Raw genomic sequence first — 57,671 nt, 5'->3', positions numbered from 1 at the left:
TTCATTTTCAACGGATGTTTAAAGAATGGGCAGGTGTTAGCCCTAAGAAATTTCTACAATACCTTTCTATTGAATATGCAAAAGGCATCCTTAAAGATAAAGCCGCTACCTTATTTGATGCGGCTTATGAGACAGGACTATCCGGCACCAGCCGCTTGCACGACCTCTTCATAAATATTGAAGGAATGACCCCAGGTGAATTCAAAAATGGCGGAGAGCAACTTACCATAAATTATAGCTATGCAGAAAGCCCATTTGGTTCCCTGATTGTGGCATCGACAACAAAAGGAATCTGTTACATGGCTTTTGCTGATGATCAAATTGAAGCGCTGACACGGTTAAAAAGCACATTTCCTAACGCTAAATACTATCAACTATTAGATATAATACAGCAAAATGCACTTTACATTTTTACTCAAGACTGGAGCAGATTGAATGAAATTAAACTTCATTTAAAGGGCACGCCTTTTCAACTAAAAGTCTGGGAAACTTTACTAAAGGTTCCAATGGGAGGATTATCAACTTATGCAGATATCGCTTCAGCAATTAACAATCCTAAAGCCAAAAGAGCCGTTGGCTCTGCCATCGGGAATAACCCTGTTGCTTTTTTGATTCCATGCCACAGGGTTATCAAATCAACCGGAGAATTTGGACAGTATCATTGGGGTAATTGCCGCAAAACTGCTATGCTGGGATGGGAAGCTGCAAAAGTAGATTCACAGCAATAAGTACATATTATTCTTTTTTTGAGAGGCTTCTCCACAGATAAAATACCATATAGCTTTCCCATCTCGGATAATCTTTAAAAAATGTCTGAATTTCTGTATGCTGTTTTTTATCTGTAATGATGTTATGGTTTAGCAAAGAATTGAGAAGTCCTGCATCCCCATAAGGAATACATGAGTGTTCCTTCAAAGATTTCATAAGGGCATAGTTTGCAGTCCAAACGCCAATACCCTTGATATTATTCAAAGCTTTTTGTCGTGCGCTAAGGTCTGGCAAAGCGAGCAATTTATCTTTACTTATTTCTCCATTGGCAAAGGCTTTAGCAATAATAATAAGGTATTCGGCTTTACTTCTTGAAAATTGCATTTCTTTCAAATCATCAGCACAAAGCGTTGCCAATATCTCAAAACCAGGAAACACATAATAATTAACCCCATTAAATGGAACACAGATCCCATACTTTTCCACCAAGCGCCTTTTTAATTTATATGCAAAGGTTAAATTGATTTGTTGCCCTATTATTGCCCAACAAATTGCTTCAAATAAATTAGGAATTCCTATTAAACGCAGCCCACTATAGGAAGTGATCATATAAGCTAGCCTTTCATCATTTTTTAGTAATCGATAAAAGGATTCCATATCCTTTTCAAGATCAAACCAGTCAGTTATAAATTCTTTAAGCTTTTCTACACCGGGTAGTTCCAAATTACCTAAAAGCACTTCAATCTGCAATTGACCTTCGTAAAAAGCTACACTAACCAATAACTGCTTACCTTCAATTTCAATAACCTTTATAACCCGATCTGCATCAACCTTATGCATGCAATCATCAAAGTTCCTATCCAAAAACCACAAACATTCTTGAAAATCAAAATTCCCAGGGACTTCAATAGCTATGATCTGTTTATTCATATCTCAAAAGTATTCATTTGTTTATATAATAAAATCTGATTCTTGCCTCTTTTGGCAAGGCTCTTGTAGTGCAAATACTATCAATATAGCATTATGAAAAAATCCATTCTATTTTTTACAGGTATTGCAACTCTGCTTACAGTTGCCTGCAATAGTAGCAATACTGACAATAAAGCTGTAGACAGCTCTTCAATAACATCAATTGACACTACACTTACACCATCTGTGCCTGTTCACGAAAAAATATCCCAATGCTATATCTATACTAAAAAAAGAGACACTGCAAGACTTAAAGTGAACACAGAAAATGAAGAGTTAACTGGTGATTTAAGCTACAATCTGTTTGAAAAAGATAGCAACAAGGGGACCATCTCTGGAGAAATTAAAGGCGACACGATAATTGCGGAATACATTTTCGATTCGGAAGGGATGCGTTCAACACGCGAAGTTGTATTCCTGAAAAGAGATGGCAAGCTATATGAGGGATTTGGTGAGGTTGAAGAAAAAAATGGCAGAACCAAATTTAAGGATAGAACTAAATTAAAATTTGGAGATGGTATAGTATTTTCTTTAACTGACTGCAAATAAGTTAAAAGTTTTCAAAACGTTCCCAAAAGCCATCAATAGGGAGCTTAGCAAATATATTTATGGGTTCTTTTTTTACAGGGTGGATAAAGTGTAATTTTCGAGCGTGCAAACAGATACTTCCTTTACGGCTTCCCCTAGGATAGCCGTATTTATTATCGCCAACAATAGGACATCCCATGGTTGATAACTGCACTCTTATTTGATGAGAGCGTCCTGTAAGGGGATCAACCTCTATCAGATAATAACCTCCAAGTTCTCCAATTAACCTATAACTTAATTCCGAGCGTTGGCTTCCCGGAACTTCTGCATTATGCGGTGTAACAACATTCTTTTGAGGATTTTTAACTAACCAATGAACAAGGGTACCGGAAGTTTTAGCAGGCTTGTTTCTGACTATAGCCCAATAAGTTTTTTTTACTTCCCGATTCTTGAATATTGCATTCATTCGTTCTAATGCCTTACTGGTTTTAGCGAAAAGTATTACTCCACTAACTGGTCTGTCCAAACGATGTACCACACCTAAAAAAGCACTGTTAGGCTTATTATATTTTATAGCAAGATATTTTTTAACCTGTTCATCAAGAGGTTCATCTCCAGTTTCATCAATCTGCACAATATCACCTGCACGTTTCAATATCGCTATCAGGTGATTATCTTCATAAAGTACGTCCTTATCAGTTACTGGCATTAATACTGTTCTTTTTCGTTCGGAAAATCTTTTGCTTTAACATCTTTTATATAGGACTGTGCTGCACCTAATATACCATCGTACAGATTTACATATTGGCGTAAAAAACGTGGTTTAAACCCTTTTGTTAAACCAATCATATCATTAACAACCAATACCTGTCCGTCGCAATCCGGGCCTGCACCAATTCCTATAGTAGGAATTTGTAAACTATCAGAGACTATTTTAGCTAATTTCGCAGGTATCTTTTCAAGCACAATAGCAAAACAACCAGCGTTTTGAAGAGCAATTGCATCTGTTTTTAATTTTTCAGCTTCGTCTTCGTCTTTCGCCCGAACAGTATAAGTTCCAAATTTATAAATAGACTGAGGTGTTAATCCAAGATGTCCCATTACAGGAATTCCTGCTGTGATGATGCGTGAGATTGATTCAGCAACCTCTGTACCACCTTCAAGCTTTACTCCGTGAGCACCGGATTCTTTCATGATTCTGATAGCAGAATTCAGTGCCTCTTTAGAATTGCCCTGATAACTACCAAATGGCAAATCAACTACTACGAAAGCTCTTTTTGCTCCTCTAACTACACCCTGAGCATGGTAAATCATCTGATCAAGTGTTATAGGCAAAGTAGTTTCATGGCCTGCCATTACATTAGAAGCCGAATCGCCAACTAATAATACATCTAAACCAGCATCATCAAGAATTGTGGCCATTGAATAATCGTAAGCAGTTAACATGGCTATTTTCTCACCACTGGCCTTCATTTCCTGAAGTATATGTGTAGTTATGCGTTTAACCTCTTTGTTTACAGACATAGTTCTAAAGTTTTGTAAGGGCAAAATTAGTTTTTACATTCGAAATAAAGACAGTTTTATCGTTTTTGTGACATTTTGTTAATGCCTTTATATCTATGCAGATATGATCATATTATTACAGCAAGATTTAGAACACCATGCAGGGTCAACAAACTATCTAAAAAAAAATCTTGATTTAAATCCTCAAAAACGTATCTTTGTATCCCGAAATGAAGGGGTCACTTAACAGCACATTTGTTAACTACAAAAACGGCATCAAAGCCGTTCCAGAACCATCATTTTTCCCTTTTTTAATCCCAATAATTTCTCTTAATAATTACCATGACTAATTACACTAAGTTACCTGCAATTTTGTTACTGGCTGACGGCACAGTTTACTACGGTAAAGCCGCTGGAAAAATCGGTACAACAACAGGCGAAATCTGTTTTAATACAGGGATGACAGGATATCAGGAAATTTTCACTGATCCTTCTTATTTCGCTCAGATTATGGTAACCACCAATGCACACATTGGTAATTATGGTATCCACAAAGATGAAACCGAATCAGAAAGCATTAAAATTGCTGGCTTGGTTTGCAAAAACTATAACATCGGTTTTAGCCGCAAAGAAGCATCTGAATCAATACAGGATTATTTTCAGAATGAAAATATTGTAGGTATCTCTGATATTGACACTCGTGCCTTAGTTCGTCACATCAGACACAAAGGCGCAATGAACGCGATCATTTCTTCGGAAATCACTGACCTTGAAGAATTAAAAAGCAAATTAGCGGAAGTTCCATCTATGGATGGCTTAGAACTGTCTTCAAAAGTTTCAACTAAAACTCCTTATTTTTATGGATCACCAGATGCTACATATAAAATAGCAGCATTGGATTTGGGTATCAAAAAGAACATTTTACGCAATTTTTCTGACAGAGATATTTATGTTCAGGTTTTCCCTGCCAAAACTACCTTTGAGGAAATGGATAAATGGGGTGCTGATGGTTATTTCATTTCTAATGGGCCTGGCGATCCTGCAGCAATGCCATATGCTATTGAAACTGTTACAAAAATATTAGCTGCTGATAAACCACTTTTTGGAATTTGCTTAGGCCATCAGTTACTTGCTGAGGCAAATGGCATCGGTACAATGAAAATGTTTAATGGCCACAGAGGTTTAAATCACCCGGTAAAAAACATCATTAAAAATCATTGCGAAGTAACTTCACAAAACCATGGTTTTGGAGTTATCCCCGAAGATGTAAGGAAATCAGACAAAGTTGAGATCACTCACATTAATTTAAATGATCAGTCAATCGAGGGTATCCGCGTTAAAGGCAAAAAAGCATTCTCTGTGCAATACCACCCTGAGTCTTCTCCAGGCCCGCATGATTCGCGCTACCTTTTTGACGACTTTATAAGTATGATCAAAAACGACCTGAGCTGGTAATATTCATCGGCTTAAAATATCATTTTACCGACATTTTAGAAGGTTTAGCAGAATAGCATTTTCTATTCGTCTAAACCTTCTTACATTTATAACATGGATAAAACAAATGCCATTATCAGTGTAAAAGAACTGGTAAAAAAGTATGACGACTTTACTGCTGTGCAAGGTATCAGCTTTGAAGTTTATGAAAATGAGATATTTGGACTTTTAGGGCCAAATGGTGCAGGAAAAACCACCACACTTGAAATTATTGAAACGCTCCGTGAAAAAACTTCAGGAGAAATTATTGTTGACGGTTATTCTGTAGACAAAGACGCCAACAAAATTAAAAGGATTATAGGTGTACAATTACAAGCAGCAGGATATTATCCAAACCTAAATCTGGTTGAGTTAATGGAACTGTTTGCTGGCCTATACGGGGTTGATGTTAAACCTATGGAGATGCTCGAAAAAGTAAATCTTCAAGATAAGGCAAAAGCTAAGTACAAGGCGCTTTCTGGTGGACAAAAACAACGTTTTTCTATAGCTACAACTCTTATTAACTCTCCTAAAATCATTTTCCTTGATGAACCCACGACCGGATTAGATCCTCAGGCCCGCCGCAATTTATGGGATTTAATTATTGACATAAGAAATAATGGCACAACAGTAGTAATCACCACACACTATATGGACGAAGCTGAGCAGCTATGTGATCGTGTTGCTTTTGTTGAACGGGGTGAGATCATTGCTCTGGATACTCCTGACAATCTGATAGACAACCTTATCAATAGTGGTTTTGAACGTAGTAAAGAAGTTAAAAAAGCTAATCTGGAAGATGTTTTTATAAACCTGACAGGCAAAGAATGGCGTGAGGATAATTAATAAAAGAACATGAGCAAACCATATAATAATACTAAAGCTACGCTGGCTCTTGCAAAAGCAAGTTTCCGCTCGATTATGCGCAGCCCTTCGGCAGTTGTTTTTACACTTGCTTTTCCATTGATCTTTATTCTTGTTTTCGGCTTTTTGGGTAAAGGTGGCGTAAAGGTTGACCTAGCAATTGCTCCAGAATCAGATTTGCAAAACCCTATAATAAATGCACTTGAACAAATCGGCGTTGTTCATATCATAAAAGACAAGGACAAGGCGGAAATAAAAACAGGACTCGAGAAAGGAAATATAGACGCCGTTATTAATGTTCAAAAAAATAGCCTGGGCAAGCCTGCCTACCTTGCCAATGTTCAGTATACTTCTGCTTCAATAGATAAGGGAACGATACTTAAATCAGTATTGAACAACCTAATGTATACTTTAAATTCAAAAGATATCACCCCTACCATTGCACAATTAAACGAAAGCACTGTTCAAGGCCGCATCTACCGTACTATTGATTTTATTTTACCAGGGCAACTTGGCTTCTCTTTGTTAAGCACAGGGGTATTTGGAACAGCATTTGTGTTTTTCAGCTTAAGACAAACCTTAGTTATAAAACGTTTTTTTGCCACTCCCGTTAGCCGGGCAAGTATTGTATTTGGAGAAGGAATTGCAAGAATAGGCTTTGCACTTTGCGGGGCAGTATTTATTATACTTATTGGACATTTCTTTTTCCACTTCACCTTAATACATGGCATCATTACAGTGCTAAATATGCTTTTACTTGCAATCATAGGACTCATTGTATTTATGGGTTTTGGATTTGTGGTATCGGGAATAGCAAAAAGTGAAAGTACCATTCCCCCAATTTCAAACATCATTACGTTGCCCCAATTTTTACTATCGGGAACTTTCTTTTCTATAGATGCATTTCCTTCGTGGCTCCAGCCAATAAGCAGGGCATTACCCTTAACTTACCTGAATGATGCGATGAGAAAGGTAGCTTTTGAAGGAGCTGGCTTATGGGATGTGAAACATCAGATTCTTATTATGATAATCTGGGGAGTTGGCGTGTATGCTGTTGCTGTTAAGGTGTTTAAATGGGAATAGCCTGCTCATACCAGCGCATTTTTTTCTAGGAAAATTGAATATTTGTCTTTAAATTTCTATATAAAAACAAATATTCTTCAATTAATTTAACAACCAGGTAGTGATAGAATCAAAAATTCATTACCACTAGACTAAATTAAACTCCTATGAAAAAATTAGCAGCAGAATTTATTGGGACATTTTGGCTGGTCCTTGGCGGTTGCGGCAGTGCCGTTTTAGCCTGTAATTATCCTGGCGCTGGCATCGGCTTTGCAGGTGTAGCACTCGCTTTTGGTTTAACCGTAGTAACCATTGCTTACGCCCTTGGCCATATCTCCGGAGCCCACCTAAATCCGGCAGTTTCAGTTGGTTTATGGATTGGAGGACGCTTTGATGTAAAGGACTTAATCCCTTATATTATTTCACAAGTTCTTGGTGGCATCGCAGCTGCGGGTGTATTGTATGTTATAGCTACTGGAAATGGCAGTCCAATTGGTGGATTTGCAGCAAATGGATATGGAGATCTATCACCAGGAAAATATAGCATGACAGCAGCATTAGTTACCGAAATAGTAATGACCTTCATTTTTTTAATCATTATTTTGGGTGCGACGGATGAGAGAGCTCCTAAAGGATTTGCCGGATTAGCAATAGGACTTGGCCTTACGCTAATACACCTAATCAGTATACCTGTAACTAATACTTCTGTAAATCCTGCAAGAAGTACAAGTCAGGCACTTTTTGTTGGTGGCGAAGCATTAAGCCAGCTTTGGTTATTTTGGGTTGCACCTATAATTGGCGCCATTATAGCTGGAATAGTTTACAAAGCAATTTTTGCTGCTAAGCCCGAAAACACTTAAACTTAACTATCTACAAAACAACATAGTATCAATAAAAACATTAAATATTTACCAATGAAAAAGTCGTAATTAAATTAATTACGACTTTTTTGCGTTTAATTTTTAACTTTGGATATCGCCTTAGTAATTGTAAATTTTACACTAAGGGTTATTTACAAATAAAAACCAATAAAAATGAGTTTAATAATTGATGTTCGCGCGCGACAAATCCTTGACTCTCGCGGCAATCCTACGATCGAAGTAGATGTAATTACAGAAAATGGTATCCTTGGTCGTGCAGCAGTACCATCAGGAGCTTCTACTGGTATGCATGAAGCTGTGGAGTTAAGAGATGGTGATAAAAAAGTTTACTTAGGGAAAGGCGTTTTAAAAGCTGTTGCCAATGTGAATGATAAAATCGCTGATGAATTAAAGGGTGTTGATGTATTTGAACAAAATGCTATCGATAGCTTAATGATTAAGCTTGACGGAACAGAAAATAAGGGAAATCTTGGTGCTAACGCTATTCTAGGTGTTTCTTTAGCAGTTGCTAAAGCTGCAGCTCAAGAAAGCCGTCAGCCATTATACCGTTATATAGGAGGTGTTAATGCTAACATTCTACCTATCCCGATGATGAATATTGTAAATGGTGGTTCTCACTCAGATGCTCCTATCGCATTTCAGGAGTTTATGATCATGCCTGTTGGTGCATCTTCATTCTCTGAAGCTTTAAGATGGGGAACAGAAGTATTTCATAACCTAAAAGCCATTTTGCACGACAGAGGTCTTTCAACAGCTGTTGGTGATGAAGGTGGATTTGCACCTACTTTTGGAGGTACTGAAGATGCTGTTGAAACTATTATCCAAGCTATCGAAAAAGCAGGCTATAAAGCAGGTGAACAAATCTTTTTAGCTTTTGACTGTGCAGCTTCTGAATTCTATAAAGACGGAAAATACGACTACACCAAATTTGAAGGTGATAAAGGAGCTATCCGCACAAGTGCTGAACAAGCTGATTATCTTGCATCTTTAACCGAAAAATATCCTATTATCTCTATTGAAGATGGAATGGATGAAAATGACTGGGATGGCTGGAAAATGCTAACTGATAAAATTGGCGACCGAGTTCAACTTGTAGGTGACGATTTGTTTGTTACAAATGTAACTCGTTTACAATCTGGAATAGACAAAAACACCGCGAACTCCATTTTAGTTAAAGTAAATCAAATTGGTTCATTAACTGAAACAATCAATGCTGTTTCATTAGCGCAAACTAATGGCTATACCTCGGTAATGAGCCATAGAAGTGGTGAAACTGAAGATACTACTATTGCGGATCTTGCTGTAGCGTTAAACTGTGGTCAGATTAAAACTGGTTCAGCTTCACGTTCAGACAGGATTGCAAAATACAATCAATTATTACGTATTGAAGAAGAATTAGGTTCTGCAGCACGTTTTATTGGTAAGGATTTCAAATTCTTAAAGAAATAAATTCCTATCCTTAATATTTTTTTGGATATATATTCAAAAACAAAATGCCCCTGTACTTTTGGTATCGGGGCATTTTTGAAACATATAATTTGCTTTGATAAAGTTGCAAAATGTTGATAAGTGAATAATACTGATTTTGATAAAGATCAAAGGTTTTAGATCTTCGGGTGTTAATTTTATATATTTGTGCATATGATTCGTTTGCTTGAACTTTTACGAAACAAATATTTTCTAAGCGTAGCTGCATTTGTGGTATGGATGTTATTTTTCGATAAAAATGATGTAATAGCTCAGTATGAATACAGATCGCAGGTGAACAAGCTTCAGGAAGAAAAAGACTTTTATGTAAAGGAAATTGCTAAGGTAAAGAAAGATCTTAACGAGTTAAATACCGACCTAAACACTGCGGAAAAGTTTGCACGTGAAAAATATTTTATGAAAAAGGACAATGAAGATGTCTTTGTTATCATCAAAGAAGCCCCGAAAGACTAATAACCAAACCTAGGTAACGTTACTTTATACCTTACTACAACTACTCTTACAGTAAAAATAAACCCAATAACAGCAACCTTTGCCAGATCCTCTTTCAAGTTAAAATATAAAAGAGAGAAATATAATATCCCTCCCATAATACATACTGTGGCATAGACTTCTTTTCTGAATATTACGGGAATAGTATTTAGTAGTGTATCTCTTATAATACCTCCAAAACATCCTGTAATGGTTCCAAGGGCAATGCAAATGCCAGGGCTTAAACCAAAAACTATTCCTTTCTGAATACCAAGCATTGTAAACAAACCCAGACCTAATGAGTCAAATAAAAAAAGAGTTACTTTAAATTTCTTTATATGGGTTTTAAAAAAAATGGTGGCAATAGATGTCAGTAAAATTAACAGGCAATAATTTACGTCCCTCATCCATGCAACAGGGGTATCGCCCAGCAAGAGATCGCGAACGGTTCCTCCGCCAATAGATGTTACAAAAGCAATAATGAGTACTCCGAAAGGGTCCAATCTTCTTTGCATGGCAGCAAAAGAACCAGATATCGCAAAGGAAATGGTTCCTAAGATCTCAATGGCATCCATAGTACTTACTTGCATACTTCTTTGCTTAAATTTCTCCGTTTCTTTTTCTTAAAAACCACTCTAGTGTAAGCATGGTAATTATTAATGCAAACACCCACTTAAAGTTAATTAATTCTTCATATTTACGATCTTCGTAACTTAAAGTTTTTACATGTTCGTTTTTTTCAATATCATTCAAAATAAATGATAAATTCTGCGGCATATACATCTTACCTCCGGTTTGCAAGGCCATGGTATTAAGCAACTGATGGTTGGCAATTGTTTGCTGATATTCGGCAACGAGTGTATTTACATAAAATATTCCTTGTGCACTATATTTTTTACTCCCTAGAGTTGTAGTTGCAGTATAAGTATAATTTCCTGCGGGCAGCATTCCTGCATCTAGTTGATACGCTGTTTCAGTTCTGGAAAATAGAAAATTATAAACCTTTCCTTCTTCATTTTTTAATTGAATACTTACATCGGGAGTATTTACCGCAACATAGCTATCATTATAAAGAACTGCATTTATTGGCACATTTTCATTTTCATCAAAAGTATTTTTGGCCATGTAAACTTTAAACTTACGCTTATCGTCTTTAGCAGAGATATATTGGACAGCATTTGAAATTAAAGTATTAAAAGTATTTAATTTCTGCTCATTCTGAGCTTCTGCTAACCTCCAGCGCCATATACCTTCTCCTATTAAATAACCTGCTCTTTTTCCCTCTCCGCTCATAAAAAATAACTGCGGAGATTCAGTTTTAATCTTTCCAATCCGTTGTTTTAATGCAACTAATGCTGTACCGTTTATCTTCACTTCTCCAAAAGGTGACTGAAGAGGGTCAAATCCTTCAATTTCCTTGTCAATTGACGCGCTCATTTCAAAAGCTGTAAAACCAGTATTGACCATAGAAAAAGCTTCCTGCAAGGTATTGTTGTTTCCATTAAAATTTACCGCACCCTGCATTTTATTAAAGGCATATAAATTACTTTGAGCCCCCAGTATGTACCATACTGGCACACTACTTTGCTGAACTTTATTAATAAATCCCTCACCATCGTTTTGAAGATCTGGAAGCTGATACAAAATAATTAAGCTATAGTCTTTCGGATTAATAACATTCAAATCGTCTCGCAAAGCAATCTTCAATTCATAATGCTTATTTACTGTTATGGCCTGTTTTAAAGCTGCAATGTCTGGATGTGGACCAGCTGAAGCAAGCAATATTTTTTGCTTCGCATCAATTACCTCAATAAAAATGCTTTGCGTGTTGTTACGTTCCGATATCTCCTCTTTTAATGGAGTAAGCTGAATGGTATATTTCTGAAGGCCCAATCTAGAAGCTTTTAGCTTAATTGGAATGTTCTTTACAAATGCACTTGAATTAATCTGAATCTGATCCTCAAAAATCTTTTTGCCCGCTTCAGTAACCAAAATTTTGGATACTTCACCTTTACTCTCAAAGGCCTGCACTTGGACTTCAACAGTAAATTCATTATCAAGATAAACCAGACTATTGTGATTTACATTTGAAATCATCAAATCATTTTTCGGAATTGTATCTCCCAATGCAACAGTATAAACAGGAGCCTTAAGTTTATTCAAGTCATAAAGTGGACTCCCTCCGCGATTAAAAATACCATCTGAGGATAAAATTATCGCTCCCACATTTCGGTTTAACAATTCATCATTTAACTGATTAATGAACATTGAAGCGTTACTAACCTGACCATTATTCTTGAAATCATAGCCAGATTTTATACTATCACTAAAATTATAAATCTTTACTTCATACTTTTCAGACAGTTTGTTAGCCAAATTTTTCATATCTCTCTCATACTGGTCTTTCTTAAAGCCATTAGGTTCAATCGTTCCAACAGATAGAGAATTATCCTGACCGATAATAATTACAGGTTTTTCGAGATTGTATGACACACTTCTAATTAAAGGAAGAAACAGCAATGCTGCTATAACGCTTACTACAGTTGTCCGTATCACAAACAACCCATAACGCAGCCGCTTAGCTAAATGCTCCGTTTTACGGTACAATAACCAAGCAAAAAGAATACCTGTTAGCAAGCAGCCTAATAATGCCAATAAAGTGTATAAGCTAAAAGAATCGTTCATACGTATTTGGGTAAAGATGCTAAATTTTAAAATGCTCGCACAATTTTATATAAGTTTGTTCATAGTAAAACCAACGCCTTATAATGAAAAACTATTTTCACATTATTTTACTCCTAATGATGTATGCACCAACACTAGCCCAATCTGATTTCAAAAAGCAGCAATTGACATTTGAACGTGTTAAACAAGCTTATGAAGAGAAATGGAATAAGCTCCAAAATGACCTTAAAAAAGATGAGATAGGTAAGCGGTTTAGCCTATACATAGCAGCCTACAAAGCCGAAGGGAGATTAGAAATATGGTTAAGAGGTAGCGCCCAAAAGCAATATAGGTTATTCAAAGTATTTCCTTTTTGCAAGCATTCAGGTATTCTGGGACCCAAATCAAAAGAGGGTGATAAGCAAACTCCTGAAGGATTTTATTATATCACCGTATTTAATCCTCTAAGCAACTTTCATCTTTCTTTAGGAATAAACTATCCTAACAAAATTGACCTGTTAAGAAGTGCGAATCAAAAACCAGGAAACGATATATACATTCATGGGAAATGTGAAACCGTTGGCTGCATCCCAATAACAGACGACAAGATGAAGGAGCTTTATGTTTTAGCCGTTGAGGCACGAAATGAAGGGCAAGATCAGATTCCTGTTCACATTTTTCCTTTTAAAATAACTGATATTAATCTTGAGAGATATTTAACCCAGTTCCCTCAACACCGTTCTTTTTGGACAAATCTTCAGTTGGAATATAACTACTTTGAAAAACATAAGCAAGTACCAAAAATACAGTACTGAACAATTCCTGTCAGTTTAAATAAAAAATGGTGTCGGGATTAATTCAGACACCATTTTTAAGTATTTATAATATCCTTACAACATTCCGCCGCAAACAGACAATACCTGACCTGTAACGTATGAGCTCATATCAGATGCCAGGAATACACATGCATTCGCTACATCATCCGTCTCGCCTGCTCTTTTCAAAGGAATACCTTCTTCCCAACCTTGTACCACTTTTGGATCTAATACATCCGTCATTTCAGTGCGGATAAATCCAGGAGCTATAACATTGGTACGGATATTACGTGATCCCAATTCTTTAGCCAAAGATTTAGAGAATCCAATTATACCTGCTTTAGATGCAGCGTAATTTGCTTGTCCGGCGTTCCCTTGAACTCCTACAACAGAGCTCATGTTAATGATAGATCCTTTGCGCGCTTTCATCATCACTTTAGAAGCAGCTTTAGATACATTAAATACCGATTTCAAGTTTACATTAATTACTTCATCCCAGTTCTCCTCACTCATTCGCATCAATAAACCATCTTTCGTTATACCTGCATTATTTACAACAATATCTAATGCACCAAAATCAGCTACTATATCATTGATTAGTTTTTCAGCTTCATCAAATTTAGAGGCGTCTGAGCGATATCCTTTTACTTTTGTACCAAAACTTTCTAACTCTTGTTCTAAAGCCTCACCTTTTTCTACTGATGACAAATAGGTAAAAGCTACATTAGCTCCATGTTCAGCAAATTTTTCCGCTATTTTGCGGCCAATTCCTTTAGATGCACCTGTAACAAGTGCTGTTTTTCCTTCTAATAACTTCATCTGTATTTCTTGTTTGGTTATATTCAATTAATTATATCAATTATAAAAAGTGATTAGATTGATGGTTCCTGTTGGCTAAGACAATGAAAACTTCCTAACCCCCAAATAATATCTGTAGAATCTATTCCTACAACTTTTCTATCCGGGAAAACCCCTTGAATAATTTCAAGAGCTTTTTCATCATTCACGTCTCTAAAAGTAGGTACAATTACCGCAGCATTTGCAATATAAAAATTAGCATATGAAGCAGGCAGCCTTGTATCCTCATGGATTACCGGAGAAGGCATCGGCAATTTTACAATATTCAAAGGTTTTCCATTTAATAGCCGCAAAGTTTTTAATGTCTCCAAATTCTCCTGTAACAGCAAATAATTTTCATCCAGAGGATTACTCTCAACAACCGTTAAAACTGTATCCTCGTTCACAAACCTCGTAATGTCATCAATATGGCCGTCAGTATCATCCCCAACTATCCCATCGCCTAACCACAACACCTGTTCAGCACCATAAAATTCCTTTAAATACTCTTCAATCTGTTCCTTATTTAAATGAGGGTTTCTGTTTTCATTCAGCAAACATGCTGTAGTGGTAAGTATCGTCCCTGCGCCATTAAACTCAACAGATCCACCCTCCATTACTATATCAGGATGATAAACGGATAAATTAAAATGCTCAGCTATTTTGGTTGGAATTACATCATCAAGCTCATAAGGAGGGTATTTACCTCCCCATGCATTATATCCCCAGTCTACTATTGCTTTTTTTCTGTTTGCCTTATTTAATAAAAAAGCCGGACCATGATCTCTGCACCAGGCATCATTACTCGGATTAAAATAAAATTCAATCTGGCTTAAATCAGCTCCCACTTTTTCCAATTCAGAAATGGCAAAAGTTTTAGTTTCTTCATTGTTAACGTTAATTCTAACCTTTTCGCCGGTTGCTACAATTTTAATAAACTGGCAATAAGGCTCATATATAGTTTCAATCTTACCCGGCCAGGATTCTTCCTTATGTGGCCAGCTTAGCCATGTCGCATCATGTTTTTCCCATTCAGCAGGAAAGCTAAAGCCTAGTTTTTTTGGGCTGCTGTTAAATATTACTTCGTTAAAAGATGACATTCTCTAATTCTTAATCTTCGTCAATAAATCTTTTAGTAATTGGCTGATAAGAGTCTATTCTACGATCTCTTAGGAAAGGCCAGTGTTTACGGAAAAAATCCGACTCAGATAAATCCAATTCTACTACTTTAGTTTCTTCATTTTCATGTGAACCTAAATAAAGTAATCTGCCCTGAGCATTTGTTGCAAAACTTCCGCCCCAGAATTTCATAGCTCCATTTTGCTCAAGTCCAACACGGTTTACACTCACCACTGGCACTCCATTAGCAACAGCATGAGAACGTTGAATGGTTTGCCATGCATTATACTGATCTTTATTTGTTTCTTCATCCTGATCTGTAGCCCAGCCTATAGCTGTTGGATAAAACATAATCTCAGCACCCATTAAAGCTGTGATACGGGATGCTTCAGGGTACCACTGATCCCAGCAGATCAGTATGCCGATTTTTGCAAATTTTGTCTGGAATACCTTATATCCTAAATCACCTGGTGTGAAGTAAAACTTCTCATAAAAAGCAGGATCATCAGGGATATGCATTTTACGATATTTACCAAGATAAGCTCCATCAGCATCTAAAACAGCTGTAGTATTATGATACAAGCCTGCTGTACGCTTCTCAAATAAAGAAGCAATAATAACTACACCCAACTCTTTAGCAATAACCTGTAAAGCATCGGTAGAAGGGCCGGGAATAGCTTCAGCTAAATTGAAGTTGTCATAATCTTCAACATCACAAAAATATAGAGAAGTAAAAAGCTCTTGCAAACACACAATTTGTGCTCCTTTTGCAGCGGCTTCTCTGATTTTTAAAATTGCTTTATCTAAATTTTCTTGTTTATTACTGGTACAGCTCATCTGCACCAATCCAACTTGTACTTTTGCCATTCTTTATTAACAAATAATTTAGCGCAAAGTTAGCCAAAAAAAATAAAAGATAGGAGGATTGAACCAGGCTAATACTTAAGAAGCTACAGCATCCCTGTACTCCTGTTGAAGCTCAAACAGGCATTTAGCACACAAACAACCATCATGTAATTCGCTAATATACTGAACCTCATTTAAGTTTAACTGCACAACACTACATTGGCATTTAGTGTAAGAGTTAGCTTTACACTCTATTGGTGTACCACAACGCTCGCAGGGTATGATTTCGTGTTTAGCCATTAACCACAAAGATACAAGATCATGAACTAATGATACCTGACTGCTTATAAAAAATGACAAATAGCATATTAAACATAAACCTCGTTGCAGATTATATTAAGAATGAAAAAAGAATTTTGTTAGACAATAGTCTAACCAAGTCTAAGGAGAGTCTGACTTGAGCCTGAGGTGAGTCTTACCTGTTTGCATCTCCAACTAGATTCCTTTATGGTTATTTAAGTTCAGGATGAGGAAGCACAAAAAAAGAGCAGGTATTTGGTACCTGCTCTTTAAATATATTAATTATTAAATAGTTATTAACCTGAACAGCTGATGCAGCCTTCTTCCATAGAGCAAACCGGTCCTTCAACAATTTCTTCAGCACTTTGTTCAATATGCTCAGGAATTACCGGCTCCATATTTTTACCAGCCTGGTTCTCTACTGTAAATTTAACAGCTTGAGAAGCAGCTTGAGTACGCAGATAATACATACCCGTTTTCAATCCTTTTTTCCAAGCATAGAAATGCATTGAAGTCAATTTAGAAGTATTTGGCGCATTAATGAATAAGTTTAAAGATTGAGACTGGCAGATGTAAGCACCTCTGTCGGCAGCCATATCAATAATACTACGCATTTTTATTTCCCAAACGGTTTTGTACAATTCTTTAATGTAATCAGGAATCTCAGCAATGTCCTGAATAGAACCATTAGCTAAAATAATTCTGTCTTTCATAGCCGGAGTCCATAAACCTAAAGCTACAAGGTCCTTTAATAAGTGTTTGTTAACAACAATAAACTCTCCACTTAATACCCTTCTGGTATAAATATTAGAAGTATACGGCTCAAAGCACTCATTGTTACCCAAAATCTGAGATGTAGAAGCAGTAGGCATCGGAGCAACAAGTAATGAGTTGTAAACACCATCTTTAACTACTTTTTCACGTAGGCTTTCCCAATCCCATCTGCCGCTATCTGGTTTCACGTTCCAAAGATCGAACTGGAATTTACCTTCAGATAAAGGAGAACCTTTAAATGTTTCATAAGGTCCGTTTTTAACTGCAAGATCATGAGAAGCAGTCATTGCAGCGAAATAAATTGTTTCAAAGATTTCTTTGTTCAATTCGCGTGCACCTTCACTTTCAAAAGGTAAACGCATTAAAATAAATGCATCGGCTAAACCTTGTACACCTAAACCTACCGGTCTGTGGCGCATATTAGAATTTCTGGCTTCTTCTACCGGATAATAGTTATAATCGATGATCTTATTCAGATTTAAAGTAGCCTGATAAGTAACATCATATAATTTTTGATGATCAAATTCACCGTTAATTACAAATCTTGGTAAGGCCAAAGATGCAAGATTACAAACTGCAACCTCATCTTTAGATGTATACTCTATAATTTCGGTACAAAGGTTAGAACTTTTAATTGTACCCAAATTTTGCTGATTAGACTTACTGTTTGCAGCATCTTTATACAACAAGTAAGGAGTTCCTGTTTCAATTTGAGAATCAAGGATTGCAAACCATAATTCCTGAGCTTTAATAGTTTTACGTGCTCTACCTTCTTTTTCATAACGCTCATATAAAGCATCGAACTCTTCGCCAAAACAATCAGCTAAACCTGGCGCTTCATGCGGACAGAATAAGCTCCAGTCTCCATTCTCTTCCACACGTCTCATAAACAAATCACAAACCCACAGTGCATAGAACAAATCACGTGCACGCAATTCTTCTTTACCATGGTTTTTACGTAAGTCTAAGAAACTTAATACATCAGCATGCCAAGGCTCTAAATAAATTGCAAAGGCACCTTTACGCTTACCTCCACCCTGATCTACATAACGTGCGGTGTCATTAAACACCTTTAGCATTGGTACAATACCATTACTTGTTCCGTTAGTACCACCAATGTAAGAACCGGTTGCGCGAATGTTGTGAATGCTTAAACCAATACCACCAGCACTTTGTGATATCTTGGCAGTTTGTTTCAATGTATCATAAATGCCTTCAATGCTATCATCCTGCATAGTTAACAAGAAGCATGACGACATTTGAGGTTTAGGTGTTGCTGCATTAAATAAAGTTGGAGTGGCGTGGGTAAACCAACGCTCGCTCATCAGGTTATATGTAGCTATAGCACTTTCAATATCACCTTTATGTATACCAACAGACACGCGCATAAATAAATGCTGAGGACGTTCAACTATCTGTCCATCAACCTTTAACAGGTAAGATTTTTCAAGCGTTTTGAACCCAAAATAATCAAAACCAAAATCTCTGTCGTATATAATTGTGCTATCTAGTGTATCGGCATTTTCTTTAATCACCTCCCAAACATCATCGGCAATAAGAGAAGCCGATTTACCTGTTTTATTGTCAATATAGTTATACAACATCTCCATCGTTTTAGAGAAAGATTTAGTTGTATTCTTATGAAGGTTGGATACAGCAATACGTGAAGCCAATAAAGCATAATCCGGATGTTTGGTTGTTAAAGAGGCTGCGGTTTCAGCTGCAAGGTTATCCAATTCAGAAGTTGTAACCCCATCGTATAAACCTTCAATCACCTTTTTGGCTACATCTATCGGATCTACAAGTTCAGCATTAAAACCATAGCATAACTTTTCAATACGGGCAGTTATCTTGTCAAACCTTACCGCTTCCTTGCGGCCATCTCTTTTTATTACAAACATATTTTTCAGGTATTTATGGTGCATATTGAGCTTGTGATGAGCAATCTCAGCATAGGCACCGATTAATTATTTATTTATATTCCCTATCGCCTAACCCGATAAGTTTTAAAAATCATCGTCTAAAGAGAAAGCCGCAGCTTTATCTTCTGTTGAGGTTAATACGCCACTTTTTTGATAATCACCAACTCTTTTCTCAAAGAAGTTTGTTTTTCCTTGTAGCGATATCATTTCCATAAAATCAAATGGATTGGTTGCGTTATAAATCTTAGTATAACCCAATTCCTGTACCCATCTGTCTGCAACAAACTCAATGTATTGCGACATCAGTTTTGCATTCATTCCAATTAATGCTACTGGTAAAGCATCTGTAATAAATTCTTTTTCTATTTCTACGGCATCTTTAATTATACCATGAACTTGTTTTTCTGTAAGCTTATTCTTAAGCATACCATATAACAAACAAGCAAACTCGCAGTGTGACCCTTCATCTCTTGAGATCAACTCATTGCTGAAGGTTAGTCCTGGCATTAAGCCTCGTTTTTTTAACCAGAATATTGAACAGAAACTTCCGCTAAAGAAAATACCCTCAACAGCTGCGAAAGCTACAAGGCGCTCTGCAAAATTACCACCCTCAATCCAACGTAATGCCCATTCTGCTTTTTTCTTAACGCAAGGAACTGTTTCTATTGCATGAAATAATCTATCCTTTTCATCCGGATCCTTAATATAAGTATCAATTAACAAGGCGTATGTTTCAGAGTGAATGTTTTCCATCATAATCTGGAAACCATAAAAACAACGGGCTTCAGGTAACTGAACCTCACTCATAAAATTTACAGCCAGGTTTTCATTTACAATACCATCACTGGCAGAGAAGAAAGCTAAGATATGAGAAATAAAATGTCTCTCTCCATCATTTAGGTTGTCCCAATGTTTCTGATCGTCTGAAAGATCAATTTCTTCCGCCGTCCAAAAACTAGCCTCACTCTTTTTATACATCTCCCAAATTGCCGGATATTTAATCGGTAAAAGAACAAAACGATCTTTGTTTTCTTTTAATAATACTTCTTCTTCTTGCATAAGCCTTTGTTTAACCTAGTGAATGATTGAACCATGAAAACCCTTAATAAACGCTAACAGTCGACAAAGCCATACTTAATTTAAAGATTTTAAAAGACTTGAATTTCTCCGGCAACCTTAATCAACTAAATATTAAAACTTTAACTGAAAATCTTCGTGTGATTTATTAAAGAATTTTACTTAAACAAATATAAAGTATGAGGCCTTTTTTGCAGAACAAAGTTGTTAACACGTTGTCAGATTTGGTTGTTTAAAACATCAGATTTCAGTCATAATCAATCAGCAAAAAAGCTAATTATTTCTTTTTTAGGGGATAGTAAAAACTTTTGAATGTTAATAATTTAAAAAAGCTGACTTTCTATCCCCAAAAGTTTAAAATTTACTCAGTCTCCGGCAGATAGCTAATTTCAAGTTTAGCAACCCCTTTTCCGTAAAACCCAAGCTCTTTTGCAGCTCCGGCTGAAAGGTCTATTTTAAATTTTCTGGAGTGAGGCCCCCTATCATTTATTTCCACATCAACCGACCTTCCATTCGCCGGATTAGTAACTGTTACAATTGTCCCAAATGGTAATGACATGTGCGCGGCTGTCATTTTTTTAGCCCGATATCTTACACCGCTTGTAGTTCTTCGTCCTTCAAACTTCTTTGCATAATATGTGGCGTAAACGGTTTTAGAGATTAATTTAGAAGATAGATTGGATGACGATACTGCTGTGCTTTCAGTGGCCGATTCTGATGCCGTTCCGTCTGAAATATCCTGGGAAAAACCCATAAAAGAAATTAGCATACCGCATAACAATAAACAATACTTCATATTTACTATAGTTGGTGAACGTGCAAACATAAGTAAACTAAATACTTATAAACAAGTAATGCCCGACAAGTTATCATCGGGCATTATACTTATGTCATTCCAAAAGATTTTATTTCTTATCGGGCACAAAACTCATAGAAATTGAGTTCACACAGTTGCGGGTATTTTTAGATGTGAAACCTTCTCCCAAAAACACATGCCCTAAATGTGCTTTGCAATTTGCACACACAATTTCAGTACGTTGCCCATCAGCATCAGGTATCCTTAGCACAGCACCTTTAATTTCATCATCAAAACTTGGCCATCCACAATGCGATTCAAATTTTGATTCTGAACGATACAATGGCGCATTACATCTTCTGCAGATATAGGTTCCTTTTTCTTTGTTATTCAACAACGCTCCGGTTCCAGGATATTCAGTACCCTTACGTACTATTACATCCTCTTCTTCTTTAGTTAATTTATTCCATTCCATACTTTCGGTAGTTTTTTTGATTTCTTCTTTTTTAGGCTTTTGGGCACATGCTACAAAACTGGTTACCACTAACAAGCCTGCTAACATAAATGTTTTACTGATTAAAGCTTTCATTTGTATATCATTATTTAATACAAGATACGGACTAAAGTTGCCTGCGGTTTCATCTTAGAAGTAATAATAATGTCAGTTATAAAAAAAGCTCCGATGAATGAATCACCAGAGCCTTTGCATTATACAAGAAGATCTTTAATATTTTATTTCTTTAACTGAGCGGCCATAGCTTCTCCAATTTCAGCAGGGCTTGCTACAACATGAATACCGCATTCAGCCATGATTTTCATTTTTGCAGCGGCTGTATCATCAGCACCACCAACAATAGCACCAGCATGACCCATTCTACGTCCGGCAGGAGCAGTTTGACCAGCTATAAAACCCACAACAGGTTTTGTACCATTTTCTTTAATCCAACGTGCTGCTTCAGCTTCCATACCACCACCAATTTCACCAATCATGATGATACCTTCAGTTTCCGGATCGTTCATCAACAACTCAACCGCTTCTTTAGTAGTTGTACCAATAATCGGGTCACCACCAATACCAATAGCAGTAGTAATACCTAAACCTGCTTTTACTACCTGATCAACAGCCTCGTAGGTTAAAGTACCAGATTTAGAAACTACACCAACAGTACCTTTTTTAAAGATGAAACCTGGCATAATGCCTATCTTAGCTTCATCAGCAGTGATAACACCTGGACAGTTAGGTCCAATTAAGCGACAATCTCTGTCAGAAATATATTCTTTAACCTGAATCATATCCTTAGTAGGGATACCTTCAGTAATACAAACAATAACTTTAATACCTGCTTCTGCAGCTTCCATGATAGCATCAGCAGCAAATGCAGGAGGAACAAATATAATAGATACATTAGCACCGGCCTTATCAACCGCATCCTTTACAGTATTAAATACTGGTTTATCTAAATGAGTCTGGCCACCTTTACCTGGTGTAACACCGCCAACAACGTTCGTTCCGTACTCAATCATTTGAGAAGCATGATAAGTACCCTCATTTCCTGTAAAGCCTTGAACAATAACTTTTGAATCCTTATTTACTAAAACACTCATGTATCTTTATTTTTTTGTGCAAACTTAGATAAAATAGTTTTCAATTACAATTTTATCCGCCTATCCATTAAGCTATCTTTTTTTCTACCCTTCTTTCAGGTATAAGCCAGATTATTACAACAAAAATATAACATACTAACTCCGCTTTAGATGATCAGTAAAATAACAAAGAGATATTAATTCAATATTTTTTCAATAACCCGCTAAATACTCATTTATTTGTAAGGGTAAAATTACCCTTATCACAAAATCATTATATGAAACCGCTTAAAATCTATTTCAAAATATTACAAACGGGAAATGGAAAATACCTGAAAACCAAAAATGAAGTAAATAACCTAATTGTGGATGTTATTGACAGGAATCCAACCAAATCTTCAACAGCAATACGTGAAATTACGATTGAAGATTTTAAAAATAATGATAAAGCTCAAAAGGTATTACGTACAAGTGACCGCTTCTTTATTGAAAGCATTTCGGATATTGAAATTGCTATTACATTCTTGCCACAAGAGAAATTATCGCAGGAACAGTTCTACACACAATGGAGGTATATTCAAAAATCTGAACCTTATAGACTTGTACAATATTTAGATGAAAATAAACTCGTGGTATACAGCGAGAAAACAAAAGTGCTGCATACCATAAAGCTCGACAAAGATGTCTCTGTAGTAGTTGAGGAAGAATAATTCCTTTTACTTTTTAGCAGATCTCTTTAAATTAGACAAGTCTTTTATTTCGATATTTTTAAAGTCCACGGGCTGGCCTTCACTTTGCAGCGCGATAAAGCCACTGCTTAACAGTTTGCCATCTATTTTAATTTTAGGATCATAGCCATTTGCCACACCACCACCAATCTGAGGCTTAGAGTATTGCAACACAGTATCGCCATTAATAATATGGGTTATTAAAGAATCTCCAAGAACAATCAACTCCCCACGTACCCACTGGTCACCATCATAAGTTTTAGAAGTAGAATTTAAACAGTGTGAATCTGCTATTTTCCCTTTATAAACTACATTGGTTCCTGGCGAACACATATTACCTGTAGGCCTTGGATTTCCATCACCCAGACCAGCAAGAAGCTGCATCTCGATAGAGATTGGCCAATCTTGTTCTTTTAGCATTGTCCTCGGATCTTGTGAGTGAAACATCACACCACTATTTAACAAAGTATAATCCGGAGCTCCTTTTTGCAGTTTTCCTACAAAACGGTATTCAAATTTCAGATGATAATAAGAGAACGGAGTCTTATAATAAAGGTGTGCAAACTGATCATTAAAATCTCCGTACTGATCATACCGAACTTTAATGATACCATCTTCTACCCTAAAAGTATTTCCAAAATTCACACCAAACTCATGATGATGTACCTTTACAAACCAATCTTTAATATCTTTACCATTAAACAAAGAAACCCAACCTTTTTTATCATCAGATTGGTTTGAACTAGATTTAATTCCTCCGCAGCTCGCAAAGATAAAACAGGAAATCAGGGCAATAAAAGTGGTTCTTTTCATAATTGTGTGTGGGTTTATTTAGCTGCTGGCAAAATACAATAAAAAATTAAATATCTGATTCCTCAATACCTTCAATAGTGATTGGTTGAATAGCCAGCTTGTATTTCTCTTCATCAAACTCGTTTTCACTTTTAGCAATTACAATCGTTGCAATTCCATTTCCAATCATATTAGTTATGGCTCTTGCCTCTGACATAAACCTATCTACCCCTAACAAAATAGCAATATGTTCAACCGGCATTAATTTTAATGCCGTCAGGGTCGAAACCAACACAATGAATCCACTTCCCGTAACCCCGGCAGCCCCTTTTGATGTAACCATCAAAACAGCTAATACACTAAGTTGCTGCCCAATAGAAAGATCAACGTTAAAAACCTGACATAAGAATATCACTGCCATAGAAAGATAAATTGCTGTTCCATCCAGGTTAAAAGAATAACCAGTGGGTATAACCAAACCAACAACAGACTTATTACAACCAATAGCCTCCATCTTCTGCATCATACTAGGCAGCACAGATTCGGAAGACGAAGTCCCAAGAACAATCAAAATTTCCTGGCGGATGTACCTTAAATAATGCCATAAACTAAACTTATAAAACCTGCAGATAGCATTTAGGACAACAAAAATGAACAAAAAACAAGTCAGATAAACCGCTCCCATTAGTTTAGCCATCGGCAACAAGGTATCTAATCCATAAGTACCCACACTAAAGGCCATACCACCAAAAGCACCAACGGGGGCAAGGCGCATCACCACTTTCATAATATTAAAAAACACCTGTGCTACCTTATCAAAAAAACTAAGTACTGAATGGCCGCTTTCACCCATTCTATTTAACCCGTAACCGAATAAAATAGCAAAAAACAGTATTTGTAAAATATCTCCTTTAGTAAAAGCCTCAAAAACGTTATGAGGTATAATATGAGAAAGAAATTCGGCCCAGTTAATTTCTCCTGCCTGTTCAGTATAAGTTTTTATTTTACTTACATCACCGTTGGCGGGATGAACGCCAACACCCGGCTTCAATAAATTGGCAACTACCATTCCAATCACAATAGCTAAAGTTGTAACTACCTCAAAATACAATAGTGCCTTACCACCAACACGTCCAACCTTTTTCATATCACCCATATGGGCTATTCCAAGAACTATTGTTAAAAATATGATCGGGGCAATGAGCATACTGATCATATTAATAAAGCTTTGGCTTATAAGTTTAGCATGTGGAGCAAACCCAGGGAAAAAACTTCCAACAAAAATACCCAAAGCAATAGCTACTAAAACCTGAAAAGTAAGGTTCGAAAGAATAGATTTCATAGTACTATAATAGTGAAATTTTGTTTAATGTAATTAGCTTTATGGCATGGAAAACAAAAACGAGAACCCCTATGTACAATTCAATCATAAAATTCTTAAAGATTGGAAAGACAACGGAGTAAATTACATTAAGCTTGTAGAGCTGGAGACGAGCTTGCCTGTTAAATTTTTTGAGCTTATTCCTGATTCTGAAATTCCTGACTCTGGCGAAACAATATACCATATAGAATCAGACGACATTACTGAATTGCTTGAACCTATAGCTAAAGTGAAATTTTTAGTGCACCAAATCTATCTTGAGGAGGAGGAATAAATGTATCCTGAGCTTTTATCCCATATAAAAAGATATGTTCATCTTGAACCCAATGAAGAGAAACTGTTATGCAGCCATATCCAGCATAAGGTGCTCAAAAAGAAAGATTACCTTTTGGAAGCAGGTAAATTATGTATGGGAGATTATTTCATCGTTAAAGGATGTTTAAGGCAGTTCTACATTAACAAAAAACTGAACGAACAAATTATCAACTTTGGCCTGGAAAACTGGTGGATAGCAGATCAGGATAGCTTGCTGAATAAACAACCATCTACAACCAATATCCAGGCTATAGAAGCTTCAGAACTTTTGTTTCTAAGTGAAAAGAATAAAATGATCTTGTTTGAAAAAATACCGCGACTGGAAAGCTACTTCCGCATAATGATGCAAAAAGCATTTGTTGCCTCACAACGGAGAATAGGATATATTTTTAACCAAACAGAAGAAGAACGATATAGGCACTTCTCAGGGCTGTTCCCCGATTTTATGCAGCGTGTACCACAGTATATGCTGGCTTCTTATTTGGGTTTTACGCCACAATTCCTAAGCCGTTTAAGAGCTAAAAAGAGCTGATTTTCTTAACCACGGTTCATTTTTTTAAGACCCTTTATTGCTCAACTTTGTTTTAACAAAAACGAATAGTTATGAGTAATAGAATTAGAATTAATCAAGTAGAACCAGCGGCATACAAAGCGATGTTGGCTTTTGATAGTTATGTAGAACAAAGCAGTCTTAGTACTAAACACAAAGATCTCATCAAAATAAGAGCTTCTCAAATTAACGGATGTGCTTACTGTATTGATCTGCATACCCACGATGCACGTAAAGCGGGTGAAATAGAACAAAGAATTTATGCTCTAAATGCATGGAGAGATACCCCATTTTTTGATGAGCAAGAGCGTGCTTTATTAGCGCTTACAGAAGAAGTAACCTTTATCAGCAACAAAGTATCTAACGAAACTTATAACAATGCGGCTGAACTTTTTGACCATGCTTATCTTGCTCAGATAATCATGGCCATAATTAGTATCAATGCATGGAATAGGATTGGAATCAGCACCGGAATGGAGCCAAAATAACTATACTCCTTCCATGCCGTATTGCTTCAGCACATCTGCTGGCACCCCTTCCCAACGGTTAGGCACATTACCAACATAACCGAGGTCCTTAATCCCGATCTCGGTTGTAAAGAATCCTGAAGCTGTAAGGTTTCGCATCAAACTAAAGAAAGACACTCCTTGCTGCATTCCCGGCTTTACTTTCAGTGGGTAAGCAATATCATCAACCATCTCAATTTGCTGAGTTGGTGATGCATCTTTAAAAGTTTTCTGGTAGCGGTTTAAACATTGCAGATCAAGCCACTTTAGCCCACCACGCATCGGAGTTTGATGTCCTGGCATATCCTTAACAATAAACTCAATAAAATCAGGCACTTTGGCATCCGAAGCACTTCCAGTTTTGGCATCTTTAGGAATAATGATATCTGCCAAAAGCGTTATTGTAGCCATTTCATGTTCTGTAAAGAACTTCCAAGAATTCAATTTTTTATCGCGTTCTACTTCAAATTCCTGTCTGCCTGGCTCGGTTTCACCCCCGGCACCTTCGGCAGCAACTTCGGGTTCTTTTCCCGGCTTACAAGCTTCAAGCACTACACCTGCACTAATTGCGGTAAGACCTAAAGCTTTTAATGAATCACGTCTGTTCATATATATTGATTTGAGATCAGCTAATGTTTAAATTTTTCTTTTGTTCTAAAATGTATTCGGCAGTCCGCATAGAAAGGGCAAGAATAGTCCATGTAGCATTTTTATCGCCTTGTTGTACAAAAGGTGCAGCATCAACCACAAAAAGATTCTTACAATCGTGTGCCTGGCACCATCTGTTCAGTGCAGATTTTTTAGGATCATCACCCATTCTTACTGTGCCAACTTCATGGATAATCTTCCCGGGAGCCTCCAATCCATAGCTTGTTTCTGCACCAGGAGGCTCAGAAGTTACAGCCCCCATGGCATGCATAATTTCTTTAAAGGTTTCCTGCATGTGTTTCGCTTGTTTTACTTCTTCAGGCGCCCATTTATAATTAAATCTAAGTACTGGTATCCCAAATTTATCTACTACATTCGGATCTATTTCACAATAATTACTTTCTCTGGCAATAGCAGTTCCTCTGCCTGCCATCCCAACTCCGGTTCCATAAAAACGCCTGTAATCATCCTTCAATCCAGCACCATATCCGCCGGCTTCCTTCATTTTACCGTCCTTACCAGGTATAGATCCATTCATCCCTTCTATGCCCCAGCCAAATCCATAACCAGGCATACTAAGTCCACCACCATATTCTATATGATAACCTCTTGGAAAATCAAGTTTTTTATTGTCAAGCCACCATGGAGAATATATATGTATACTTCCCGCGCCATCTTCATTGTATCTTTTACGATCTACCAGCTGAGGCAGGTATCCGCCCATGCTTGCCCCGGTAGAATCATGAAGGTATTTACCAACTATTCCACTGCTGTTCGCCAATCCGTCAGGGTGGGCAGCAGATTTAGAGTTAAGTAATAATCTCGCCGATTCACATGCACTGGCTCCAAGGATAACTGTCTTACCCCTTACCTGGTATTCCTGCATGTCCTTTGTATTCACATAAGATACACCTGTTGCCTTTCCGGTTTTATCAGTTAGCACCTCTCTTACCATTGCATTGGTAATAACAGTTAAGTTTCCTGTTTTTACTGCCGGAATCACCAGGCAGGACGACGATGAAAAGTCAGCATAAACTTTACATGATCTTCCGCATTGACCGCAATAAAAACATTGACCCCGGTCCTTATTGTCTTTTAATGCCTCGGTAAGTACAGATCCTCTGCCGGGAATTACGGTTACTCCAACTTTTTGGGCTGCTTTCTTTATAAATAACTCATTAAGTCTTGGTTTTGGAGGCGTCATAAATATCCCATCGGGTTCACTTTCTATGCCTTCTACTGTACCGTAAATACCAATCATCCTATCCACCTTGTCATAAAAAGGTTTTAGCTCCTGATAAGTAATAGGCCACGGATCGGTAAGACCATCTTTCGGTTTAAAATCATCAGGCCCCATTCTTAAAGAGATACGCCCCCAGTGATTTGTTCTTCCACCAAGCATTCTGGAACGGAACCACGCAAACTCAGAATTGTTCTTCTGGGTATATGGTTCTCCATCCAACTCCCAACCACCATATGCGGCATCAAAATCACCAAAATGCCTGGTAGTACCGGCACCTCTTCTTGGCGACTCCCATGGCCACTTCAGTTGTTGAGAATCTACTCTCGGATCAAAATAAGCACCTGCTTCCAGCATTAAAACTTTCAAACCTGCATTGGCAAGTACATATCCGGTCATACCTCCCCCGGCACCTGATCCTACAATGACAGCATCATATTCGACGCCTGATTTCTTGATTTCAAATTCGCTCATTTATAATCTGATTTTAAAAAATAACGGTTTCCGGTAAATTTTATTCCTAGAACCACCATCTGTAACAACAATAATGGTTTAGGTTAAAGTTAAATACGTAATAATAAGTAATATACAAATTTTATAAATCCACCAAAAAAATTGAACTTATTTATAACCACTCTAATTAACCTAATAATCATACAAAACTCATAATTAACAAGATAACCCCATAAATAATTACATATACCTAAATTTGCCTCAATGAAAGTAGACATCTGGTCGGACGTACGTTGTCCGTTCTGTTATATAGGAAAAAGAAAATTTGAGGCTGCTCTTGAACAATTTGAGTACAAGGATAAAATCGAGGTTGAGTGGCATAGCTATGAGCTTGATCCGCATGCGGAAACCACTACAGAAATTAGTGCCTATGATTACCTTGCAAATAGGTACGGAAGATCAAGAGAGTGGGCCATAGAAACTCACGAGCATGTAACAGAAACAGCCGCGGCAGTTGGATTAGAGTTCAATTTCGATATATCGGTAGTTGCCAATTCTTTTGATGCCCATAGGTTAATTCAGCTTGCAAAATCAATGGGACTAGGCAGTGAAGCCGAAGAGCAATTGTTTAAAGCTCATTTTACAGATGGGGTCAACATAAGTGATCATCAATCGTTAATTGAAATAGGCAGCAAAATTGGTCTTGATAAACTATCCGTACAAACCATGTTAAATAGCACAGATTTTACGGATGAGGTGAGATATGATGAAAATGCCGCACAAACAATTGGGATTAAAGGTGTACCATTTTTTATATTCAACCACAAGCTTGCCGTATCAGGAGCACAATCTCCTGAAACATTTTTAGGCGCGTTGCACCAGGCATTCCAGAACAATAACAACGAGAAATAAGCAATGAGGCCGGACTTAGTATCCGGCCTCAAATCTTTTAATCATTAAAAAGTATAACCAATGGCTAAATTAAACCTGCGGCCATTGCCTCTTATATAATTAGGCCCTGTTCCATAAAATTGCGATATGCTTGGGTAGTAAGTCTTGTTCAGTACGTTTTCCATCCCAAAGTTTAGCTTTAATGGTTCACTAACCTGATATGCTGCAGCCAAATTAAATAAGTTATAAGCCTTTACGGGTGCTTCACCTAATTTATAGGCATTGGTTTTCGGATTTGGTTCAAATCGATCTCTGTTACCTATACGCATCCAATTGAGGTCGAAGCTTAAATTCTTAACCCCCGAGTATTTAAGATAAACAGTAGTTTTTGATGGCGAAATCCTGGTAGTATTCAAATATACATCTGTTGGGCCATCAAAAGTTCCATCATTATCAACATCACCTTTTCCTTCTACTTCTGCATAATTCCCTCCTATCAATAAGCTTTTGAAGAGCTCATAATCAATTTGAATCTCATACCCATATACTCTTTCTGGTATACGCTGAGCAATATATTTTCCATTAACCTCTAACAAGTTTGCACCAAGTTTAGAAGTACTATAGTAATAAGCAGCGCTAAGGTTTAATTTGCCAATATTGCTACTAAAACCCGCTTCATAATTATTTACAATAATAGGTTTGGTTTCTAACTGCGCCAAAGTATTACTTTCAGCGGCCCTAAGCACCCTACCCAACTCAAATATAGAGAAGGATTGTGCATAGCTAACAAATGGATTAAAAAATTTAAACTTAGAATACCTTGCACCCGCATTAAAAACCAGAGCATTATAATTTAAGGTTCCGCCTTTAACCGCAATGCTTCCAGCTCCGTTAGCTCCTGTGGCAAGCGTATTAAAATCATCTACATCTATATTAATATTTTCTGTTCTTAGTCCGCCTTTAATGGTAAGATCATTAAACAGATTAGCCGTTGCCTGAAAATATGGAGCAAAATTCACCATATTCATTTTAGGTACCCAGGCACGGCCATCAACCAGGTTTTGAGCAGTATTATCATTCATCAGATCAATTCCGTAATTCACCTGCATCGGAATTTTAGATGTGATATGAAAAGGAGTATTAAGATTTACCCTTGCTCCTTTTTTAGTAGAGATAATTGCCGATTGTCCACTCCCAAAAAATGATGCTGAATTTGAATAGATAGTGTAAAAATCCTGGTAATAAAGATTTGCTGTAAGGTCTGTGCTACCAAATATTTGCTGACTGGTATACTGCAGGTTTGCATTATGATTGTATCGGGTTCCTTCATCAACACCTGGTCTTACTCCATAAATACCAATTGCCGGCGATTCGCCATAAACACCATTTTTGGTAACATAACGAGAATCTTGTCGGGAGCTAAAATAGTTATACATCAGTTCTAATCTTTGCTTTTCAGTAATATCATATCCCACTTTTGCAAAACCGTTGTAGGATTTTGTCTCACCTAACCCATATTCCGGAGAAAGTACGATTCCTTCCGCATCACGGAATACACCGGTTTTCTCAAAAGTACCGCTCACTATATAATCGAACTTTTTCACCTTACCGTTGAATTGTTGGGTTGCACGATAACCTAAAGTGCTATCTCCCTTAAAATTACCCGTCATTCCTATCTGCGAATAACCACCAAATTTCTTTCCCGAATTGCCCTTTTTTGTAATATAGTTAATTAAACCACCTTCTGCCCCATTGCCATAAATTGCTGTAGCTCCTTTTATAACCTCAATACGTTCAATAACTGTAGGATCAATGCTTCTGATGTCGCGACCACCAGCTCTTAACGGCGTTGACTGTGGAATTCCATCTATAAGCACAAGAACATTTCTACCCCGAAGCGTTTGACCAGAATTTCCAGTCTGATTAGTAGAGGTTCCTAATCCAGGCACACTGTACGACAAGATATTCGCCAGGTTTGGACTAATCGTTGATTGTGTATTAATATCCTTCGCTGTAAGTACAGTTACTGAAGAAGGTGTTTGAGCAAGTGACTCCGCTCTTCTGCTTGCCGAAACAATTACTTCTGCCAGTTCTGCATTCTGGTCTTTCAAAACAAATTCAACTCTTGTTGTATCGTTAGCAGAAATCGTAATCTCCTTTTGTTGTTTTTCAAAGCCAGTAATAGAAACACTGATAAAATGATTACCAGCTGGAATTTCGCTCAATATAAATTTACCGTTCTTATCAGAAGTTGTCTTTATATTCAATTTCCTGATCTGAATGTTTGAAAATGCGATCGCTTGATCTAATGAGTCCTTTACAATTCCACTTACAACTCCCTTACCAGTTTGAGCCAACATACTGAAGGGGAAAAATAAAATCGCAACTAAAAAAAACGTTTGTAGATTTTTGAGTTTCATATACTATAATTTGCGGCGCAAATATATACTTATTTAGACTCAATACAAATAAAGTAGGTAATTTAAGTAGAATGATTCCAAAGAAAGGCACTCATTCCCTTATACAGAGGTAGAAATACCAGTAGAATTAAATTGCAAGTCATACAATTTCTTATAATAACCATCGAGTTTAAGTAATTGCTGATGAGTACCCATTTCCTTAATCTCACCTTTTTCAAGAACAAGAATTTTATCTGCTTTCTGTATAGTTGAAAGGCGGTGAGCAATCACAATAGATGTACGGCCTTTCATTAAATTCTCAATAGCACGCTGAATAAGCATTTCTGTTTCTGTATCTACAGAAGATGTTGCCTCATCAAGTACAAGAATAGCAGGATTGTAAACCAATGCCCTGATAAAAGATATGAGTTGCGCCTGTCCTGCAGATAATGTAGCTCCACGCTCCATCACATTATACTGATATCCTCCTGGCAATCTTTCAATAAAATCATGAGCGCCAACTTTTTTGGCAGCATCAATCACTTCCTCCATTGTAATTGCATCATTGTTAAGGGTTATGTTATTAAAGATAGTATCTGAAAAAAGAAAAACATCCTGCAATACTGTGGCAATTTTATTCCTCAAATAGCTCAGTTCATAATCCTGTATCTTTATTCCATCAACTTTAATCTCTCCCTTTTGAATTTCATAAAAACGGTTCAGGATATTTATTGTTGAAGACTTACCAGCCCCTGTTGCCCCAACAAGAGCGATAGTTTTACCTGTTTCAACCTCAAAGGAAATGTCCTTTAACACATAATTCTCTTCATTATAAGCAAACCATACCTTTTCAAAAGAAATATTACCTTTCATTAATTCAGGAGCATATGTGCCTTTGTTATCAGTAATTTCATTGGTATCCAAAACCTTAAATACCCGTTCGGCACCAACCATCCCCATTTGCAGCGTATTAAACTTATCTGCGAGCTCTCGGATTGGTCTGAAAAGCATACCGATATACATAATAAACTCAGTAATAATACCTGGTTTAATAGCAGGATTATTAAGAATTGTTTTTGCACCATACCACACCAATAATCCTAAAGACATGGCAGAAATAATTTCTACAACCGGAAAAAATATAGAGTAATACCAATTAGAGCGAATATTAGCATCCCTATAACGGCCATTAATTTTCAAAAACTTGTTATATTCTTGTCTCTCCCTTGCAAAATATTGGATAATTGACACCCCGGTAATATGCTCCTGCAAATAAGTATTCAGATTAGACACCTCTGTTCTAATTTCCTGAAAGGCAGATTTAATTGCTTTCTGGAAAATAGAAGTTGCAATAATAAGTAATGGCATGGGTAACAAAACCACAAGCGTTAAAGCCCAGTCTTCATACACCATTACACCTATAATTACAATTACCATCAAAATATCGCCAATAATCACAATTAAACCTTCCGAGAAAATTTCGGCAATGGTTTCAAGATCAGAAACAGTTCTGGTAATTAACTGGCCAATGGGTGTATTATCGAAATACTTTAAACGCAATTTAGTAATATGATTAAATACATCTATTCTTAAATCACGAATTGCAGATTGTCCCAAAGTGTTTGTAAGTAAGGTATGACTGTACTGTACACCTGTTTGAATAACAAGCAGAACAAGCATTAGAATGGTCATATTCAGCAATCCACTATAATCTCCGGTAATAATATGATGATCCAAAGTATATCCAATAAGAATTGGGCGTAACGGGGCAAGTGCGGCAAGAAGTACAGTAAGAATTACTGAGATTATAAAAATACGCTGATATGGCTTTACATATTGAAAAACCCTTTTCAACAACCCTACATTAATGACATCACCGGTTATTTTAGACATATTTTATTTTACAAAAGGATAGATAACGCTAACAAGATACAAACCACATGCTGGTACTGATTGGCCGGCATTACTTCTATTCTTACTTTCTATGATTTTTTTAAACTGCTCTAAGTCTATTTCATTTTTTCCAACCCTTACTAAGGTACCCACAATTGCACGAACCATATTTCTCAAAAAACGATCTGCTCTGATAGTAAACAATAAAGACTGTTCCGTTATCTGAAAATGGGCTTCCGTGATTTTGCAATTATTAGTAAATGTTTGGGTATTTGATTTACTGAAACAGGAGAAGTCTGTATGCATTAATAAAATAGCAGCAGCTTTATTCATTGCCTCAACATCAAGTTCTCCTTTATATAGCCATGATCTATCTAGCTTAAAAGGATCCTTATGAAAATGTATATGATAATTATAGGCCCTTTCTGTTGCATCAAAGCGTGCGTGAGCACTGTTTTCAACCTCAAAAATACGCTTTACTGATATTTGATATGGTAATAAAGAATTTATACTAGTAACAGAACGGCCAATAGTTGAGGGCTTAACCTCGCCCTCTTGATGAATATCAAAATGTGCATAAAACTGAGTAGCATGAACACCAGCATCCGTTCTACCGCAGCCAAGAGTAATTATAGGCTGTCTAAAATATGTTGACAATGCCTTATCCAGACATTCCTGTACAGTAATGGCGTTAGGTTGTACTTGCCAACCATGATAATCCGTACCATTATACGATAATTCGATAAAATAACGTTGCGTGTTCAATGTTACAAATCTAATATTCTAAATCTGTTTTTAGATTGCTTAGTGTTTCGCTTTTAATATCTTTGCTAAAATTATGGAATTGATATGATACAAAGAGTACAATCTATATGGCTTTTGTTAGCTGCCTTAACGCTTACTTGTATGTTATTTTTACCTTTTTTAACTAAAAATGTTAATGGAAGTGAATTTAGTGTTTATACAAATGGTCTTCATCAGTCAATTTCTGGCAATGAGGGAGATGCCTTAGTAGTAACACCTTTTTTACCCCTATTTATTTCAAACATTGCAATTGCTGTACTTTGCATAGTTGCAATATTTAGTTTTAGAAACCGAACTATACAAAAGCGCTTAGCTAGTGTAGCTATTATATTAACCTTAGGATTATCATTTTGGGGCTTTAATTATGCTCAGAAAATACCAGGTGGAATTGAAGGTGCCAATTATGGAATAGCAGCTTTTTTACCTATCCTAGCCATCTTATTTTGTGCACTTGCAATCCGCGGAATCCGAAAAGATGAGCAATTATTAAGGTCGGCCGATAGACTAAGATAATTAATTACCTCATTTTTATTTAGTTACACTTCTGTAAAATACCAAATATTAAGCTTACCTTTGCGGCTTAATAAATTATTATACATGATAAACCCATTTAGTAAATTGGGGATAAGTGATGACGTTGTTAATGCTGTAAAGGATTTAGGTTTCGAAAATCCAACACCTATTCAGGAACAAAGTATTCCTGTGCTGTTAGAGGGCAATAACGATTTTGTTGGTTTGGCCCAAACAGGAACAGGAAAAACAGCCGCATTTGGTTTGCCGCTGTTAGAATTGATAGACTTTAAAAGCAATAAGCCTCAGGCATTGATTTTATGCCCTACAAGAGAGCTTTGCTTGCAGATTACCAGCGACATCAAGAATTTCTCAAAAAACATCTCTGGTGCTAATGTAGTTGCCGTTTACGGTGGCGCAAACATTATGCAACAGTTGCGTGAAATTAGAAACGGTGTACAAATTGTAGTGGCTACACCAGGTCGTATGTTAGACATTATTGGCCGTAAGGCTATAGATTTCAGTAATGTGAAATATGTAGTTTTAGATGAAGCTGATGAAATGTTAAACATGGGCTTCCAGGAAGACATAAACGACATCTTGTCAACAACTCCTGATGACAAAAAAACATGGCTATTCTCGGCAACTATGCCACCAGAGGTAAGAAGAATAGCTAGAAATTACATGGATCAGCCGGTTGAGCTAACCATGGGAACAAAAAATACAGGTAATGTAAACATCGAACACGAATACTATACCGTTCGTGCAAGAGATAAATATGCGGCTTTAAAGCGTATTGTAGATTTTAACCCTGAGATTTTTGCAGTAGTATTCTGTAAAACTAAACTTGACACTCAAGATGTTGCTGAACACTTAATTAAAGATGGCTACAATGCTGATGCATTGCACGGAGATCTTTCGCAGCAACAACGTGATAAAGTTATGCAACGTTTCCGTGATCGTAACATGCAGTTGCTTATTGCTACTGATGTTGCAGCACGTGGTATCGACGTAAATAACGTTACTCACGTAATCAATTACTCTTTACCAGACGAAATTGAAAGTTATACCCACCGCAGTGGCCGTACCGGTCGTGCAGGTAAAACCGGTGTGTCAATCTGTATTGTTAACTCTAAAGAGCTTGGCAAAATCCGTCAAATTGAAAGAATCATTGGCAAACAGTTTACTAAAGCTGAATTACCTACTGGTTTTGATGTTTGCGAAAAACAATTATTTGCCCTGGTACACAAAGTTCACAATGTTGAAGTAAACGAAAATCAAATCGAGCAATACATGCCTCGCATTATGGATGAGTTTGCTGAATTAAGTAAAGACGAGGTAATTAAACGTTTTGCTTCTTTAGAGTTTAACCGCTTTTTAGAGTATTACAAAAATGCCCCTGACCTTAACTCATCTGATGAAAGAGGAGAACGTGGTGAGCGTGGAGAGAGAAACCACAGAGGAAGCGAAGGTTATACTCGTTTATTTATAAACCTTGGATCAGTTGATGATTTCACCAGAGGAGATTTATTATCTTTTGTATGCAACAACGGTAAAATAAGCGGTAAAGGTATTGGTAAAATAGACTTAAAAGGTGTTTATTCATTCTTTGAAGTTGAAAATGCAAGTGTTGAATCTTTATTTAGCAACTTTAAAGGAGTTGAATTCAATAACCGTGGTGTAAGAATCGAAAGAACTGCCGACAGTGATGGTGGAGGCCGTAGTCGTGGTGGAAGACGTGAAGGTGGTAGTTACGGAGGCGGAAGACGCGATGGTGGCGAAAGAAGAAGCTATGGCGGCGGTGGAAGACGTGAAGGCGGAAACAGTGGCGGTGGCGGTTTCAGAGATTTCTCTGGAAGAGGCCGTGAAGATAGAGGTGGAAGTGGCAGACGCGATGGCGGAAACGATAGAAAACGCAGATCTTAATTAAAACAGATCTCCTTTATACAAAAGAGGATGTCCAAAAGGTAAAGTAACCTGGACATCCTCTTTTTTTATTAATCGAATCTTAATTTTCCCTTCCTAACTAAGTTGCTCAGTCAATAACCGCATTTCTATATGAGGTGAATGCTTCTCATACAAAATGGCATAAACAGCTCTGCTAATAGGCATATCAACTTTATATTTCTTATTTACATGATGCATTGAGTTTACCGCATAGTAGCCCTCAGCTACCATGTTCATCTCTAACTGGGCAGACTTTACAGTATATCCCTTACCAATCATATTTCCAAAGGTACGGTTACGGCTAAACTGAGAATATGCAGTTACAAGTAAATCTCCAAGATAAGCAGACTCTATAATATCTCTCGAAATCGGATGAACAGCATCCACAAATCTTTTAATTTCCCTGATTGCATTGGATATTAAAACGGCCTGAAAATTATCACCATAACCAACTCCATGGCAAATACCGCTGGCCACAGCATAAATATTTTTCAGAACTGCGGCATACTCAGTACCAAAAATATCATCAGACACATTAGTTTTAATATATCTTGTACTAAGTAACCTTGCAAAGGTTGTAGCCAATTCAAGATTTGTAGATGCAATTGTTAAATAAGATAATTTCTCCAGTGCAACCTCTTCAGCATGGCAGGGTCCGCTTATTACTACAATATCCTCATACGGGATATTATAATTCTGATTTAAAAACTCACCAATAATTAAATTTTCATCAGGCACAATCCCTTTAATTGCAGAAACAATCTTCTTGCCTTTTAATTCCTCTGCACTCACACCCTCCAAAGTCTCTTTTAAAAACGCCGCAGGCACATTTAAAATAATATATTCTGCCTTTTCAATAATTGCTGAGATATTATCTGAAATATTGCCCTCAGGAATCCTGATTTCAACAGAACTCAGATAATTCGGGTTGTGCTTATATTTCTGTAAATGCGTTATCGATTCCTGATTGCGCATCCACCAATAGATTTCCTTAGCAGTAAAATTATCTGAAAGCATTTTTATGATTGCAGTAGCCCAACTACCGCCACCAATCATTGCAACTTTAGGTATCATAACTAATAAATAAAAAACCCCGGTTTATTGTTTTAAACCGGGGGCAATTTACTTATTTTAAATGACTGATATTGCTTACTTTCTATTTAGGAGCGGCAAACAATTGATCCTTAGTAGTTTTTTCTACTTTCATACCGTCCTTTAACCTGTTTTGAATTGCCGAATAAGGACCGGTTACTACTTCCTGATTCGCCTTAAGACCAGATTTAATTACAATATATTGATCATTTTGAATCCCGGTTGTAACCTCAGTACGCTTTACTGTACCGTTATTAAACACGTATACAAACTGCTTCACAGTTTTATCAGAAAGCTTAGTTTTCTGCTTGTCGGCATTTTGATCATTATCAGAAGGCTTATCAGACTTGGTCTTATCTTCAGTAAATACCGACTGAATTGGAACAGCCAGCCCTTTTACAGATTCGCTTTCAATATCTACAGTTGCCGACATCCCCGGTCTGAAAGGCGATGGAAGATCTTTGGCTCCCCCTTTAATATTGCTGTATGATTCAGCCAAAATACGAACCTTAACATTAAAATTCGTTACCTGATCAACAGAACTTGTTGCCGCACCCACATCTTTAGATGAACTTGCTATTTCAGTTACAATACCTTTAAATTTAGTATCCGCAAATGCATCTACTTCTATTATAGAACTATCACCTACGTTTACTCTGTTAATGTCGTTCTCATTTACATCCACGTTTACTTCCATTGATGATAAATTTGAAATACGCATAATCTCTGTACCTGCCATTTGCGCAGTACCAAGAATACGATCTCCTAATTCAACAGACAGCTTAGAAATCACACCATCAACTGGTGCATAAATAGTAGCTTTAGCAAGGTTAGCACCAGCTTCTTTAACGTTGGCACCACCCTCCTGAAGGCTGTATCTTGCACTGGTAACCATGGCTTTCAATCTGGCAATATCAGCTAAAGCTGACAAATATTGTGCTTTAGCTGCGTCAAATTCTGAGGCCGATATAACCTTTTTACCAAACAACTCCTGGCTTCTTTTATAGCTGGCTTCAGTATTATCAAAATTGGCAGTGGCTTGTTTCAGTTGTTGTTCTGCAGCCACAACTTGTGCCTTTTGGGTATTATTTGATGCAACAGCTCTTTCGTATCCTGATTGAAGTACATCTGGCCGTACTTTAATCAGTAATTGGCCTTTTTTAACAACATCACCTTCTTTAACTAAAAGTTCGGTAACCTCACCTGATACCTCAGAGCTTAGTTTCACTTCAGTTTCAGGCTGCACTTTACCACTCGCAGTAACAGTTTCAATAACTTTTCTGTCAGCCGCCTTTTCAATCGTCACCTTTTCAGTCTTATCTCCTCCTATTAAGCCGGTAAATTTTGCTACGGCCAATAAAACGAGAATAACTCCTATTGCAATTAGTATGGGTTTTAGTTTCATTTGAATTTATTTATATTTTATCATTTATAATACAGCCGCAATAAATTGTGCGAATTTATTGTGTTGCTTCTAGAAAACTATTTGTTTGCCTAAGTAATAATCAATCACCTTTGCTTTAAACAGCAAATCGTACTTAGCTCTGATCATGTCTATTTCTGCTTTATTTTTATTTGTTAACGAAGTATTGTAATCTAAAGAGTTAACTAAACCAACGTTGTAACGTTGCTCAATTACAGAAAAGGCCTCTTTTCTTGCATTAAAAGTATTGGTAGTTGATTCGAACGTACTTTCTGCTGCCTTTAGGTCGGCAACGGCCTGATAAATAATTTTATTTAAATTATTTTTTGCCAATTGTTCATCTGCCTGTGTCTGCAAAAAGTTAATTTTGGCTTTCTTTACTCCTATCCTTGACTGTAAGCCGTTGAATATTGGAATGCTAAGTCTTAAACCAACTCCTTTCGAAACATTGTTTTTGATCTGATTACCAAAAGACAGATTCTGAACATCTGCCGGGAGGTTATAATTATAGTTATAAAACGACCCATAACTTCCGCTCAAAGATAACGATGGATACAGATTACCTTTTGCTACCTCAATTCCCTTTTTTGCAGAAGCAGTTTGAAGAGCTGCCAGTTTAATATCCGGGAAAAGATTTATTGCATCTGTATATACTTGTTCTGCATTATAATTTACAGATGGCCTGTTAAATTCCGCTAGTACCGGAGCCTGTACATCGTACCTTGTTGAAGAAGGAATGTCCATTAACTGCGCCAAAGTCAAATAAGAGATGCTAAGTGCATTTTCTGCAGTGGTAACATCCAATTGTGCTGTAGCAGTTTGCGATTTAGATTCCGCTAAATCAGCCAGTGTTTTGTTTCCAACATCCAAAAGCTCTTGCTGTTGTTTCTGTTGTTGCTGAGCCACGGAAAGTTGTTGTTTTGCTGCTGATAAACGATCTTTATTGTACAAAATCTCCATATAAGAAGTGATTACCTGAAGTATCAGATCATTCTTAATTTTATCAGTATTCGCTTTTCCTGCCTCAAGAAGTATCTTATTCTGTTTAATCTGGTTTATTTTTGAAAGACCATTAAACAAATCAAAACCTAAACTTGCTCCCGGACTAAAGCTATAGTTCTGAGTGTTCTCATAGATACCCGTATTACCCAGATTATTACGTCCCCAACCCATATTCTGATCAGCTCCTCCATTTAATGTTGGATAAACTGCAAACTTAGATTGTTTCAGATTTTGAGTAGCCAGGTCTTCACTCAACTGCGATTTTTTTACCTGAAGGTTATTATGTAAAGTTTCTTCTATTGCTTGTTGTATGGTAATAATCTCCTGAGCGTTAGTTTTTTGCACAAAACCCGTTATAAAGGCAAAAGAGAGTGCTAAGGTTAATTTTGGTAATGCACTATAAGGGATAATTTTTTTCATAATTTAGTTTTCACAATATTAATATAAACAACTTATTCATTTTGTAAATTTTCAGGTACAACAAGCCTATTTATTACTTTTTCTCTTCTTCAATTTTATTCAAAGCTTAAAAGAAGCCCATAAAATCAAAATTTTCTCTAAGTTTGAGCATGTACCTGATAAAATCCCCGTTTTTATTAAAATGGTATTACCCATCTTTAACCTGGCACAAGAACCGGGATCAAAAAGTTATTTATTTAACCTTTGACGATGGACCTATACCAGATGTTACAGATTTTGCATTAAAAACTTTAAAAAGCTTTAACGCAAAAGCAACATTCTTTTGCATCGGAGATAATATTCACAAACATCCTGATATTTTTGAGAAGATAAAGAACGAAGGACATCAAATCGGCAATCATACTTTTAACCATTTAAAAGGATGGAAAACACCGGATGAAATATACACTAAAAACTTCCAAAAGTGTCAGGAATTAACCAACACGAATTTATTTCGCCCACCTTACGGTAGAATTAAAAAATCTCAGATAGCCGCCATTCGGGCAATAAACCCGCAAACCCAGATTATTATGTGGGATGTACTTAGTGGCGACTTTGACATCAACCTGGCACCTCACCAATGTTACAATAACGTGGTTAAGCATACCGGCAACGGATCAATCGTAGTTTTTCATGACAGCCTGAAAGCCTACGACCGAATGCAATATGCATTACCAAGAGTATTGAAACATTTTTCAGAACAGGGTTATCACTTCCATTCTCTTTAATTTTTTCATCATTCAGTTAGCCAAGTTTAGGCCAAACCATCTAAAAACCACAATCAACTAAAAAACAAATAGTTACAATAAAAACAAAAAACAAATGTGTTCAAAAATGAACAGCAGTGTTCAGAAATGATCGCTTATGGTTTGCAGATATTTAAATGAATAATCACTCAACTTTATTTAGAATAGGTATAAATAATATAATGATATGCAGATGATGTCCTACCCCTGTTTTTTTTTGTAAATTCGCTACAAAATAATAAGAATAACTTACCCTTTTAACACATATTATCAATGGCTTTTGATATAGAAATGATCAAAAAGGTGTATGCAAACTTTGGCCCCCGCGTTGAGGCGGCCCGTAAATTAGTAGGCAGACCTTTAACACTCTCAGAAAAAATCCTTTATGCCCACCTTTGGGATGGAAATACAAATACCGCTTATACAAGAGGTACTGATTATGTAGATTTTGCTCCTGACCGTGTGGCCATGCAAGATGCTACTGCACAAATGGCTTTATTGCAATTTATGCAGGCAGGCAGACCAAAGGTTGCCGTTCCTTCTACCGTTCACTGCGATCACCTGATCACAGCAAAAAATGGTGCTGAAATAGACTTACCTGCTGCAAACACTGAGAGTAAAGAAGTATTTGATTTCTTAGCTTCAGTTTCAAACAAATATGGCATTGGTTTCTGGAAACCAGGCGCTGGTATTATTCACCAGGTAGTTTTAGAAAACTACGCTTTCCCAGGTGGAATGATGATAGGTACCGACTCTCATACTGTAAATGCAGGTGGTTTAGGTATGGTTGCCATAGGTGTTGGTGGTGCTGATGCTTGCGATGTAATGGCAGGATTACCATGGGAGCTAAAATTCCCTAAACTGATTGGCATTAAACTTACCGGAAAATTAAGCGGATGGGTATCTGCAAAAGATGTAATCCTTAAAGTTGCAGGTATTCTTACTGTAAAAGGTGGAACTGGTGCAATTGTTGAATATTTCGGCGAAGGCGCTACAAGCATGAGCTGTACCGGTAAAGGAACCATTTGTAATATGGGTGCCGAAATTGGTGCAACAACTTCAACATTTGGTTACGACGAAAGCATGGAGCGTTACCTGCGTGCTACCGGCAGAGCCGAAGTGGCTGATGCTGCAAACGCAATAAAAGAACACTTAACTGGCGATGCTGAAGTATATGCAGAACCTGAAAAATACTTCGATCAATTAATCGAAATCAATTTATCTGAACTTGAGCCTTATTTGAACGGTCCATTTACGCCGGATTTAGCAACTCCTATCTCTAAAATGAAAGAAGTTGCAGCTGCTAACGGATGGCCAATGAAAATAGATGTAGGTTTGATCGGTTCTTGTACCAACTCATCATACGAAGATATTTCTCGCGCAATCAGTATTGCTAAACAGGTATCAGAAAAAGGCTTAACCTCTAAATCTGAATACTGTATCAACCCAGGTTCTGAGCAAATCCGCTATACTATAGCACGTGATGGATTTTTAGACGTATTCAAAAGTATAGGTGCAAAAGTATTTACTAATGCCTGCGGACCATGTATTGGTATGTGGGACAGAGTTGGTGCTGATAAGCAAGAGAAAAACACCATCGTACACTCGTTTAACCGCAACTTTGCAAAACGTGCCGATGGTAACCCTAATACTTTTGCCTTTGTTGGTTCTCCGGAATTAGTAACAGCATTAGCTATTGCAGGTGATTTGAGTTTTAATCCACTAACAGATACGTTAACAAACGACAAAGGCGAACAGGTAAAACTTGATGCCCCAACAGGATTTGAACTACCTACCAAAGGTTTTGCAGTTGAGGATGCAGGTTACCAGCAACCAGCTGAAGATGGTAGTAAAGTAGAAGTAATTGTTTCTCCAACTTCTCACAGATTGCAATTACTTGATCCATTTACTCCATGGGAAGGCACAGACCTTAAAGGACTTAAATTGCTGATCAAAGCAAAAGGAAAATGCACAACCGACCATATTTCAATGGCTGGTCCGTGGTTAAAATTCCGCGGTCACCTGGATAACATTTCTAACAACATGTTAATTGGTGCTGTAAACTACTTTAACGACAAAACTGATTCAGTTAAAAATGAGCTTACCGGCGAGTATGGTCCTGTACCTGCAACCCAAAGAGCTTATAAAGCTGCTGGCTTAGGCTCTATCGTTATCGGCGATGAAAACTATGGTGAAGGATCAAGCCGCGAGCACGCAGCTATGGAGCCTCGTCATTTAGGTGTACGTGCTGTATTGGTAAAATCATTTGCCCGTATCCACGAAACCAACCTAAAAAAACAAGGTATGCTTGGTTTAACCTTTGTTAATAAAGAAGATTACGATAAAATATTAGAAGATGACACTATCGACATTATCGGATTAACAACATTTACGCCTAATGTACCTCTTACTTTAGTATTAAACCATGCTGATGGAACTAAAGAAGAAATATCTGTTAACCACAGTTACAATGATCAACAAATTGAATGGTTCAAAGCAGGTGGTGCATTGAATATCATTCGCAGAGAAGCGGCAGCCAAAAAAGCATAGCAGCTCATATCTTAATAAAAAAAGGGTTGATATTTTTAATATCAACCCTTTTTTTATATCAGTTGCCTGGTTACATAATTACCGCAGCCCATCCGCCATTGCGAACCATCTTAATATCAATCTTGTCTCCAGATTTAACCTGTATTGTTTTCTTTCTATAGTCCATTGCCTGGCGACCAGCATTAATTCCATCCTCAAAATAAGTCATTGTATAGGTTTTACCTTTTTCAAGGAAATCAAAATTTAAAGAAACCGTTCTCTCTTTCTCTTTGCCATTCGCAATTGCTCCAACAAACCATTTGTCCTTTTTACGTTTTGCTACAACGGCCACCTCACCTATTTTAGCGTCTAAAGCTTTCGTCTCATCCCATGTAGTTGGCACGCTTGTGATGAATTCAGTACAATCCAGGTTCCTGTAGTAAAGCGTAGGGTTATCAGCCAACATCTGTATCCCGCTTTCAAAAACAACAAACAAAGCCAATTGATAAGCACGTGTACCAATACTTGCTGCATTTGGCCTGGCGGCTCTATATGCATCGGGCTGCATACTTATCATAGCTCCGGGAGTATAATCCATTGGTCCAACAGCATTACGCATAAATGGCAGATATAAACTATTATCCGGATAACATCCTCCCATTTGCTCCATTCCCCTAACACCTTCGTAAGAAATCACATTCGGATATTTATACTCCAGTCCGGCAGGTTTAAATGCACCATGAAAATCGACAAACAATTTATGCTTTGCAGCTTCTTTTGCAACATCCTCATAGTAATTAACTATCCATTGGTCACTACGGTCCATAAAGTCTATCTTAACCCCTTTTACACCCCATTCCTCAAAAGTCTTAAACAATTCCATATTCTTATGAACAGTTAGCCAGGTTAACCATAATACTACTCCAACGTTCTTCTCTTTACCGTACCTAATCAGCTCATGCACATCAACGTCCGGGTTTGGAGTATAAGGATCTGTAGTACTCTTTGCCCAACCCTCGTCCATAATAATATATGGTATACCGAACTTAGCAGCAAAATCTATATAATACTTATAAGTGGCCAGGTTATAGCCCGAAACAAAATTCACATCCGGTCCATAAGGTGCTGCATCGTTCCACCACTCCCAGCTTGCCTGCCCTGGTTTAACCCAAGTAGGATCTTTAATTACACTAGGCGAGGCCAGCTTTAGCGTCATCGTATTTTCAAGCAGTTGTTTATCATCAGAGGTTATCACAAAATATCTCCACGGGAAATTACGGGTACCAGAAGTTTTTGCGATGTAATCAGCCTCTTTAAGAATTTTCAAACTCCGGTCGCCATCATCACCAAATTCAAGTGGAACCTTAGGAAAAGCAGCCGACATCCCATTGTTTCCAGTACCCTTAAGAAACATACAAGGATAATCTGTCAGATCTGACTCGCTAATCAATATCTTATACTTTTTCTTAGTATCTATAAGAACAGGAAGAGTAGACATCTTGTTTTCCGGCTTCCAGTCCTTTGATTCCACTTGCGAATATACCTCCTCGTATGCAGTTTTAAATCCGCCTGGCTGCTGTAAATGAAGTGCATATTCATCCGGAAAGTTCACAGAAAATTCTTCATTCATCACCTCTACACTACCTTTCTTACTGGTAATAAAGCGATAGGCAATTCCATCGTCAAAAGCACGAAACTCTACAGCATAATTACCTTTAAAATTAAGCATCAGCGAGTTATAGTTACTTTTTACTACAGAAAATTTCAAAGAAACATAGGGTTTAATAATTTCATTCCCCTGTCCTTTTTTACTGCTAACCAATTTCGGATTCTGACCCAGAATTTCGTTTCTAAGACTCATTTGCAGATGATTATTTTCTAACAACAAATCACCTCCTGAGGAAATGGAATAATATATTTTGTCGGCTATATTAATAGAAACTTTCAATCCCCCATTAGGAGACTTGAATTCTATACCCTTAGTTTGAGCGCTTAAAGTAGTCGATAATCCAAAAACGACCGCAATGGTTAATACGAGTTTATTAATAAAATTCATGAAAATAGTGGTTTAATCTATAAGGTTAGGTTGTTGTGGTTACAATATATTTGGTTCAGTTTTGTAAAATTAAAGGTAATGATTAATATGCTAAAACCATTTACTTAATATGTCCAAATCGTAAAGTCCTTGTTCCATGTAATAAACCTTTATACTTTTAGTAATCAATTGGATTTAGGGTAAGAAATACATAATTTTTTATGTAAATTCATATAACCAAAATTCAACACTATGAACGTACTCACAAAAATTCAAAATTGGGGTAATCGTCATCACCCAAAATGGCTCGACTATTTTAGAATACTTTTAGGCTTAGTTCTTATTTGGAAAGGTATTGCATTTGCATCAAATCTTCATGCCTTTACCAATATGATGAAAGATGCGATGTTGGGTGTAGCAGTGTCAATTAGTTTAATGGCGCACATAATTATAGTGCTTCACATTATCGGTGGACTGCTTATTGCAGTGGGTTCTCATACACGCATATTTTGCCTGCTTAATTTACCAATACTTATTGTAGCAGTGTTCTTTGTTAATTTGAGAGCAAATATATTTAGCCCCTATGCCGAATTCTGGGTTTCCGTGATTGTACTTATTGGTCTGATTTGTTTCTTGATTGAAGGTAATGGTGTACTGTCGGTAGACCGGGATAAAAAAGCGCTGGTTTAACCGAAGCTAAAACTCATATTCGCAATCAAAGCAATGGTGGGTCTTCTTTGCATAAAAAGGATAGATCATTAGCGCAAATGAAACGATCATTGTTAACAGGCTAAATAGACACTTTCGGGTGCCGGGGCCTTGACAGGGCGTTCAGAGAGCTTTGCTAGGGCCTTGGTAGGGCTAATTGCCCTTGCAACCCCCTAAAAAAGCACTAGCAAAACAAAGTCAAATAAACACCTGCATGTTATTAACTGTTTTGCTAAACTATATCTTATGCAAAAATTTCTGAAACCAGAAACCAGAATCTTTAATTGTTCTACGCTGAGTTTTAAAGTCGGTATGCACTAAACCAAAACGTGCATTAAAACCTTCGGCCCATTCAAAATTATCCATCAATGTCCAGGCCATATAGCCAGTTATGTTAACTCCTTCACTTTTAGCTTTCAACAGGGCAGCCAGGTAAAGCTGAAAGTAAGCTATCCGTTCCGGATCATGAACATGATTACCCAATACTTTATCATGATATGCCGCACCATTTTCAGTAATCATTATTTTTTTTACTCCCGGATAGGAAGCAAATTGCTTAATGATATTGTAAAAGCTATCGGCATTTATTTCCCATCCCATTGCTGTATGTGGTTTCTTTCTGCTTTTTGCTTTAACCTCCCATGCCTGCAGAACGGGGATAAAAGCATTGTACTTTATTGTTAAAGGAAAATAATTTTGCAGACCAATAAAATCAAAATCAAAAGTTAGCCGCTCAGTGTGTCGCCATGTAGAATGCTGAATAGAAAACTTCTCCATCAAATCCCAATCTGCCCCCGGGTAACCCATTCCCAGTGCAGGCTCAATAAATAACCTGTTCATCAGGCAGTCAATTCTTTTTGCCGCTGTTACGTCTGCATCGCTTTGTGTATAAGGGATAACCTCAGAGCAAGAGAAACTAGTCCCAATGTTGGCATTTGGCACAAGAGCTCTTAATATCCGGCCACCATCGGCTTGTGCTATTGCGGTATGATGAACGGCAGAAAAGAAATTGGTTAATCCTGTTTTTCCGGGTGCATGTACACCAAGCATATAGCCAAGAGAAGTAAAGCCAAAAGGCTCATTTAAAACTATCCAATTCTTAACCTTATCGCCATACTCTTTTGCGCATATAGATACGAAGTTATTAAATGAATCATTGATGCTATAGGCATTCCACCCGCCTTCATCTTCCAGTGCATCGGGCAAATCCCAGTGATAAAGTGTTACATAAGGAATTAATCCGTTAAGGAAACATTCATCAATAACCCTGTGATAGAAAAGAATCCCTTCTTTATTTATAATTCCTTTACCATAGGGAAGAATTCTGGACCAGGCTATTGAAAATCGAAAAACCGAAAAGCCAAGTGTTTTAACAAGAGCAATGTCTTCTTTGTACTTATGATAAAAATCGCAGGTATGGGTAGGTTGATGTCCCTTTTTTATTTTGCCTGCTCTTTTAGAAAATGTATCCCAAATTGACGGGCCTTTGCCATAGCTCTCTGATGCACCTTCAATTTGAGCCGCTGCCACAGCAACACCCCATAAAAAATCATCACCAAAATCAGACGCTTTAATCATATAAGCAGTTATTAAAAGCAATATGGCATTATGGTATTAACTTAATGTTAAGCCTATCTGTTTGAGCAACAAAGCAGCGTTAAAAGTTTTGCAGGGCCCATGTTTCAACTTGTAGTCAAACTCCATCTCATCATCTGCTATTTGAATATCAAAATGATAGTTTCTTACTTTATAACCATGATCTGTTTCCATTTCTGAGAGCTGCAAATCATGAGTTGCAAATAATGCTGGAGTATTTTGAGTAATTAATTTTTCTATGAAAACTTTAGATCCAAGGTATTTATCTCGACTATTTGTTCCTCTAAGCATTTCATCTATAAGCACAAATGAATTTGCTGAAATGCTGATAGAATCAAGTATCATTTTTAGTCTGTTAAGCTCCGCTTTAAAAGTTGAGGTATGATCGTTCAGAGAATCCTTAATGCGCATATAAGAAAGCACTTTAAATATAGATACTGACATTTCCTTAGCACACACCGGTGCCCCTGCAAATGCAAGAACCATATTAATACCCACTGTACGCAGAAAGGTGCTTTTCCCTGCCATATTTGACCCTGTAACAATATCAACAGTTGGATAGGATTCCAGATTAAAATCGTTCACTATCCGCTCGCTTTCGTGAATTAAAGGATGTCCTAATTCAATACCTTTCAAATTAAAATCTTCAGCAATTGCAGGGAAGTTCCAATTTGGTTGGTTATAAGCAAGTGTAGCAAATGAAATAAGTTCCTCGAACTGGCTGATTCGGTCTAAACCACCAGATAAATTTGCTGAGGATTTTGAGTACCAATTATTTAAATCTATTGAGCACTTTAAATCCCAAAGGAAAAACAAATTTAAAAAAAAGCCAACTAATAAATTTAGCCGGGCATCAAAGGACTGAATAATAGACGACAGTTGTTTAATCTGTTTACTTACTGGGCTTGCATGCAAGTTTTGATCATTGTTGCTTTCAAAAAACGTTCTGATATAAGTACTTTTCCAGGCTACATCTTCTGTCCATTTTATAGTTCCTGAAATGGAACTTAACAGATCAGAACTTTTTGTAAAACCATAGTAAACAAGATTAATATCCTTTAAATTAAAGAAAATGAGAGCAATATTAACAATGGCTACCAACCCAAAAACTTTCCATACAAGCCCCCCGAATATCGCACCAAGTATAAGCAGACCAAAGGCAATAAAAGGTATAATTTTAACATACAACTGAAGCCCTTTTTTTTGTACAAATTTTAACTGTTCAGGCAACTGATGTTCCAGTTTTTCCTGAATGGCTTGTAACTGTCCTGGCTTATGACTTTGCAATCCAGCCCGGAAGTGGTAGGTTTGATCGATGTGTTGTGTTAATTCAGAAATAGCTTCCTGACGCTGCAAAATAACTTCCTTTTCATTGGGCCTGCCTAGATTATCTGCAAGAATATTTAAGCCTTTTGACGTATTGCATCTATTGATATAAGAGAACAAAGTACCTTGGCCGTAAATATCCAGATCAGAGGCATACGGATGATATTCATTGCTATAGCTTTCTCCATTGTTATATCCATTGATATTAGAGGTTAGGTGATTTACTTCATTCTGATAAACCCACAAAAGCTGTCCCGCATAGGTTAGTTCTTGTTGCACTGAAATTTGCTTTTTTATTAACGCTAAAAATGCAATTACAGGGATAATCATTAAGGCTATTAACGCCCACGAAAAGCCAATATTTATTAAGAGGGCAACTATTATAATTTCGGCAACAAACATGCCCAACCGAGAGAATGATATTTTATTGAGTTTGCTTTTAAGGCTGTCTATCTGATCTTGCTGGGCTTTTACATTATTTTTGTAATCGTTTAAAATGCTATCTTTTGTTCTTATCATTGTATTTTTCTCTATAGAACTATTACGCGTTTGCCGAATTGATAAATATAGGGAATTGATTATTATGCCCCTAATTAGATGAAGATAACACTACTTGTTACAGGAAAAACAGAAGAAAAATATCTTATTGAAGGTATTGAGAAATATTTAAACCGGTTAAAACATTACATTGGATTTAATATGATTATTATTCCTGATGTAAAAAACACTAAAAATTTAAGCGAGGCACAGCAAAAGGTTAAAGAAGCCGAAATGATGTTAAAACATATTAATAATCCGGATACAGTTATTTTACTTGATGAGAAGGGTAAGAAATATACATCGGTACTTTTTTCAAATTATCTGAACAAACAGATGATTGGAAGTGTTCAGCATTTGGTATTTGTGATAGGCGGTCCTTACGGTTTTGACGAGACTGTTTATAAACGGGCTAATGGAAGTATGTCTCTTTCTGATATGACTTTTTCACATCAAATGGTGCGTTTATTTTTTGTAGAACAGTTATACAGGGCTTTTAGTATTTTAAAGGGAGAGCCATATCATCATGAATAAACTGTTTAATTTTATGGAAATTTAACCCCGCTCTCATCATTATATAAAAGGAGATTTATTATGCGCCTACCATCAGATTATAAAAGAAACTATAAGTTTAAAAGCGACAGAGGAAAGGATCGTTTAAGTTATATTATTGCTATTATTATATCTGCAATAGCATTTTTGTTGATTTGGTATCTGGCTTAAAACAGCAAAGCCGGATTATAAAAACCCGGCTTTACTTAATATTGTAATTGCTAAACTACACCCCTTTTTTACTGGTCATGTTTGCTTTTTTAGCTGGCTGTGATGCTTTGGCCGGAGCTTTTGCATTTGCCGGCTTTGGACTAGCTTTTGGCTTCTTATCAATTTTTTCTTCAGCCTTTAATGCTTCCTGCTCTGCACTTACTGATGGTGCCTCTTCCGAAAACAAAGGCAGTTCTTTTAGTAAATGATACCAGGTAACTATTTTTTTCATATCTGATGTATACACCTTTTCCTCATCGTGATCTGGTGCAACTTCTTTAAAGAAAGTTTTTAAAACGGCTCCGTCTGCTTTTGCATCAGGAACATTTCCTTTAGCCGCAGCAATGTTAGCCAACACATCAATAAGCTTCAGATCTTCATCCTCGCCATAAATGGTAATATCTTCTAGTGATGCAAGTTTGGTTGTAGTAATATTAGCTACAATTTTAACTTTTTGAGCATCGAGGCTCTCAAGAACATATCCGCCTTTATTTTGTCCTACTAATTTAAATAGGCCTGGTCTCCCAGATACTGCTACTATTCCTCTTAAATTCATATTAATCCTCTATTACTTCTATTCCTAAAATCTTGTCACCTTGTCTAATGTCATCAACAATATCAACATTTTCTATTACTTTGCCGAATACTGTATGGTTTCTATCAAGGTGAGCAGTGTTGTCTCTGCTATGGCAGATAAAAAACTGTGATCCTCCAGTGTTTCTGCCGGCATGTGCCATTGACAAAACACCACGGTCATGATATTGGTTCTCTCCAGAAAGCTCACAATCAATTTTATAACCCGGGCCACCAGTACCTGCTAAATGTGCTTTTGCAGGATCTTTAGAGTTTGGACATCCGCCCTGAACCACAAAATTTGGTATTACTCTGTGAAATGTAACCCCATCATAAAATCCCTCGTTAGCTAATTTTTTAAAGTTAGCAACTGTATTTGGTGCATCCTGATCATAAAACTGAACAGTCATGTTCCCTTTCTCTGTTTTAATTATTGCTTTACTCATGTTATTTTTTGTAAACGCCAAACTTAGATAAAATAGTTTTTATATGCAATTTATACTAAAAGCGTTATATGTACATTATAATTTTATATTGGTATACAAAAAATATACATTCGTACTTACTGATACAACTTCATGATTTTAAGTTTTAAAAAATTTGGCCTCCTGTTTTTTTTACTTGCAGCTACAATTGCTGTTAAGGCTTCATCCATTCTTATTTATATGGATGAAGATCAAAAAAATCATTTGAAGGCTTATGGCATTGCATACTGGGCTATTAAACAAAATGCAGATGTTAGCTGGCTATTAAATTACAGGGGAGGTAGTTTTTTAATTGGTTATAACAAAACCGTTGAGGATGAGTGTAAAACAAGAGGGGTTTCTTATCAGATACTTGCCGATGGAAAAGTTACGGCAATTTTGAATGAAATTAGCGACCCGCAGGTGAACATGGAAATGGTAAAGCTTGAGAAAGCTCCCAAAATAGCCGTGTATTCGCCTAAAAGTAAACTACCATGGGATGATGCCGTAACTATGGTACTTACCTATGCTGAGATCCCGTATGATGTTGTTTATGACGATGATGTTTTAAAAGATAAATTATCAGCATATGATTGGCTGCACCTCCACCACGAGGATTTTACAGGTCAGTATGGCCGCTTTTGGAGCGCTTTTAGAAATGCAACCTGGTACCGTGAAGATGTTAAAAACCAGGAAGCTACCGCCAAAAGAAATGGCTTTGCTAAAGTATCTCAATTAAAACTTGCCGTGGCAAAGCGGATAAAGGAGTTTTGTACAGGAGGAGGCTTCCTTTTTGCCATGTGCTCTGGCACTGATAGTTTTGACATTGCTTTAAGTGCCGAAGGCGTAGATATTTGCGAGAGTATGTTTGATGGTGATGCGGCTGATCCGCAGGCTCAAAGTAAGCTTAACTTTAATAACACTTTTGCATTTAAGGATTTTAAACTTGATGAGAATCCTAATAATTACGAATTCTCTGACATAGATGCTACGATGAGCAGAACGCTTACACAAGCTAATGATTTTTTTACTTTGTTTGATTTTTCTGCAAAGTGGGATCTTGTGCCAACCATGCTAACTCAAAATCACGATAAGGTGATTAAGGGTTTTATGGGCCAAACCACAGCTTTTAAAAAACGTTTCGTAAAAGCAAGTGTTACGGTTCTTGGTGAAAATAAAGGAGCTGAAGAGGTACGGTATTTAAATGGTGAGATTGGCAAAGGGCAGTTTACTTTTTATGGAGGGCACGATCCTGAAGATTACCAGCATGCCGTTGGGGATCCGCCAACTGACCTGAACCTGCATCCAAATTCGCCTGGCTACAGGTTAATTTTAAATAATGTGTTATTCCCTGCGGCTAAAAAGAAACCTCAAAAAACTTAACTAAAGCGTGGGTACTAATCGTAGAAATTCCAGCTTACACCGAACTTAAACAATAATCGATCTGGCATTGGGTAGCGGTCAACCGTGTAGTATCCCTTATACAATAAACCTTGGTTTACGTAGTCACATTTCACAAATAGATTGGCTCTTCTTAAGCTTGCTTTAACCCATACATCCACAATTGGAGTAGTATCAAACGTTATATCTTTACCAATATAGAACTGCCCGGTTGCGGTTGAATACGCGTATGCTTTATAGGGTGTGTTATAACGAACGTCAAAACCAATATTTGTTTTTAACACCTTGAAAAAGGTTTGATCCAGATAAAAACTATTGAAGGTGTAAATTTCAGGAGTACGTAATTTATCCGGATTATCTGTTTTTTGATATACCAGGTAACTATCTAAGTTAAACTTACCAAATTTGAATTTTTTACCTGCAGTTATTTTAAGGAGATTTATAGAAGAACCCAACTGAAATGGCTTAATGCCTCCTGCATCATCCTGACCAAAATACAAATAGTTATCAATTAGGTAATATTGGGCACCTGCATCAAAGCCAAATTTTTCATTAATAAAATTGAAAGACAGGTTAATGGTTTTACTACGATCGAAGTTATTTTCCCAACGGTAGTGGTTGCCAAAGTAATTGGTATAAGTTTCTTCTGGTGATTTATTTTGGAAATACGCTCCTAAAATAATTCGCCCGACAGATTTGCTTAAAAGGACGTTGCTTTTGGCTTCATATAGAAAATCGCCCACATTTCTTCCCTGAAAGATTTGTTGTAAATCGACATTAAAATCTATTTTGTTACTTAAACGATATCCTGCATTGCCTAACAAGGTAATGTTTTGAAAGGTGGCAGAATAATCATAAAATCTGGTGCGATCTTTATAAAGCACCATTTGATTATAATTATAAAAGTCGTGTTTTATCCCTACATCAAGCTTTAGTTCGTTCTTGATAATTGAACTTCCCTTTGCCCTAAGAAAAAAGCTGTAAATAAACTCATTTTGAATATGCTTATACCTTGTGCTATCGTTAGTAAAAGAACTATCGGCAAGACCAACTCCATTTGGAAAAACAGATTCCCTTAAAGCGGAACTGGCAAAATTCTCGTCCATTTGGAAAGCATATGAATTTGCATCATATTTTAAGGTATATGACACCCTGTTTGTTGGAAGTATTTTTTTTGTTATTTCCTGAGCAACACTATCTATCCGCCCAACAAAATAAGTTTGCTTAAGCATAAAGCCAGTTTGACGCCATATTCGCTTACCTGTTTGCAGCCTAACAGGTTCTGTAAGTTTATCTACAGAATTGTTTGTGCCTGTAAAAATAGAATCATTAAGTATAGAGCCATTCTCCTGGGTTTTAAGGGTATTAAACACCACGCTACTCCATAGGTTATATCTTTTGTTTGGCGATTGATACCAGGTAAAAAGAGATCCATTCAGATCGTCTCCCCTTTGCCTTCTGTAATAGCCATTTGCTCCTATTCTGTTAAAATTTAGTCCAACATTAAAATTACGCTTAACATTTTGAGAATGTATCACTTTAAAAACTTGCTCTGCTTCGCCTGCACTAACATAATAGAGGCTTGTAAATGGTGTTCTTGCCTGGTAATACCGAATATCATCGTGGGTCATGGCGTAATAATCCAATGAATGCATTCCTATATCAAAACCTATGGTTTTTACAGGCTCAAAAAGCATTGGTCTGGCTGCAAGGCCCAGGTTACCTACTCCTACTGTTGGCGTTCTTGGTTGTATTAGTACATTAAAATTTTGAAAGCCGGTTAATGTGGTATCTAAAGCTATTGTTTGGATACTATCTTTTGTAAGTTTAAGTGTAGTATACCTAATATACTTTGATGTAAACACTACAGAATCCCTTCCTTCTTCCTCTTTTTTCCTTAAGGAGTCAAGCTCCTTATTATCATTAACGGTAGTTTTTAAATCTTGCGCAAACAATTGTACACCCCCGAAGATGACAAAGCAAAAAACAAGGAAGGCAATGTTTTTATACATTATAAGGTTGAAATTAACTGGCTTAATATTTTTGTCATTTTAGGTTCTGCAATCTTTGCCGTTTCTATTATTTCTTCGAGACTTACCGGTTCAAGTACTTCGGGAAATCCCTCGTCTGTTAACACAGAAATTGCGAATACGGGAATGCTCATGTGATTGGCCACTATTACTTCTGGCACAGTACTCATACCTACAGCATCACCTCCAATAATTCTTAAATAATTATATTCTGCTTTCGTTTCTAAATTTGGCCCTGTTACGGCAATATAAACGCCTTGATGGCACTTAATGTTATTGTTGTTTGCAATATTAATTGCTTGTTTAATTAATGTTCTGTTGTATGGTTGGCTCATATCCGGAAAACGGGGGCCCATATCTGAATCATTGCTACCACGCAGCGGACTCTCTGGTTGTAAATTGATATGATCATTGATTACCATTAAATCACCTTTTTTGAACTCCGGATTTAATGAGCCTGCCGCATTTGAAACAAATAAATGAGCAATTCCTAAGGCCTTCATAGCCCTGATAGGAAAAGTAATTTGCTGCATCGAATAACCTTCGTAATAATGAAGTCGCCCTTGCATTGCAACTACTCTTTTGTCATTAAGCTTTCCAAAAATTAGCTTTCCGGTATGAAATTCAAGGGTTGATATTGGGAAGTTAGGGATGTTAGAGTACATTAACTGATATTCAACCTGAATCTCATTAACAAGGCCACCCAGGCCGGTTCCTAAAACAATTCCAATTTCCGGTTGGAAATTATCAGTTTTTCGTTTTATATATTCAACGGTTTCGTGTAGTGCTTGAAACATAATCTAAAATCTTTTTATCAAAGGTAGCTTTATCTTCTTCCGGTAATGTTATTTTAACTGGCAAATAAAAGACAGGCAAATTTAAAAGTAATTCTTTTAATACATCATCTAATAAACGCTGAGCATCTTTTTCTGTTGTTATTATTATTTTTTCTTCAGAAGGATGGTTATTAAAGGCATTTACAAGTTGCTGAATGTTTTGTACAGTAAAGCGATAGTGATCTGGATAATCAGAATGATTTATTTGCTTTGTGTATTTCTGTAGCTCCCACAGCAACGGCATAGGATTAGCTATCCCTGTTAACAAGAATACCATGGTATTACCGGACAACGAGGTTAAAGACTGTTCAGCTTTTGAAACAAGGTGCGTAAGATTCCCATAAGTTAGAAAAGAAAATGATACGTTTTGTTGTGCATCTTTATCAAACTTCCTTATACAGGTTTGCTTTTGAT

Annotated in this window: 53 protein-coding genes (2 of these 53 only partly in view); 21 read left to right on the top strand and 32 right to left on the bottom strand. The window is 36.8% G+C overall.

Translation table 11 applies throughout. The annotated features are described in order from the left end of the window. Window positions 1-728, top strand: the 3' portion of a protein-coding gene (locus CPT03_RS21685) for a bifunctional helix-turn-helix domain-containing protein/methylated-DNA--[protein]-cysteine S-methyltransferase (RefSeq protein WP_099440776.1). Its footprint begins 121 nt before the window's first position; 728 of the gene's 849 nt are visible here — the last part of the coding sequence; its start codon lies off the left edge, out of view; its stop codon occupies window positions 726-728. A gap of 7 nt (window positions 729-735) precedes the next feature. Here CPT03_RS21685 and CPT03_RS21680 read toward each other — a convergent pair whose 3' ends face one another. After that, entirely contained in the window at window positions 736-1,638 is a 903-nt protein-coding gene (locus CPT03_RS21680; protein WP_099440775.1) for a DNA-3-methyladenine glycosylase family protein, read from the bottom strand. A gap of 93 nt (window positions 1,639-1,731) precedes the next feature. Here CPT03_RS21680 and CPT03_RS21675 point away from each other — a divergent pair, with 93 nt between their 5' ends. Then, window positions 1,732-2,226: a hypothetical protein gene (locus CPT03_RS21675; RefSeq protein ID WP_172954207.1), complete on the top strand. Its 495-nt coding sequence runs from the start codon at window positions 1,732-1,734 to the stop codon at window positions 2,224-2,226. A 1-nt stretch (window position 2,227) separates the two neighbouring features. Here the strand turns inward: CPT03_RS21675 and CPT03_RS21670 are convergent, their stop codons facing one another. Together CPT03_RS21670 and panB are read right to left on the bottom strand one after the other, a co-directional pair. Further along, window positions 2,228-2,914 (bottom strand): RluA family pseudouridine synthase, encoded by a 687-nt coding sequence (locus CPT03_RS21670; RefSeq protein ID WP_099440774.1) that lies wholly within the window; start codon window positions 2,912-2,914, stop codon window positions 2,228-2,230. Next, window positions 2,914-3,729 carry a 3-methyl-2-oxobutanoate hydroxymethyltransferase gene (gene panB / locus CPT03_RS21665; protein WP_099440773.1) on the bottom strand — a complete coding sequence of 272 codons (816 nt, stop codon included), beginning with the start codon at window positions 3,727-3,729 and terminating at the stop codon, window positions 2,914-2,916. The genes CPT03_RS21670 and panB overlap by 1 nt, the downstream gene beginning before the upstream one ends. A 321-nt stretch (window positions 3,730-4,050) precedes the next feature. Between panB and carA the strand changes: the two genes are divergently transcribed. The 6 genes from carA (at window position 4,051) to CPT03_RS21635 (ending at window position 9,929) form a co-directional block, all read left to right on the top strand. Continuing rightward, window positions 4,051-5,163 carry a glutamine-hydrolyzing carbamoyl-phosphate synthase small subunit gene (carA, locus tag CPT03_RS21660; RefSeq protein WP_099440772.1) on the top strand — a complete coding sequence of 371 codons (1,113 nt, stop codon included), beginning with the start codon at window positions 4,051-4,053 and terminating at the stop codon, window positions 5,161-5,163. 93 nt (window positions 5,164-5,256) lie between these two features. Beyond that, entirely contained in the window at window positions 5,257-6,027 is a 771-nt protein-coding gene (locus tag CPT03_RS21655) for an ABC transporter ATP-binding protein (RefSeq protein WP_099440771.1), read from the top strand. Between the two features lie 9 nt (window positions 6,028-6,036). Then, window positions 6,037-7,128: an ABC transporter permease gene (locus CPT03_RS21650; RefSeq protein WP_099440770.1), complete on the top strand. Its 1,092-nt coding sequence runs from the start codon at window positions 6,037-6,039 to the stop codon at window positions 7,126-7,128. 146 nt (window positions 7,129-7,274) lie between these two features. After that, window positions 7,275-7,967, top strand: coding sequence for an aquaporin Z (aqpZ, locus tag CPT03_RS21645; protein ID WP_099440769.1), 693 nt, complete (start codon window positions 7,275-7,277; stop codon window positions 7,965-7,967). 174 nt (window positions 7,968-8,141) lie between these two features. Continuing rightward, a complete protein-coding gene (gene eno, locus CPT03_RS21640; RefSeq protein ID WP_099440768.1) occupies window positions 8,142-9,437 on the top strand; it encodes a phosphopyruvate hydratase in 1,296 nt (431 codons plus the stop codon). Window positions 9,438-9,629: 192 nt separating this feature from the next. Then, a complete protein-coding gene (locus tag CPT03_RS21635; protein WP_099440767.1) occupies window positions 9,630-9,929 on the top strand; it encodes an FtsB family cell division protein in 300 nt (99 codons plus the stop codon). On the opposite strand, the gene CPT03_RS21630 is transcribed toward CPT03_RS21635, so the two are convergent. Continuing rightward, complete coding sequence (locus CPT03_RS21630) at window positions 9,926-10,537, bottom strand: trimeric intracellular cation channel family protein (RefSeq protein ID WP_099440766.1); 612 nt, start codon at window positions 10,535-10,537, stop codon at window positions 9,926-9,928. The genes CPT03_RS21635 and CPT03_RS21630 overlap by 4 nt on opposite strands. Window positions 10,538-10,547: 10 nt before the next feature. Further along, window positions 10,548-12,632 carry a hypothetical protein gene (locus CPT03_RS21625; RefSeq protein ID WP_099440765.1) on the bottom strand — a complete coding sequence of 695 codons (2,085 nt, stop codon included), beginning with the start codon at window positions 12,630-12,632 and terminating at the stop codon, window positions 10,548-10,550. Window positions 12,633-12,715: 83 nt separating this feature from the next. On the opposite strand from CPT03_RS21625, the gene CPT03_RS21620 reads away from it, so the two are divergent. Then, window positions 12,716-13,426 carry a murein L,D-transpeptidase family protein gene (locus tag CPT03_RS21620; protein ID WP_099440764.1) on the top strand — a complete coding sequence of 237 codons (711 nt, stop codon included), beginning with the start codon at window positions 12,716-12,718 and terminating at the stop codon, window positions 13,424-13,426. Between the two features lie 75 nt (window positions 13,427-13,501). On the opposite strand, the gene fabG is transcribed toward CPT03_RS21620, so the two are convergent. The 9 genes from fabG to sucD all read right to left on the bottom strand — a co-directional run bounded on the left by fabG (window position 13,502) and on the right by sucD (window position 22,702). Then, window positions 13,502-14,245 (bottom strand): 3-oxoacyl-[acyl-carrier-protein] reductase, encoded by a 744-nt coding sequence (fabG, locus tag CPT03_RS21615; protein WP_099441218.1) that lies wholly within the window; start codon window positions 14,243-14,245, stop codon window positions 13,502-13,504. A 53-nt stretch (window positions 14,246-14,298) separates the two neighbouring features. Continuing rightward, window positions 14,299-15,363: an agmatine/peptidylarginine deiminase gene (locus CPT03_RS21610; protein ID WP_099440763.1), complete on the bottom strand. Its 1,065-nt coding sequence runs from the start codon at window positions 15,361-15,363 to the stop codon at window positions 14,299-14,301. Window positions 15,364-15,373: 10 nt separating this feature from the next. Continuing rightward, a complete protein-coding gene (locus CPT03_RS21605; protein WP_099440762.1) occupies window positions 15,374-16,249 on the bottom strand; it encodes a carbon-nitrogen hydrolase in 876 nt (291 codons plus the stop codon). Between the two features lie 75 nt (window positions 16,250-16,324). Further along, on the bottom strand, window positions 16,325-16,528 hold the full coding sequence (locus CPT03_RS21600) for a cysteine-rich CWC family protein (RefSeq protein WP_099440761.1): 204 nt from the start codon (window positions 16,526-16,528) through the stop codon (window positions 16,325-16,327). Between the two features lie 296 nt (window positions 16,529-16,824). Then, window positions 16,825-19,203 (bottom strand): ribonucleoside-diphosphate reductase subunit alpha, encoded by a 2,379-nt coding sequence (locus CPT03_RS21595; RefSeq protein WP_099441217.1) that lies wholly within the window; start codon window positions 19,201-19,203, stop codon window positions 16,825-16,827. 105 nt (window positions 19,204-19,308) lie between these two features. Continuing rightward, a complete protein-coding gene (locus CPT03_RS21590; protein WP_099440760.1) occupies window positions 19,309-20,283 on the bottom strand; it encodes a ribonucleoside-diphosphate reductase small subunit in 975 nt (324 codons plus the stop codon). Window positions 20,284-20,662: 379 nt separating this feature from the next. Beyond that, on the bottom strand, window positions 20,663-21,127 hold the full coding sequence (locus tag CPT03_RS21585; RefSeq protein WP_245869915.1) for a septal ring lytic transglycosylase RlpA family protein: 465 nt from the start codon (window positions 21,125-21,127) through the stop codon (window positions 20,663-20,665). A gap of 79 nt (window positions 21,128-21,206) precedes the next feature. After that, on the bottom strand, window positions 21,207-21,686 hold the full coding sequence (locus CPT03_RS21580; protein WP_099440759.1) for a methionine-R-sulfoxide reductase: 480 nt from the start codon (window positions 21,684-21,686) through the stop codon (window positions 21,207-21,209). 143 nt (window positions 21,687-21,829) lie between these two features. Then, window positions 21,830-22,702, bottom strand: a complete 873-nt coding sequence (gene sucD, locus CPT03_RS21575) for a succinate--CoA ligase subunit alpha (protein ID WP_099440758.1) — start codon at window positions 22,700-22,702, stop codon at window positions 21,830-21,832. Window positions 22,703-22,959: 257 nt separating this feature from the next. Between sucD and CPT03_RS21570 the strand changes: the two genes are divergently transcribed. Continuing rightward, window positions 22,960-23,391: a hypothetical protein gene (locus CPT03_RS21570; RefSeq protein WP_099440757.1), complete on the top strand. Its 432-nt coding sequence runs from the start codon at window positions 22,960-22,962 to the stop codon at window positions 23,389-23,391. A 6-nt stretch (window positions 23,392-23,397) separates the two neighbouring features. Here CPT03_RS21570 and CPT03_RS21565 read toward each other — a convergent pair whose 3' ends face one another. Both CPT03_RS21565 and CPT03_RS21560 read right to left on the bottom strand, forming a co-directional pair. Further along, a complete protein-coding gene (locus tag CPT03_RS21565; RefSeq protein WP_099440756.1) occupies window positions 23,398-24,222 on the bottom strand; it encodes a DUF1080 domain-containing protein in 825 nt (274 codons plus the stop codon). A 46-nt stretch (window positions 24,223-24,268) separates the two neighbouring features. Continuing rightward, window positions 24,269-25,543, bottom strand: a complete 1,275-nt coding sequence (locus CPT03_RS21560; RefSeq protein ID WP_099440755.1) for a dicarboxylate/amino acid:cation symporter — start codon at window positions 25,541-25,543, stop codon at window positions 24,269-24,271. Between the two features lie 46 nt (window positions 25,544-25,589). Here CPT03_RS21560 and CPT03_RS21555 point away from each other — a divergent pair, with 46 nt between their 5' ends. The 3 genes from CPT03_RS21555 (at window position 25,590) to CPT03_RS21545 (ending at window position 26,935) form a co-directional block, all read left to right on the top strand. Beyond that, window positions 25,590-25,856, top strand: coding sequence for a hypothetical protein (locus CPT03_RS21555; protein ID WP_099440754.1), 267 nt, complete (start codon window positions 25,590-25,592; stop codon window positions 25,854-25,856). A 90-nt stretch (window positions 25,857-25,946) separates the two neighbouring features. Next, a complete protein-coding gene (locus CPT03_RS21550; RefSeq protein ID WP_245869914.1) occupies window positions 25,947-26,429 on the top strand; it encodes a Crp/Fnr family transcriptional regulator in 483 nt (160 codons plus the stop codon). Window positions 26,430-26,500: 71 nt separating this feature from the next. Further along, window positions 26,501-26,935: a carboxymuconolactone decarboxylase family protein gene (locus tag CPT03_RS21545; RefSeq protein ID WP_099440752.1), complete on the top strand. Its 435-nt coding sequence runs from the start codon at window positions 26,501-26,503 to the stop codon at window positions 26,933-26,935. On the opposite strand, the gene CPT03_RS21540 is transcribed toward CPT03_RS21545, so the two are convergent. Next, window positions 26,936-27,562, bottom strand: coding sequence for a gluconate 2-dehydrogenase subunit 3 family protein (locus tag CPT03_RS21540; protein WP_099440751.1), 627 nt, complete (start codon window positions 27,560-27,562; stop codon window positions 26,936-26,938). A 16-nt stretch (window positions 27,563-27,578) separates the two neighbouring features. After that, entirely contained in the window at window positions 27,579-29,315 is a 1,737-nt protein-coding gene (locus tag CPT03_RS21535) for a GMC family oxidoreductase (protein ID WP_099440750.1), read from the bottom strand. A gap of 243 nt (window positions 29,316-29,558) precedes the next feature. Between CPT03_RS21535 and CPT03_RS21530 the strand changes: the two genes are divergently transcribed. Continuing rightward, window positions 29,559-30,206 carry a DsbA family oxidoreductase gene (locus tag CPT03_RS21530; RefSeq protein ID WP_099440749.1) on the top strand — a complete coding sequence of 216 codons (648 nt, stop codon included), beginning with the start codon at window positions 29,559-29,561 and terminating at the stop codon, window positions 30,204-30,206. Between the two features lie 44 nt (window positions 30,207-30,250). Here the strand turns inward: CPT03_RS21530 and CPT03_RS21525 are convergent, their stop codons facing one another. The 3 genes from CPT03_RS21525 to truA all read right to left on the bottom strand — a co-directional run bounded on the left by CPT03_RS21525 (window position 30,251) and on the right by truA (window position 35,242). Then, window positions 30,251-32,545 carry a TonB-dependent receptor gene (locus CPT03_RS21525; RefSeq protein WP_216641576.1) on the bottom strand — a complete coding sequence of 765 codons (2,295 nt, stop codon included), beginning with the start codon at window positions 32,543-32,545 and terminating at the stop codon, window positions 30,251-30,253. A gap of 159 nt (window positions 32,546-32,704) precedes the next feature. Further along, window positions 32,705-34,477: an ABC transporter ATP-binding protein gene (locus tag CPT03_RS21520; protein ID WP_099440747.1), complete on the bottom strand. Its 1,773-nt coding sequence runs from the start codon at window positions 34,475-34,477 to the stop codon at window positions 32,705-32,707. A 3-nt stretch (window positions 34,478-34,480) separates the two neighbouring features. After that, the gene (gene truA / locus CPT03_RS21515) at window positions 34,481-35,242 is read right to left on the bottom strand and encodes a tRNA pseudouridine(38-40) synthase TruA (protein ID WP_099440746.1); all 762 of its coding nucleotides are present in this window, start codon (window positions 35,240-35,242) and stop codon (window positions 34,481-34,483) included. An 84-nt stretch (window positions 35,243-35,326) separates the two neighbouring features. On the opposite strand from truA, the gene CPT03_RS21510 reads away from it, so the two are divergent. Together CPT03_RS21510 and CPT03_RS21505 are read left to right on the top strand one after the other, a co-directional pair. After that, window positions 35,327-35,794, top strand: a complete 468-nt coding sequence (locus CPT03_RS21510) for a DUF4293 domain-containing protein (RefSeq protein ID WP_099440745.1) — start codon at window positions 35,327-35,329, stop codon at window positions 35,792-35,794. A gap of 84 nt (window positions 35,795-35,878) precedes the next feature. Then, window positions 35,879-37,717 (top strand): DEAD/DEAH box helicase, encoded by a 1,839-nt coding sequence (locus tag CPT03_RS21505; RefSeq protein ID WP_172954206.1) that lies wholly within the window; start codon window positions 35,879-35,881, stop codon window positions 37,715-37,717. Window positions 37,718-37,813: 96 nt separating this feature from the next. Here CPT03_RS21505 and CPT03_RS21500 read toward each other — a convergent pair whose 3' ends face one another. The 3 genes from CPT03_RS21500 to CPT03_RS21490 form a co-directional block, all read right to left on the bottom strand. Then, window positions 37,814-38,812: an NAD(P)H-dependent glycerol-3-phosphate dehydrogenase gene (locus tag CPT03_RS21500; RefSeq protein WP_099440744.1), complete on the bottom strand. Its 999-nt coding sequence runs from the start codon at window positions 38,810-38,812 to the stop codon at window positions 37,814-37,816. Between the two features lie 82 nt (window positions 38,813-38,894). Then, window positions 38,895-40,235 (bottom strand): efflux RND transporter periplasmic adaptor subunit, encoded by a 1,341-nt coding sequence (locus tag CPT03_RS21495; protein WP_099440743.1) that lies wholly within the window; start codon window positions 40,233-40,235, stop codon window positions 38,895-38,897. Between the two features lie 69 nt (window positions 40,236-40,304). Further along, entirely contained in the window at window positions 40,305-41,675 is a 1,371-nt protein-coding gene (locus CPT03_RS21490; RefSeq protein WP_099440742.1) for a TolC family protein, read from the bottom strand. 149 nt (window positions 41,676-41,824) lie between these two features. On the opposite strand from CPT03_RS21490, the gene CPT03_RS21485 reads away from it, so the two are divergent. Then, the gene (locus CPT03_RS21485) at window positions 41,825-42,442 is read left to right on the top strand and encodes a polysaccharide deacetylase family protein (protein WP_099440741.1); all 618 of its coding nucleotides are present in this window, start codon (window positions 41,825-41,827) and stop codon (window positions 42,440-42,442) included. A gap of 291 nt (window positions 42,443-42,733) precedes the next feature. Next, window positions 42,734-45,010 (top strand): aconitate hydratase, encoded by a 2,277-nt coding sequence (locus CPT03_RS21480; RefSeq protein ID WP_099440740.1) that lies wholly within the window; start codon window positions 42,734-42,736, stop codon window positions 45,008-45,010. A 70-nt stretch (window positions 45,011-45,080) separates the two neighbouring features. Here CPT03_RS21480 and CPT03_RS21475 read toward each other — a convergent pair whose 3' ends face one another. Next, the gene (locus tag CPT03_RS21475; RefSeq protein ID WP_099440739.1) at window positions 45,081-47,045 is read right to left on the bottom strand and encodes a glycoside hydrolase family 97 protein; all 1,965 of its coding nucleotides are present in this window, start codon (window positions 47,043-47,045) and stop codon (window positions 45,081-45,083) included. Between the two features lie 231 nt (window positions 47,046-47,276). Here CPT03_RS21475 and CPT03_RS21470 point away from each other — a divergent pair, with 231 nt between their 5' ends. Beyond that, entirely contained in the window at window positions 47,277-47,714 is a 438-nt protein-coding gene (locus CPT03_RS21470) for a DoxX family protein (protein ID WP_099440738.1), read from the top strand. Between the two features lie 255 nt (window positions 47,715-47,969). On the opposite strand, the gene CPT03_RS21465 is transcribed toward CPT03_RS21470, so the two are convergent. Next, window positions 47,970-49,310, bottom strand: a complete 1,341-nt coding sequence (locus CPT03_RS21465; protein WP_099440737.1) for a GH1 family beta-glucosidase — start codon at window positions 49,308-49,310, stop codon at window positions 47,970-47,972. A 36-nt stretch (window positions 49,311-49,346) separates the two neighbouring features. Further along, window positions 49,347-51,173, bottom strand: coding sequence for a MutS-related protein (locus CPT03_RS21460; protein ID WP_099440736.1), 1,827 nt, complete (start codon window positions 51,171-51,173; stop codon window positions 49,347-49,349). A gap of 78 nt (window positions 51,174-51,251) precedes the next feature. Between CPT03_RS21460 and rlmH the strand changes: the two genes are divergently transcribed. After that, window positions 51,252-51,725: a 23S rRNA (pseudouridine(1915)-N(3))-methyltransferase RlmH gene (rlmH, locus tag CPT03_RS21455; protein WP_099440735.1), complete on the top strand. Its 474-nt coding sequence runs from the start codon at window positions 51,252-51,254 to the stop codon at window positions 51,723-51,725. 244 nt (window positions 51,726-51,969) lie between these two features. Here rlmH and CPT03_RS21450 read toward each other — a convergent pair whose 3' ends face one another. Next, on the bottom strand, window positions 51,970-52,509 hold the full coding sequence (locus CPT03_RS21450) for a DUF5606 domain-containing protein (protein WP_099440734.1): 540 nt from the start codon (window positions 52,507-52,509) through the stop codon (window positions 51,970-51,972). A 1-nt stretch (window position 52,510) separates the two neighbouring features. Then, window positions 52,511-52,972 carry a peptidylprolyl isomerase gene (locus CPT03_RS21445; protein WP_099440733.1) on the bottom strand — a complete coding sequence of 154 codons (462 nt, stop codon included), beginning with the start codon at window positions 52,970-52,972 and terminating at the stop codon, window positions 52,511-52,513. A 219-nt stretch (window positions 52,973-53,191) separates the two neighbouring features. Here CPT03_RS21445 and CPT03_RS21440 point away from each other — a divergent pair, with 219 nt between their 5' ends. Continuing rightward, complete coding sequence (locus CPT03_RS21440; protein WP_099441214.1) at window positions 53,192-54,373, top strand: asparagine synthetase B; 1,182 nt, start codon at window positions 53,192-53,194, stop codon at window positions 54,371-54,373. A 14-nt stretch (window positions 54,374-54,387) separates the two neighbouring features. Here the strand turns inward: CPT03_RS21440 and CPT03_RS21435 are convergent, their stop codons facing one another. The 3 genes in view from CPT03_RS21435 to lpxK are tightly spaced (each overlapping or abutting the next) and all read right to left on the bottom strand, a layout consistent with a single transcriptional unit that may run on beyond the window. Continuing rightward, window positions 54,388-56,403 carry a putative porin gene (locus tag CPT03_RS21435; protein WP_099440732.1) on the bottom strand — a complete coding sequence of 672 codons (2,016 nt, stop codon included), beginning with the start codon at window positions 56,401-56,403 and terminating at the stop codon, window positions 54,388-54,390. Then, window positions 56,403-57,218 (bottom strand): purine-nucleoside phosphorylase, encoded by an 816-nt coding sequence (locus CPT03_RS21430; protein WP_099440731.1) that lies wholly within the window; start codon window positions 57,216-57,218, stop codon window positions 56,403-56,405. Before CPT03_RS21430 ends, CPT03_RS21435 begins: the two co-directional genes overlap by 1 nt. Beyond that, window positions 57,190-57,671 carry the 3' portion of a tetraacyldisaccharide 4'-kinase gene (lpxK, locus tag CPT03_RS21425; RefSeq protein ID WP_099440730.1) on the bottom strand. The gene runs 580 nt beyond the window's last position, so the window shows 482 of its 1,062 coding nt (coding positions 581-1,062); its start codon lies beyond the right edge, outside the window — the gene reads right to left on this strand; it ends in the stop codon at window positions 57,190-57,192. The genes CPT03_RS21430 and lpxK overlap by 29 nt, the downstream gene beginning before the upstream one ends.

It is taken from the genome of Pedobacter ginsengisoli (assembly GCF_002736205.1).
GTDB lineage: Bacteria > Bacteroidota > Bacteroidia > Sphingobacteriales > Sphingobacteriaceae > Pedobacter > Pedobacter ginsengisoli_A.
The sequence above is the reverse complement of the archived record's forward strand: the minus strand, read 5'-3'. Positions and strand labels throughout refer to the sequence as shown.

What these genes read in the sequence shown, in the direction of transcription:
- CPT03_RS21680 (WP_099440775.1), bottom strand. Translation starts at nt 1,638, where the DNA reads ATGAATAAACAGATCATAGCTATTGAAGTCCCTGGGAATTTTGATTTT.
- CPT03_RS21675 (WP_172954207.1), top strand. Translation starts at nt 1,732, where the DNA reads ATGAAAAAATCCATTCTATTTTTTACAGGTATTGCAACTCTGCTTACA.
- CPT03_RS21670 (WP_099440774.1), bottom strand. Translation starts at nt 2,914, where the DNA reads ATGCCAGTAACTGATAAGGACGTACTTTATGAAGATAATCACCTGATA.
- panB (WP_099440773.1), bottom strand. Translation starts at nt 3,729, where the DNA reads ATGTCTGTAAACAAAGAGGTTAAACGCATAACTACACATATACTTCAG.
- carA (WP_099440772.1), top strand. Translation starts at nt 4,051, where the DNA reads ATGACTAATTACACTAAGTTACCTGCAATTTTGTTACTGGCTGACGGC.
- CPT03_RS21655 (WP_099440771.1), top strand. Translation starts at nt 5,257, where the DNA reads ATGGATAAAACAAATGCCATTATCAGTGTAAAAGAACTGGTAAAAAAG.
- CPT03_RS21650 (WP_099440770.1), top strand. Translation starts at nt 6,037, where the DNA reads ATGAGCAAACCATATAATAATACTAAAGCTACGCTGGCTCTTGCAAAA.
- aqpZ (WP_099440769.1), top strand. Translation starts at nt 7,275, where the DNA reads ATGAAAAAATTAGCAGCAGAATTTATTGGGACATTTTGGCTGGTCCTT.
- eno (WP_099440768.1), top strand. Translation starts at nt 8,142, where the DNA reads ATGAGTTTAATAATTGATGTTCGCGCGCGACAAATCCTTGACTCTCGC.
- CPT03_RS21635 (WP_099440767.1), top strand. Translation starts at nt 9,630, where the DNA reads ATGATTCGTTTGCTTGAACTTTTACGAAACAAATATTTTCTAAGCGTA.
- CPT03_RS21630 (WP_099440766.1), bottom strand. Translation starts at nt 10,537, where the DNA reads ATGCAAGTAAGTACTATGGATGCCATTGAGATCTTAGGAACCATTTCC.
- CPT03_RS21625 (WP_099440765.1), bottom strand. Translation starts at nt 12,632, where the DNA reads ATGAACGATTCTTTTAGCTTATACACTTTATTGGCATTATTAGGCTGC.
- CPT03_RS21620 (WP_099440764.1), top strand. Translation starts at nt 12,716, where the DNA reads ATGAAAAACTATTTTCACATTATTTTACTCCTAATGATGTATGCACCA.
- fabG (WP_099441218.1), bottom strand. Translation starts at nt 14,245, where the DNA reads ATGAAGTTATTAGAAGGAAAAACAGCACTTGTTACAGGTGCATCTAAA.
- CPT03_RS21610 (WP_099440763.1), bottom strand. Translation starts at nt 15,363, where the DNA reads ATGTCATCTTTTAACGAAGTAATATTTAACAGCAGCCCAAAAAAACTA.
- CPT03_RS21605 (WP_099440762.1), bottom strand. Translation starts at nt 16,249, where the DNA reads ATGGCAAAAGTACAAGTTGGATTGGTGCAGATGAGCTGTACCAGTAAT.
- CPT03_RS21600 (WP_099440761.1), bottom strand. Translation starts at nt 16,528, where the DNA reads ATGGCTAAACACGAAATCATACCCTGCGAGCGTTGTGGTACACCAATA.
- CPT03_RS21595 (WP_099441217.1), bottom strand. Translation starts at nt 19,203, where the DNA reads ATGTTTGTAATAAAAAGAGATGGCCGCAAGGAAGCGGTAAGGTTTGAC.
- CPT03_RS21590 (WP_099440760.1), bottom strand. Translation starts at nt 20,283, where the DNA reads ATGCAAGAAGAAGAAGTATTATTAAAAGAAAACAAAGATCGTTTTGTT.
- CPT03_RS21585 (WP_245869915.1), bottom strand. Translation starts at nt 21,127, where the DNA reads ATGTTTGCACGTTCACCAACTATAGTAAATATGAAGTATTGTTTATTG.
- CPT03_RS21580 (WP_099440759.1), bottom strand. Translation starts at nt 21,686, where the DNA reads ATGAAAGCTTTAATCAGTAAAACATTTATGTTAGCAGGCTTGTTAGTG.
- sucD (WP_099440758.1), bottom strand. Translation starts at nt 22,702, where the DNA reads ATGAGTGTTTTAGTAAATAAGGATTCAAAAGTTATTGTTCAAGGCTTT.
- CPT03_RS21570 (WP_099440757.1), top strand. Translation starts at nt 22,960, where the DNA reads ATGAAACCGCTTAAAATCTATTTCAAAATATTACAAACGGGAAATGGA.
- CPT03_RS21565 (WP_099440756.1), bottom strand. Translation starts at nt 24,222, where the DNA reads ATGAAAAGAACCACTTTTATTGCCCTGATTTCCTGTTTTATCTTTGCG.
- CPT03_RS21560 (WP_099440755.1), bottom strand. Translation starts at nt 25,543, where the DNA reads ATGAAATCTATTCTTTCGAACCTTACTTTTCAGGTTTTAGTAGCTATT.
- CPT03_RS21555 (WP_099440754.1), top strand. Translation starts at nt 25,590, where the DNA reads ATGGAAAACAAAAACGAGAACCCCTATGTACAATTCAATCATAAAATT.
- CPT03_RS21545 (WP_099440752.1), top strand. Translation starts at nt 26,501, where the DNA reads ATGAGTAATAGAATTAGAATTAATCAAGTAGAACCAGCGGCATACAAA.
- CPT03_RS21540 (WP_099440751.1), bottom strand. Translation starts at nt 27,562, where the DNA reads ATGAACAGACGTGATTCATTAAAAGCTTTAGGTCTTACCGCAATTAGT.
- CPT03_RS21535 (WP_099440750.1), bottom strand. Translation starts at nt 29,315, where the DNA reads ATGAGCGAATTTGAAATCAAGAAATCAGGCGTCGAATATGATGCTGTC.
- CPT03_RS21530 (WP_099440749.1), top strand. Translation starts at nt 29,559, where the DNA reads ATGAAAGTAGACATCTGGTCGGACGTACGTTGTCCGTTCTGTTATATA.
- CPT03_RS21525 (WP_216641576.1), bottom strand. Translation starts at nt 32,545, where the DNA reads ATGTTGGCTCAAACTGGTAAGGGAGTTGTAAGTGGAATTGTAAAGGAC.
- CPT03_RS21520 (WP_099440747.1), bottom strand. Translation starts at nt 34,477, where the DNA reads ATGTCTAAAATAACCGGTGATGTCATTAATGTAGGGTTGTTGAAAAGG.
- CPT03_RS21510 (WP_099440745.1), top strand. Translation starts at nt 35,327, where the DNA reads ATGATACAAAGAGTACAATCTATATGGCTTTTGTTAGCTGCCTTAACG.
- CPT03_RS21505 (WP_172954206.1), top strand. Translation starts at nt 35,879, where the DNA reads ATGATAAACCCATTTAGTAAATTGGGGATAAGTGATGACGTTGTTAAT.
- CPT03_RS21500 (WP_099440744.1), bottom strand. Translation starts at nt 38,812, where the DNA reads ATGATACCTAAAGTTGCAATGATTGGTGGCGGTAGTTGGGCTACTGCA.
- CPT03_RS21495 (WP_099440743.1), bottom strand. Translation starts at nt 40,235, where the DNA reads ATGAAACTAAAACCCATACTAATTGCAATAGGAGTTATTCTCGTTTTA.
- CPT03_RS21490 (WP_099440742.1), bottom strand. Translation starts at nt 41,675, where the DNA reads ATGAAAAAAATTATCCCTTATAGTGCATTACCAAAATTAACCTTAGCA.
- CPT03_RS21485 (WP_099440741.1), top strand. Translation starts at nt 41,825, where the DNA reads ATGTACCTGATAAAATCCCCGTTTTTATTAAAATGGTATTACCCATCT.
- CPT03_RS21480 (WP_099440740.1), top strand. Translation starts at nt 42,734, where the DNA reads ATGGCTTTTGATATAGAAATGATCAAAAAGGTGTATGCAAACTTTGGC.
- CPT03_RS21475 (WP_099440739.1), bottom strand. Translation starts at nt 47,045, where the DNA reads ATGAATTTTATTAATAAACTCGTATTAACCATTGCGGTCGTTTTTGGA.
- CPT03_RS21470 (WP_099440738.1), top strand. Translation starts at nt 47,277, where the DNA reads ATGAACGTACTCACAAAAATTCAAAATTGGGGTAATCGTCATCACCCA.
- CPT03_RS21465 (WP_099440737.1), bottom strand. Translation starts at nt 49,310, where the DNA reads ATGATTAAAGCGTCTGATTTTGGTGATGATTTTTTATGGGGTGTTGCT.
- CPT03_RS21460 (WP_099440736.1), bottom strand. Translation starts at nt 51,173, where the DNA reads ATGATAAGAACAAAAGATAGCATTTTAAACGATTACAAAAATAATGTA.
- rlmH (WP_099440735.1), top strand. Translation starts at nt 51,252, where the DNA reads ATGAAGATAACACTACTTGTTACAGGAAAAACAGAAGAAAAATATCTT.
- CPT03_RS21450 (WP_099440734.1), bottom strand. Translation starts at nt 52,509, where the DNA reads ATGAATTTAAGAGGAATAGTAGCAGTATCTGGGAGACCAGGCCTATTT.
- CPT03_RS21445 (WP_099440733.1), bottom strand. Translation starts at nt 52,972, where the DNA reads ATGAGTAAAGCAATAATTAAAACAGAGAAAGGGAACATGACTGTTCAG.
- CPT03_RS21440 (WP_099441214.1), top strand. Translation starts at nt 53,192, where the DNA reads ATGGATGAAGATCAAAAAAATCATTTGAAGGCTTATGGCATTGCATAC.
- CPT03_RS21435 (WP_099440732.1), bottom strand. Translation starts at nt 56,403, where the DNA reads ATGTATAAAAACATTGCCTTCCTTGTTTTTTGCTTTGTCATCTTCGGG.
- CPT03_RS21430 (WP_099440731.1), bottom strand. Translation starts at nt 57,218, where the DNA reads ATGTTTCAAGCACTACACGAAACCGTTGAATATATAAAACGAAAAACT.